The organism is Flavobacterium sp. IB48, assembly GCF_016405855.1.
In the GTDB taxonomy this organism is placed as follows: Bacteria; Bacteroidota; Bacteroidia; order Flavobacteriales; family Flavobacteriaceae; genus Flavobacterium; species Flavobacterium ginsengisoli.
Map to the genome: position 1 here is coordinate 235,595 of NZ_JAEFCA010000003.1, position 57,671 is coordinate 293,265.

The 57,671-nt window shown below is 33.5% G+C and carries 51 protein-coding genes (2 of these 51 running past the window's edge); 40 read left to right on the forward strand and 11 right to left on the reverse strand.

All coding sequences use genetic code 11. The features are described 5' to 3' along the window. Window positions 1-537 carry the 3' portion of a hypothetical protein gene (locus JC605_RS11735; RefSeq protein ID WP_198856366.1) on the forward strand. The gene continues 90 nt to the left of window position 1, outside the view, so 537 of the gene's 627 nt are visible here — the last part of the coding sequence; its start codon lies off the left edge, out of view; the stop codon is at window positions 535-537. Window positions 538-651: 114 nt separating this feature from the next. Here JC605_RS11735 and moaA read toward each other — a convergent pair whose 3' ends face one another. The 8 genes from moaA to glp form a co-directional block, all read right to left on the reverse strand. Further along, complete coding sequence (moaA, locus tag JC605_RS11740) at window positions 652-1,659, reverse strand: GTP 3',8-cyclase MoaA (RefSeq protein WP_198856367.1); 1,008 nt, start codon at window positions 1,657-1,659, stop codon at window positions 652-654. Then, window positions 1,646-2,560, reverse strand: a complete 915-nt coding sequence (gene moaCB / locus JC605_RS11745) for a bifunctional molybdenum cofactor biosynthesis protein MoaC/MoaB (RefSeq protein WP_198856368.1) — start codon at window positions 2,558-2,560, stop codon at window positions 1,646-1,648. The genes moaA and moaCB overlap by 14 nt, the downstream gene beginning before the upstream one ends. A 9-nt stretch (window positions 2,561-2,569) precedes the next feature. Then, entirely contained in the window at window positions 2,570-3,001 is a 432-nt protein-coding gene (locus tag JC605_RS11750) for a molybdenum cofactor biosynthesis protein MoaE (protein WP_198856369.1), read from the reverse strand. Between the two features lie 226 nt (window positions 3,002-3,227). Continuing rightward, window positions 3,228-4,301, reverse strand: a complete 1,074-nt coding sequence (locus JC605_RS11755; RefSeq protein ID WP_198856370.1) for a HesA/MoeB/ThiF family protein — start codon at window positions 4,299-4,301, stop codon at window positions 3,228-3,230. 10 nt (window positions 4,302-4,311) lie between these two features. Continuing rightward, window positions 4,312-4,551, reverse strand: a complete 240-nt coding sequence (locus JC605_RS11760; protein WP_198856371.1) for a MoaD/ThiS family protein — start codon at window positions 4,549-4,551, stop codon at window positions 4,312-4,314. Window positions 4,552-4,553: 2 nt separating this feature from the next. Beyond that, entirely contained in the window at window positions 4,554-5,342 is a 789-nt protein-coding gene (gene cobA / locus JC605_RS11765; RefSeq protein ID WP_198856372.1) for a uroporphyrinogen-III C-methyltransferase, read from the reverse strand. Window positions 5,343-5,348: 6 nt separating this feature from the next. Further along, on the reverse strand, window positions 5,349-5,918 hold the full coding sequence (locus JC605_RS11770) for a molybdenum cofactor guanylyltransferase (RefSeq protein WP_198856373.1): 570 nt from the start codon (window positions 5,916-5,918) through the stop codon (window positions 5,349-5,351). Window positions 5,919-6,037: 119 nt separating this feature from the next. Next, window positions 6,038-7,210 (reverse strand): gephyrin-like molybdotransferase Glp, encoded by a 1,173-nt coding sequence (gene glp / locus JC605_RS11775; protein WP_198856374.1) that lies wholly within the window; start codon window positions 7,208-7,210, stop codon window positions 6,038-6,040. Between the two features lie 929 nt (window positions 7,211-8,139). On the opposite strand from glp, the gene JC605_RS11780 reads away from it, so the two are divergent. The 8 genes from JC605_RS11780 (at window position 8,140) to JC605_RS11815 (ending at window position 21,757) form a co-directional block, all read left to right on the forward strand. Further along, window positions 8,140-11,271 carry a TonB-dependent receptor gene (locus JC605_RS11780; protein ID WP_198856375.1) on the forward strand — a complete coding sequence of 1,044 codons (3,132 nt, stop codon included), beginning with the start codon at window positions 8,140-8,142 and terminating at the stop codon, window positions 11,269-11,271. A 16-nt stretch (window positions 11,272-11,287) separates the two neighbouring features. Further along, a complete protein-coding gene (locus tag JC605_RS11785; RefSeq protein WP_198856376.1) occupies window positions 11,288-12,760 on the forward strand; it encodes a RagB/SusD family nutrient uptake outer membrane protein in 1,473 nt (490 codons plus the stop codon). Between the two features lie 32 nt (window positions 12,761-12,792). After that, the gene (locus tag JC605_RS11790; protein ID WP_198856377.1) at window positions 12,793-14,709 is read left to right on the forward strand and encodes an arylsulfatase; all 1,917 of its coding nucleotides are present in this window, start codon (window positions 12,793-12,795) and stop codon (window positions 14,707-14,709) included. A gap of 232 nt (window positions 14,710-14,941) precedes the next feature. After that, window positions 14,942-15,997 (forward strand): sterol desaturase family protein, encoded by a 1,056-nt coding sequence (locus JC605_RS11795; RefSeq protein WP_198856378.1) that lies wholly within the window; start codon window positions 14,942-14,944, stop codon window positions 15,995-15,997. 11 nt (window positions 15,998-16,008) lie between these two features. Next, window positions 16,009-16,725: a thioredoxin domain-containing protein gene (locus JC605_RS11800; protein WP_198856379.1), complete on the forward strand. Its 717-nt coding sequence runs from the start codon at window positions 16,009-16,011 to the stop codon at window positions 16,723-16,725. A gap of 333 nt (window positions 16,726-17,058) precedes the next feature. Then, window positions 17,059-18,678: a sulfatase-like hydrolase/transferase gene (locus JC605_RS11805; protein ID WP_198856380.1), complete on the forward strand. Its 1,620-nt coding sequence runs from the start codon at window positions 17,059-17,061 to the stop codon at window positions 18,676-18,678. A gap of 126 nt (window positions 18,679-18,804) precedes the next feature. Beyond that, a complete protein-coding gene (locus tag JC605_RS11810) occupies window positions 18,805-20,064 on the forward strand; it encodes a YeiH family protein (RefSeq protein WP_198856381.1) in 1,260 nt (419 codons plus the stop codon). Window positions 20,065-20,098: 34 nt separating this feature from the next. Then, window positions 20,099-21,757 (forward strand): arylsulfatase, encoded by a 1,659-nt coding sequence (locus JC605_RS11815; protein WP_198856382.1) that lies wholly within the window; start codon window positions 20,099-20,101, stop codon window positions 21,755-21,757. Between the two features lie 138 nt (window positions 21,758-21,895). Here JC605_RS11815 and rocD read toward each other — a convergent pair whose 3' ends face one another. Further along, complete coding sequence (gene rocD, locus JC605_RS11820) at window positions 21,896-23,146, reverse strand: ornithine--oxo-acid transaminase (protein ID WP_198856383.1); 1,251 nt, start codon at window positions 23,144-23,146, stop codon at window positions 21,896-21,898. A 226-nt stretch (window positions 23,147-23,372) separates the two neighbouring features. On the opposite strand from rocD, the gene JC605_RS11825 reads away from it, so the two are divergent. From JC605_RS11825 to JC605_RS11840, 4 genes are all read left to right on the forward strand, one after another. After that, entirely contained in the window at window positions 23,373-23,825 is a 453-nt protein-coding gene (locus tag JC605_RS11825) for an Lrp/AsnC family transcriptional regulator (RefSeq protein WP_198856384.1), read from the forward strand. A gap of 109 nt (window positions 23,826-23,934) precedes the next feature. Beyond that, entirely contained in the window at window positions 23,935-24,708 is a 774-nt protein-coding gene (locus JC605_RS11830) for a dienelactone hydrolase family protein (RefSeq protein ID WP_198856385.1), read from the forward strand. Window positions 24,709-24,751: 43 nt separating this feature from the next. Further along, window positions 24,752-25,720, forward strand: a complete 969-nt coding sequence (locus tag JC605_RS11835; protein ID WP_198856386.1) for a DUF3667 domain-containing protein — start codon at window positions 24,752-24,754, stop codon at window positions 25,718-25,720. Between the two features lie 9 nt (window positions 25,721-25,729). Continuing rightward, window positions 25,730-26,746, forward strand: coding sequence for a M28 family peptidase (locus JC605_RS11840; protein ID WP_198856387.1), 1,017 nt, complete (start codon window positions 25,730-25,732; stop codon window positions 26,744-26,746). A gap of 167 nt (window positions 26,747-26,913) precedes the next feature. Here JC605_RS11840 and rho read toward each other — a convergent pair whose 3' ends face one another. Beyond that, window positions 26,914-28,749, reverse strand: a complete 1,836-nt coding sequence (rho, locus tag JC605_RS11845; RefSeq protein WP_198856388.1) for a transcription termination factor Rho — start codon at window positions 28,747-28,749, stop codon at window positions 26,914-26,916. A gap of 181 nt (window positions 28,750-28,930) precedes the next feature. On the opposite strand from rho, the gene JC605_RS11850 reads away from it, so the two are divergent. The 3 genes from JC605_RS11850 to JC605_RS11860 all read left to right on the forward strand — a co-directional run bounded on the left by JC605_RS11850 (window position 28,931) and on the right by JC605_RS11860 (window position 31,070). Next, the gene (locus JC605_RS11850; protein WP_198856389.1) at window positions 28,931-29,341 is read left to right on the forward strand and encodes a DUF4293 domain-containing protein; all 411 of its coding nucleotides are present in this window, start codon (window positions 28,931-28,933) and stop codon (window positions 29,339-29,341) included. A gap of 149 nt (window positions 29,342-29,490) precedes the next feature. Continuing rightward, complete coding sequence (locus JC605_RS11855) at window positions 29,491-30,150, forward strand: response regulator transcription factor (RefSeq protein WP_198856390.1); 660 nt, start codon at window positions 29,491-29,493, stop codon at window positions 30,148-30,150. An 11-nt stretch (window positions 30,151-30,161) separates the two neighbouring features. Beyond that, complete coding sequence (locus tag JC605_RS11860) at window positions 30,162-31,070, forward strand: sensor histidine kinase (protein ID WP_198856391.1); 909 nt, start codon at window positions 30,162-30,164, stop codon at window positions 31,068-31,070. Here JC605_RS11860 and JC605_RS11865 read toward each other — a convergent pair whose 3' ends face one another. Next, window positions 31,071-31,565, reverse strand: coding sequence for a metallophosphoesterase (locus tag JC605_RS11865; RefSeq protein WP_198856392.1), 495 nt, complete (start codon window positions 31,563-31,565; stop codon window positions 31,071-31,073). Window positions 31,566-31,777: 212 nt separating this feature from the next. Between JC605_RS11865 and truA the strand changes: the two genes are divergently transcribed. The 24 genes from truA to JC605_RS11985 form a co-directional block, all read left to right on the forward strand. Next, complete coding sequence (truA, locus tag JC605_RS11870; RefSeq protein WP_198856393.1) at window positions 31,778-32,512, forward strand: tRNA pseudouridine(38-40) synthase TruA; 735 nt, start codon at window positions 31,778-31,780, stop codon at window positions 32,510-32,512. A gap of 100 nt (window positions 32,513-32,612) precedes the next feature. After that, window positions 32,613-34,367, forward strand: coding sequence for an ABC transporter ATP-binding protein (locus tag JC605_RS11875; protein ID WP_198856394.1), 1,755 nt, complete (start codon window positions 32,613-32,615; stop codon window positions 34,365-34,367). Between the two features lie 109 nt (window positions 34,368-34,476). Beyond that, window positions 34,477-35,958: a sensor histidine kinase gene (locus JC605_RS11880; RefSeq protein WP_233074093.1), complete on the forward strand. Its 1,482-nt coding sequence runs from the start codon at window positions 34,477-34,479 to the stop codon at window positions 35,956-35,958. An 86-nt stretch (window positions 35,959-36,044) separates the two neighbouring features. Continuing rightward, window positions 36,045-38,642: a zinc-dependent metalloprotease gene (locus JC605_RS11885; RefSeq protein ID WP_198856396.1), complete on the forward strand. Its 2,598-nt coding sequence runs from the start codon at window positions 36,045-36,047 to the stop codon at window positions 38,640-38,642. A 16-nt stretch (window positions 38,643-38,658) separates the two neighbouring features. Then, entirely contained in the window at window positions 38,659-41,997 is a 3,339-nt protein-coding gene (locus tag JC605_RS11890; RefSeq protein ID WP_198856397.1) for a SusC/RagA family TonB-linked outer membrane protein, read from the forward strand. An 11-nt stretch (window positions 41,998-42,008) separates the two neighbouring features. Next, window positions 42,009-43,328, forward strand: coding sequence for a RagB/SusD family nutrient uptake outer membrane protein (locus JC605_RS11895; RefSeq protein ID WP_198856398.1), 1,320 nt, complete (start codon window positions 42,009-42,011; stop codon window positions 43,326-43,328). A gap of 147 nt (window positions 43,329-43,475) precedes the next feature. After that, window positions 43,476-44,240 (forward strand): LytTR family DNA-binding domain-containing protein, encoded by a 765-nt coding sequence (locus JC605_RS11900; protein ID WP_198856399.1) that lies wholly within the window; start codon window positions 43,476-43,478, stop codon window positions 44,238-44,240. Between the two features lie 225 nt (window positions 44,241-44,465). Beyond that, entirely contained in the window at window positions 44,466-45,050 is a 585-nt protein-coding gene (locus JC605_RS11905; protein ID WP_198856400.1) for an NUMOD4 domain-containing protein, read from the forward strand. A 383-nt stretch (window positions 45,051-45,433) separates the two neighbouring features. Continuing rightward, window positions 45,434-46,822: a dihydrolipoyl dehydrogenase gene (lpdA, locus tag JC605_RS11910; RefSeq protein ID WP_198856401.1), complete on the forward strand. Its 1,389-nt coding sequence runs from the start codon at window positions 45,434-45,436 to the stop codon at window positions 46,820-46,822. 367 nt (window positions 46,823-47,189) lie between these two features. Continuing rightward, complete coding sequence (locus JC605_RS11915) at window positions 47,190-48,635, forward strand: DUF1254 domain-containing protein (protein ID WP_198856402.1); 1,446 nt, start codon at window positions 47,190-47,192, stop codon at window positions 48,633-48,635. A gap of 182 nt (window positions 48,636-48,817) precedes the next feature. Further along, window positions 48,818-49,408, forward strand: coding sequence for a hypothetical protein (locus JC605_RS11920; protein WP_198856403.1), 591 nt, complete (start codon window positions 48,818-48,820; stop codon window positions 49,406-49,408). A gap of 163 nt (window positions 49,409-49,571) precedes the next feature. Next, window positions 49,572-50,321, forward strand: coding sequence for a DUF2314 domain-containing protein (locus JC605_RS11925; RefSeq protein ID WP_198856404.1), 750 nt, complete (start codon window positions 49,572-49,574; stop codon window positions 50,319-50,321). Window positions 50,322-50,485: 164 nt separating this feature from the next. Further along, window positions 50,486-50,989 (forward strand): YgcG family protein, encoded by a 504-nt coding sequence (locus JC605_RS11930; RefSeq protein ID WP_198856405.1) that lies wholly within the window; start codon window positions 50,486-50,488, stop codon window positions 50,987-50,989. A gap of 131 nt (window positions 50,990-51,120) precedes the next feature. Beyond that, on the forward strand, window positions 51,121-51,555 hold the full coding sequence (locus JC605_RS11935) for a GNAT family N-acetyltransferase (RefSeq protein WP_198856406.1): 435 nt from the start codon (window positions 51,121-51,123) through the stop codon (window positions 51,553-51,555). Between the two features lie 198 nt (window positions 51,556-51,753). Further along, window positions 51,754-52,434 (forward strand): DUF4919 domain-containing protein, encoded by a 681-nt coding sequence (locus tag JC605_RS11940; protein WP_198856407.1) that lies wholly within the window; start codon window positions 51,754-51,756, stop codon window positions 52,432-52,434. An 89-nt stretch (window positions 52,435-52,523) separates the two neighbouring features. Beyond that, complete coding sequence (locus JC605_RS11945; protein WP_198856408.1) at window positions 52,524-53,117, forward strand: NAD(P)H-dependent oxidoreductase; 594 nt, start codon at window positions 52,524-52,526, stop codon at window positions 53,115-53,117. Between the two features lie 24 nt (window positions 53,118-53,141). After that, complete coding sequence (locus JC605_RS11950; protein WP_198856409.1) at window positions 53,142-53,582, forward strand: hypothetical protein; 441 nt, start codon at window positions 53,142-53,144, stop codon at window positions 53,580-53,582. 104 nt (window positions 53,583-53,686) lie between these two features. Then, the gene (locus JC605_RS11955; RefSeq protein WP_198856410.1) at window positions 53,687-54,172 is read left to right on the forward strand and encodes an SRPBCC domain-containing protein; all 486 of its coding nucleotides are present in this window, start codon (window positions 53,687-53,689) and stop codon (window positions 54,170-54,172) included. Between the two features lie 103 nt (window positions 54,173-54,275). Continuing rightward, on the forward strand, window positions 54,276-55,172 hold the full coding sequence (locus tag JC605_RS11960; protein WP_198856411.1) for an NmrA family NAD(P)-binding protein: 897 nt from the start codon (window positions 54,276-54,278) through the stop codon (window positions 55,170-55,172). 12 nt (window positions 55,173-55,184) lie between these two features. Continuing rightward, window positions 55,185-56,099 carry an AraC family transcriptional regulator gene (locus tag JC605_RS11965; RefSeq protein ID WP_198856412.1) on the forward strand — a complete coding sequence of 305 codons (915 nt, stop codon included), beginning with the start codon at window positions 55,185-55,187 and terminating at the stop codon, window positions 56,097-56,099. Between the two features lie 44 nt (window positions 56,100-56,143). Next, a complete protein-coding gene (locus JC605_RS11970) occupies window positions 56,144-56,560 on the forward strand; it encodes a hypothetical protein (RefSeq protein ID WP_198856413.1) in 417 nt (138 codons plus the stop codon). 1 nt (window position 56,561) lies between these two features. Beyond that, the gene (locus JC605_RS11975) at window positions 56,562-56,771 is read left to right on the forward strand and encodes an ArsR family transcriptional regulator (RefSeq protein ID WP_198856414.1); all 210 of its coding nucleotides are present in this window, start codon (window positions 56,562-56,564) and stop codon (window positions 56,769-56,771) included. 79 nt (window positions 56,772-56,850) lie between these two features. Beyond that, a complete protein-coding gene (locus JC605_RS11980; protein WP_198856415.1) occupies window positions 56,851-57,219 on the forward strand; it encodes a nuclear transport factor 2 family protein in 369 nt (122 codons plus the stop codon). Window positions 57,220-57,275: 56 nt separating this feature from the next. Then, window positions 57,276-57,671 carry the 5' end (the start) of a serine hydrolase gene (locus JC605_RS11985; RefSeq protein WP_198856416.1) on the forward strand. Its footprint extends 645 nt past the window's final position, so 396 of the gene's 1,041 nt are visible here — the first part of the coding sequence; its start codon is at window positions 57,276-57,278; the stop codon falls past the right edge of the window.

Below are 57,671 nucleotides of genomic sequence, written 5' to 3' on the forward strand. Positions count from 1 at the left end.
GAAACTAAGACAACGATTAAAAGAACAACAAGAACTGCAACAAAAGCACCTGCGGCAAAAACGACTACCTCAAGAACTACAGCTGCAAAAGCACCGGCTGCTACTGTAAAACCGGCAGCTAAAACACCAGTAAGAGCGGCTTCTAAAACTACGCCAAGAGCCACGGTAAAAAAAGTAGCTGCAACTCCTGCAAAAAAAGAACCTATCGTTTCTGAAATTGTAGAAATTAAAACCAATGATGTTTCAGAAAGCAAACCTGTTGTCACTGTAGAAAAAATTGGCAAAGAAAAAAACGATATAAAATCAAAGCTTAAAGCAAAACTAAAAGCCAAAAAGGAAAAGGATAAGAAAAGAGAAAAAGCAATTAAAGCAGTTATCAAAAAATTAGAAAAAGCTAAAAAAGAGAAACTAAAAGCTGCTGCGAAGAAAAAAGAAAAAGCTAAAAAAGCAAAAGATAAAGCTAAAGCTAAAAAAGTTGCGGCAAAGAAAGCTGTCGCTCAGAAAAAGGCTAAGGCAAAAACTAAAAAGAAAAAATAGTATTCTGAGAAAGGTTTGACTTTTAAAAAGTTAAGCCTTTTTTTCTTTTTAAAAATACAGTTTTGTCATTTCGAGGAAGGAGAAATGACAATATTGTGTGAATTCTCAAGAAACCTAACCCCCAATCGCAATCATACTGCGATTATCAAAATGAAGTGTTGGATCATTTATTTCATTAACGGTTGACATTCCTGCTCTAACTTTCTTTTTGTTTTGAATGGATTCTGAAATTAACTCAGTAATCGATTCTCCATTTCTAAAAGCAGTCAGTAAATCGGTTTCTGAATTTGAGAAAAGGCAGTTTTTTATTTTTCCGTCAGCCGTCAAGCGGATGCGATTGCAGCTGTCACAAAACGGATTTGTTATGGAACTAATAATTCCGAAATCACCTTGAAAGTTTTTTATTTTATAATTTCTTGAAGTGAAGTTTTTTTCGTCTTCTAATTTTTGAATTTCTTTTGATAAAAATTGAGTTTCTACTAAAGATAAAATTTCTTGCTGCGAAACCATTTTGCTCCTATCCCACTCGTTTCCAGCAAACGGCATAAATTCGATAAATCGAACAGAAATTGGCAGAAATTGAGTCAGTTTTACAAAATCTACAATTTCAGTATCATTAAAACCTTTTATCAAAACCACATTTACTTTTACCTGAAAATCGTTATTCAAAAGCAAATGCAGATTATCAATTACTTTCTCAAACTGATTTCTAAGCGTTATAGAATGAAATTTTGAAGCAACTAGGGTATCTAAACTCAAGTTGATTTTCTTAATATTAAATCGTTTTAAAACCTCAATATGGCGGTCAATTAAAATTCCGTTTGTAGTAATCGAAAGTGAAATTTCTAATTCTGATAATTTAGACACAATTTCAGGAAAATCTTTTCTTAGCAAAGGTTCACCACCTGTTAATCGTATTTTGTCAACACCATTTTTCACGAAAGTCTGGGCAATGGCAAAAATCTCATCTGCCGTCATTAAACTGGCTTTTGGAGATAAAGCGATTCCATCCGCAGGCATACAATACGTACAACGCAAGTTGCATTTTTCCAGCAGTGAAATACGCAAATAATTATGCTTGCGCCCGAAACTATCAGTCAAAATAGTGTTAGAGGCTGTCATGATTTTTTCCTTTTAAAATATGAAAGACATGCATTACATGCGGAAAAACAGCATCCATCGATTCTCTTACTCCGTTTGTTGATCCCGGCAAAGCCAAAACCAAAGTTTTGCCTAAAGTTCCTGCAACACTTCGAGAAAGCATTGCATAAGGCATTCTCTGTTGTCCATAATTTCGGATTGCTTCTTCAATTCCTGGAATTCTGCTTTCTAAAATTGGCTCTAAAGCTTCAGGCGTAACATCTCTAGGAGACAAACCTGTCCCGCCCGTAAAAATAACCAATTGATTTTCTTTGGCGAAAGCCTTAGTTTTTTCCTGAATAATAGCTAATTCATCTGGAATAATCTCGTAATGAGAAGTTTCAACTCCGTACGAATCTAATTTTTCTACTATTGTTTTTCCAGATCTGTCTTCTTTATCACCTGCAAAAATCGAATCAGAACAAACGAAAACTGCGGCTTTAATTACATTCGGGAATTTATTTTTAAAAGACGATTTTCCGCCTTCTTTATTGATTAGTTTGATGGTTGAAATTTCGATTTCTTTGTCAATTGGCTTTAACATATCATACATTGTAAGCGCTACAATCGATGCGCCATGCATGGCTTCAACCTCAACTCCTGTTTTGTAAACAGTTTTTACTTTGAAAATAATATGAATATCTAAACCTTCGATATTGTATTCTACAGCAGTATATTCAATTGGAAGCGGATGACAATCTGGAATAGACAAATGCGTATTTTTAACCGCAAACAATCCTGCAGTTTTTGCCATTTCGAACACGTTTCCTTTTGGCACTAAATTATTGACAACAGCATCAATTGTTTCTTGTTTGCTTACTTTTACAATTGCGGTTGCTGTTGCGACTCTTAAAGTGCTTATTTTATGCGTAATATCTACCATTATAATTTCTTACGTATTTTGTTTCCAAGTGAATGTATCATTTTCAAACATTTCTTTACCAAAAATCGGCACATCGGTTTTTATCCAGTTTACAATTGCTTCTGTGGCTTCATAAACCTGTTTGCGACGCGTTGCCGAAACAAAAACGAACAAACAGATTTCACCTGCTTTTACAACGCCCAAACTGTGGTAAATGTGCATGCAAGTTAAATCGAATTTGGCAAAGGCCTTTTCGCGAATGGCATACAAAGCTTCATTTGCCATGTCTTTATAGGCCGAATAATCGATTGCTACGACTGTGTTATCATGAATAACATCGGCACGAACTTGTCCCAGAAAAATATTATGCGCTCCAATCGTATGTTTTGATTGATGTTTAGTGATTGATTCTGCAATAAACTCAGGAGCAATTGGTCCTTCTACAAATACATTTTTACTCATTTTTTTTATGTTTTTTTTTGCCACAGATTATATGGATTAAAATGATTTTTCTTTTGCCACGAATTACACGAATTTTCACGAATTAAAACTCAATATTGTCATTTCGACAAAGGAGAAATCTTCGCAAGGAACTCCTCACAGTAATTCACCAATCTTTGTCGAGCTACTCGCGAAGATTTCTCCTTCGTCGAAATGACAAACTAGACGAACATTTTAAAACCTATGACTATATTTTTATTTCTTGTAATAACTGCTTCATTGCTAAAGCGCCTCCAGCAATGCTTTTTATATTTTTAAATTGATATTTTTGAAGCAATTCGGCCGCAATTTTACTTCTAATTCCAGATTGGCAAAAAACGTAAATAGTTTGATTTGAATTCAATTTTTTAATTTGATTTTCTAAATGCAGCAACGGAATTTGAATACTATTTTTCAATTTGATTTTTGGCGCTTCATCTTCATTTCGAACATCTAAAAAAAGAACCTCATCGTTTTCTATTTCATTCAAAAGAAATTCAAATTTTACTTCTTCAATCTGATTTTCAGATGAATTGTATTTCTGTTCGAAATCTTCTTTGTTCATTTCTAATTTTGAACTCTTTTCGAAATCATACTTCTGCTGTTCGTTATTTAAAATAGTATAAACCAGAATTTTTCCACTCAAAACTTCACCAACTCCAAGAATTATTTTTAGAACTTCATTGGCCTGAAACATTCCGATAATTCCAACGGAAACTCCAATTACGCCAGCATCTTCACAATTTGCCGCATTCGAATTTTCATCAGGATACAAACATCTGTAAGTTGGTCCGTATTGATAATTGAAAACTGAAACTTGTCCTTGGAATCTAAAAATAGATCCGTAAACCATTGGTTTATTGCTCACTAGACAAGCATCATTAATTAAGTATTTTATCGAAATATTGTCTGTTGCATCAACAATAATATCGTATTTTTCGAACAATGAAATTGCATTTTTTCCAGATAATTTTTCTTCAAAAACATTCACTTTCACTTCCGGATTCAGTTCTGAAAGCATTGCTTTTGCTTCTATAACTTTTCTTTTTCCAACCGCCGAAGTTTTATAAATTACTTGTCTATGAAGATTGGAAACTTCAATAAGATCATCATCTACAATCCCAATTTCGCCGATTCCTGCAGCAGCTAGATAAGGCAGAATTGAAGCAGCCAAACCTCCAGCACCAATTACCAAAACTTTAGATTTCAGTAATTTGTACTGACCAATATCTCCAATTTCAGGAAGTATAATTTGTCTCTTATATCGTTCCGTTTCACTCATAAAATTGTTTTTAACCTCCGGCAAATGGCGGCAATAAAGCCACAATATCGCTAGTTTTCAATGTATAATCTACTTCTTTTGAAACTATTTTTTGATTTACTGCAACGCTAAAAGTTAGTGATTCGAACTCATATTTTTGGCTTAAATTCTGCAAAAGTCTCTGCAATGATAATTCTTCTGAAAAAGATAATTTTTCAAATTCACATTTTGTTTTCTCAGCAACAGCTCCAAAATATTTAACCTCGATCATTTTTATAAATTTAAATTTTGAAAAATGAATTCATCATCAAAATGCTCCTGAAAATATTCTGTCAGTTTTGATGTGTTTTTCACCACTTCACCAATCACGATAATCGCAGGTGATGAAATATTCTTTTCGGATACCAATTTAGTAATTGTACTTATAGTTCCGATTGCTTTTTGTTCTGAATTTTTTGTTCCGTTTTGAATAATTGCGACTGGAAGGTCGTCATTTCTATTCTCTTGATAAATCGAAATAATCTCATTTAATTTATGCATGCCCATCAAAATAACCACAGTCGCAGCCGATTTTGATGCTAAATGAACATCTTTTGATAATTCGTGATTTGAAGTTGTTCCCGTTATAACCCAAAAGCTTTCAGCAATTTTACGTTGTGTCAAACTGATTCCAGCTGTTGCTGGAACGCCCAAAGCAGACGAAATTCCTGGAACGACAGCGGTTTCTAAGCCAAATTTTACCGCGTAATCAATTTCTTCGCTTCCTCTTCCAAAAATAAAAGAATCTCCTCCTTTTAAACGAACCACATGTCCGTGAAGATTTGCCATTGAAACTATCAAATCGTTAATTTGATCTTGCGTGTAGGCGTGACAGCCTAAACGTTTACCGACAAAAACAATTTCTGCATTTGATGCATATTCTAGCAATTCTTCGTTTACCAGAGCATCGTACAGAACTACATCGGCGCTTTCTAAAGCTTTAATTGCTTTTAATGTAATCAATTCAACATCGCCTGGACCTGCGCCTACTATCGTCAATTTTGGTGTTTTTGAATTTCGCATAGTCTTTTAAGTTAAATTGATATTTAGATCATTCAATTCGTCAGCCGAATTAATATTGGTTAAATGGAAGTTTTCACTTTCTTCTATATTGATGATTTGATGAGGCAATTTTGCCAACAAATCCATCATTTTTAATTCATTCGAATCAATTGCTTCTTTAATGGCTGCAACAATATTTTTGGAATAAATTCCAATTAAGGGATGTGTTTTGCTTTCGGATGCAAAAACTGTTATCTCAGCTTCTTTGGTATGTTTTGAAATTAATTCTTGCAATAATTCTGTTGAAATTAATGGAATATCACAACTTAAAATCAGATTAAATTTGGTTTCCGAATGTGACAATGCCGTGAAAATTCCGCCTAAAGGCCCTTTATCTGCAATTAAATCGGGAATTTTTTCATAACCCAAATAATCGTATTCTTTTGATGATGTAATCAATTTAATTCGATCCGTAATAGGCAAAATCGCCTGAATAATGTGTTCGATAAATGGCTTACCTTGAAACAAAACCAATCCTTTTTCTGACTGCATTCTGGTGCTTTTTCCTCCGCAAAGAATAAATACTGATATTTTCATGGTTTCTTTCTTTTTCAGGTTTCAAGCTATATGCTTTATTTATAAAACGCTTTTCAATATTAGAAATAGAATTGCTGTTCTCTTTCTATTTGTTTCTTTCTTCTATCTTTCTACAAAATTTAATCAATTGGCAGAATCGTTACCGATGAACCTTTTTTTATGTTTTCAACATCATGCGGAACGATTACTAACCCATTCGCTATAGCGAAAGTATTTAGCATTGCCGAACTTTGTCCTTCTAGAATTTCAACGCTGCTTTCATTATATAATGCTTTTAAGAAAAGTGTTTTTCCTGTAGTATTAGTAATCTGATTCTGTAACTTACGGACAATTTTTGGCAAATGCGTATTAGAAAATCCCATTTTGTTTTTAACCGCAGGATATACGTAGATATAAAAATTAGTTAATGACGATGCTGGATTTCCTGGTAAGGCAAATACTAAAGTATCTTTTTTAGCACCAAAAAACATGGGTTTTCCAGGTTTCTGATTGATTTTATAAAAAAGCTCTTGTACTCCATTTTTCAATAATGCTTCTTTTACAAAGTCATAATCGCCAACCGAAATTCCGCCAGAAATTAATACAATATCATTCTTTTTAAGGATGGACTGTAATGCTTTTTTAGTCGCTTTTAGATTGTCTTTAACGGTATGAACTTTAACTTTATTAATTCCGATTGTCTGAAGTGCAGCTTGCAACATTACTGAATTGCTTTCGTAAATTTTTCCTTTTGGAAGTTTTTTTCCTGGTTTTATCAATTCATTTCCAGTAATCAAAATGGCGATTTTGGGCTTTTTATAAACTGTTATTTCTGTAATTCCTAAACAAGCTAAAAAACCAATTGCTGCAGGAGTAATCAATGTATTGGCATCAAAAACAACATCTTCAGCATTAATCTGTTCACCTTTATTTCTTACGTTGGCAAAAGCTTCTGGTTTTTTGGCTATCAAAATCGAATCTTCATTAGCCATAACATGCTCTTGCATTACAACAGTATCTGCTTTTTTAGGAACATAAGCTCCTGTAAAAATACGTACTGCTTCATTTTCTTTTAGTTTTATATTGTTATGATCTCCCGCTTTAGAAGTTCCAACCACATCAAATTGATGCCTAATAGAATGTGTAAAAGCATAACCGTCCATTGCTGATTGGCGAAACGGTGGCATTGAAATAGGCGAATAAACTGTTTCTGCCAAAATATATCCTAACGCTTTACTCACCGAAATTTTCTGCGTTGATAAAACCGAACTATTTGCCGCAACAATTTCTAAGGCTTCTTTTACTTCTATCATTTTCTTTTTAATTATAAAACTAAGTAAAAATACTTATTACAAATATAAGTATTTATCATTAGGTTGGTTCAAAAAATTCTATTTTCTTTTAATACCTATAAAATTACTTTAATTTATTCAAAATCAACTTTAAATTCTTATTTAGATTTTACAAAATTAAAACTAGAAATTGCTCTACAGAGCTTTTTTACTTCATTTGAAATTCAAAAAAACCATTTTAAAGGGAATTTAAGAATAAAAAACAAGAGTAAATTACTACAATTTTGCATGGTTTTTAAATTATTCTTTAACAATTATCTCAAACTCAATTATCTTATCAAGTCCTTTAAAATAAGGCATTCGCAAAAAATAAGGATATTTCACAAGGCTTGTAGCAGCATATTTTTCAAAAAAAGTGCATCAAATTTTTGGTTTTTATTATATAAAATTTAACTTTGTCTATAGGATTAGTAGAGTTTAAAATAGTATTTCAAACCTTAAAAACTATTATTGTGAAAACAACAGAAAGCATATCGCGTTACATTCTTCGTAAAAACTACACTTATAGCACTATTTGTTATATGTGTATCTGTTGTTAATAATCTACATATTTTGTTTGCCTTTAGATTTCATATCGAAGCAAATCTTTTAAAACACCACCAAAAATATTTACTGAATTTAACCAAAGGTCTCTTTCGATGCAATTATTTGTATTGGAGCAGATTCTTGAAACTATATCTATTATTCAATAAATTAAATAACTAACAATTAAAAAAAACTAAAATGAAAACAATGCAAAGCTGTTGCTGTAAATAAAAAAAGCCATTTCTGCGGCAACAGAAATGGCGAGGCTTAAAGAAACATTTATCACTAAATCAAGAACACTTTTAGAGTGCTGTATAAACAGTGCTCAGGGCGTCTTGTTAATTACTTAAAACCAGTACAAAGAAATGAAAAAAAAATTAAACCTATATATACTCTTGCAGTTGCTCTTTATAACGGCAGGAATACAAGCCCAAAATACCACGCCTCTTATTCAATCTAAACTTGACGGAACTGTTGTAGATGCTATTACAAATCAGCCTATTATAGGGGCTTCTGTCAATATTAAAGGAACAACTCACGGAGTTGTAACAGATACTGAAGGAAAATTTTACTTTCAAACGGGACAAAAATTTCCTTATACTTTGATCGTAAGCTACATTGGATATAAAAAACTAGAAGTCACTGTTGAAAAAAACCCTGTTATTATTAGTCTTAGAGAAGAACGCCAAGAATTAGACGAATTGGTAGTTGTTGGTTATGGAACTCAAAAAAGAAAAGACATTACAGGTTCTGTCGCTTCGGTTCCAAAAGCCAATTTATCTCAGGTAACTTCTTCGGCAGATAACCTATTAAGAGGCGCTGTAGCGGGGGTTGTAGTCACACAAAGTTCTGGCCGTCCTGGAGCATCATCGAGTGTTCGCATTCGCGGAGGAAACTCGATTACTGCTGGTAACGAACCGCTTTATGTTGTTGACGGAATTTTAATTTACAATGATAACAGTAACAGTTCGGCAGGAGTAACTTATGCTGGTGCCAGCGTAAATGTTCTTTCGACAATTAATCCTGCTGATATAGAATCTATTGAAGTTTTGAAAGATGCTTCTGCAACGGCAATTTACGGTTCTCGTGGTGCAAATGGAGTTGTGATTATTACAACTAAAAAAGGAACAAAAGGTCAAGATAATATTTCTTACCAAGGTTATTTTGGATTCCAAAATATTTCAAAAAAACTGAAATTAATGAATGCCAGTGAATGGGCAAGTTTAAGAAACGATGTTCAGGCAAGTATTGGACAAGCGCCTTCTTTTTCTCCAGAACAAATCGAAGCTTTAAAAACTTCTGGAAATTACGATTGGCAGTCTGCGGCTTTTGTTACTGCAGCACCTGTTCAAAACCATAACTTATCTTTTTCTGGCGGAGACGAAAAATCGAGATATGCAATTTCTGCAGGATATTTTGATCAAGACGGTATTGTTTTAGGTTCTGATTTTAAACGTATTTCGCTTCGTGCCAATTATGAAAGAAACTATTCTCAGAAATTTAAATTTGGAGTAAATGCTAATTATACCAATTCAATTGCAAATGGTGTTGGTACAAATGGAGGCGCGGCGGCGGGAAGAAATCCGAACCCGCTTGTTAGTGTGCTCTTAACAGCTCCTGTTGTACCTATTAAAAATGCAGACGGAAGCTATAATGTAACCAACAATCCTTATGCAACTTCTGTAAATGGTTATGTTCCGAATCCGATTAACGATTTGGATAATACAATTAACGAAACCAAATTAAACCGAATTCTAACCAGTTTATTTGGCGAATACAAATTCAATAAAGAATTAACTGCAAAAGTGGCTGTAAGCGGTGATGTTTTAAATACAAAACAAAATTATTATGCGCCATCAAACACAACAACAGGAGCGGGAACAAAAGGTTTAGCTTCTATTGGAGAAAGATCAGTAGGTTCTGTTTTAAATGAAAACACACTGAATTATAATACTCATTTTGGCGAGAATCATAAGTTTTCTGCTTTGGGAGGTTATACGCTTCAATATACAAAAGGCGAAGTTGTGAATGCTGGTGCTCAAACTTTTGTTAATGATGCCAATACTTACAATGCTATTCAAGACGGTGTACCTGTAAAACCATACAGCGATGCTTATGAAAGTGTATTAAAATCATGGTTAGCAAGAGTAAATTATTCATATAAAGGAAAATACAACTTTACGCTTTCAGGTCGTGCGGATGGTTCTTCTAGATTTGGTTCAGAATCGCTTTGGGGTTACTTTCCTTCTGCGGGATTTTCATGGAATATTACTGATGAAGAATTTGCCAACAATATTAAAGGCGTAACCGAGGCCAAACTGAGAATTACAGCAGGAACAACAGGAAACCAAGAAATTGGAAATTATCTTCCACTTGCTTCAATGGGATCTGTAAATTACTCTTTTGGAGGAACTTTATACACTGGTCTTGCTCCTACTCGATTGGCAAATCCAGATCTAAAATGGGAAAAAACAAACCAATATAATGTTGGATTGGATTTATCATTATTGGATCGAAAAATCAATTTTGTTTTTGATGTGTATTACAAAAAGACAAAAGATTTATTAATTAACGTTCCCGTGCCTTTGAGTTCAGGTTATGCAACTGTGCTTCAAAACATTGGAGGAGTTGAAAATAAAGGTTTTGAAGTTGGTTTAACTACCGAAAATATCAAAACAGAAAACTTCGCTTGGAATTCAAACATTGTATTTTCTCTCAACCGAAATAAAGTTACTGAGATTGGAAATGGTGTAAACGAATTTTTTCCAGTAGTTCCAAATGGTTCTTTATTACAGCAACAGCCAGTTATTGTAAAAGTAGGTTTGCCTTTGGGAAGTTTCTGGGGATACAAAACCAACGGAATATTCCAGACTCAGGAAGAAGTTAATACGCAACCAAAAATCAACAGTTTAGCAAATACAAAAGTTGGAGACAGAAAATATGTTGATACAAACGGAGATGGCGTAATTACAGCTCTTGACAAAGGAAATCTAGGAACTTCTCAGCCAAAATTTGTTGGAAGTTTCAGCAACACCGTTTCATACAATGATTTTGATTTGAATTTCTCTTTTCAAGGAGCATACGGAGGAAAAATCTTTAATGCTTTAAATCAGCAATTAGAAATTTCTACGCTTGGGACTAATGCAGCCGCGACTTTAAATGATCGTTGGACACCAACCAATCCGAGTAATGAAATTCCGAGAGCTTCTAGTTCTCCACTTGGAATTGTTTCTGAACGATACGTAGAAGATGCTTCTTTCTTACGATTAAAATTAATCACTTTAGGATACACTTTACCAAAAAGCGTTTCTAAAAAATTGGGAACAAAAAGCGTAAAAATCTACGTTTCAGCAGAAAACTTAATTACATGGACAAAATACACTGGCTATGATCCAGAGGTAAGTTCATATGAACAAAACAACTTATATCCGGGAATTGACTTTGGTTCTTATCCAAACTCTAAAACATTCATCTCGGGCTTGAACGTAACTTTCTAAGTAAAAAAATATCAAAATGAAAAAGATCATTATAACATTCCTTTTAAGTGCTGGCCTATTGGCATCGTGCGCTGATCTAGAGGTAACACCAACCTCTTTTGTAACCGAAGACAATTATTTTGTCACTCAAGATGATGCCGTTGCAAGTGTAACTGCTGTTTACGCTTCTTTAAGCCTTGATCCAGGTGAGCAAAGTTTGTTTGGAAGAAACCTTTATTTCTTGACTGATATGGGATCTGATTATGCAGCTGCAGGAGTTTCTGCAACAAATCCGCAGGTTAGAGCAATGAGCAGTTTAACGCATGATGCAACTAATGACCGTGTTCAAGTAGCTTGGAGACAAATTTATAACGGAATCAATAGAGCCAATGTTTCTATTGACAATATTTCGAAAGTTTCTGGTTCTGAAGTAATCAAAACTAGATTAATTAATGAAGCTAAATTTATTAGAGGACTATTATATTTTCAGGCAGTTCGTCTTTGGGGTGGCGTTCCGATTGTTTTACACGAATCTACTTCTATCAATTTGGGAGATTTAAAAACTAATCGTTCAACAGTTGACGAAGTTTACAATCAAATCATTAAAGATTTGACTGATGCCGAAGCTTTACCCAAAACCTATACTGCAGCAGATGCTGGGCGTGCTACTTCTGGTGCTGCAAAAGCAATTTTAGCCAAAGTGTATCTAACTAGAAAAGACTGGCCAAATGCTATAGCAAAATCTAGAGAAGTTATTAATGGAGGTTACGGATATGCTTTGTTTGAAGATTTTCAAGACATTTTCACTAAAACAAAAAAGAACGGAAAAGAACATATTTTCTCGGTTCAATTTGAACCAAATCAGGCAGGAAATGGTTCTAGCGGAAGTACTTTTCAAGCAACTTCTTTTACTGGATTTACAGCGACTGAACCAGCAGATATTATATCAGACGTTGCTTTGTTTTATGATATTTATGCCCCTGGTGATAAAAGAAGAGATGTGAGTTATGCCAAACAATTGCTTAATCCGTCAACGGGAACACTTTACACTTTTCCGAAACCAATCTTCAAAAAATACTTGGATTTGTCTAATCTGGCAACACCTTCAAACGTAGCGATCAACTTTCCTGTTATTCGTTATGCGGACATTCTTTTGTCTTTAGCGGAAGCGATAAATGAACAAGGTGGACCAACTGCAGAAGCTTACGAATTAATTAATCAAGTACGTAGAAGAGCTTTTGGAAAAGATATTACAACTCCAGATGCATCTCTTGATTTATCTGGATTAGACCAAACTTCTTTTAGAGCAGCAATTCAAGAAGAGCGCAAAAAAGAATTTGTTCAAGAAGGACAGCGTTGGTACGATTTGGTAAGATGGGGAACATTGGTTACCGAAGTGAAAAAAGTAACGGCTAAAAACTCGGTTTCAGAAAGAAATAATCTTTATCCGATTCCGCAAAGCGAAAGAAACATCAACCCTGATGGATTACCGCAAAACCCTGGATATTAAATAAAACCATATAACTAGAAAACTATAAAACAATGAAAAAATTTAAAAATAGCATTACATTCAAAAGTCCGAAAAAAGGGCTTTTGGTTACAGCTTTCCTTATTGCACAATTAGGAGTAGCACAGGAAAAAACAGAATTTAAAGGTGTAATCGGTAAAACTTTAGCTGATTCTAAAGAATATTGGCCAGAACCTGTAACGGCTCCAAAAGGCGCTCCGAATATTGTTTGGATTCTTTTGGACGACGTTGGATTTGGAGCTTCAAGTACTTTTGGAGGTTTAATCAACACTCCTACTTTTGATAATCTTGCTAATAACGGACTTCGTTATACTAACTTTCACACAACAGCAATTTGTGCTCCTACCCGTGCTGCTTTATTGACCGGTAGAAATTCAGGAAGAGTTCACGTAAGCGGATTTTCTCACACTATTTTATCTGCCGGTTTCCCAGGTTGGGACGGAAGAATTCCTTCTGATAAAGGAACAATTGCAGAGATTTTACGTGACAATGGCTACAACACTTTTGCAGTTGGAAAATATGGTGTTACACCAGACGAAGATGCTACAGATGCGGGTCCGTTTGACAGATGGCCGACAGGAAAAGGTTTCGATCATTTCTACGGATTCTTAGGTTCGCAAACCGATCAATACAATCCTGATTTGGTAGAAGATCAAACTCATATTAAACCTGATGGACGCCACTTAAATGAATTGATTACAGACAAAGCTATCAGTTATATTCAGAAACAGCAAAAAGCTGCGCCAGGAAAACCATTCTTCTTGTACTATGCGCCAGGAGCAGTTCACGCACCTCATCAGGTTGCCGAAAAATGGGTTGAACCTTATAAAGGAAAATTTGATGAAGGTTGGGATGTTTACCGTGAAAAAGTATTGGCAAACCAAAAGAAATTGGGAATATTTCCTCAAAATGCAGGACTGCCAGATCGTAACGCTTTAATTACAGAATGGAAAAAATTAACTCCAGACCAAAAGAAAGTATATGCAAGATTCATGGAAGTTTACGCTGGATTCTTAACCTACACAGATTACGAAATTGGAAGAGTTGTAAACTATTTGAAAGAAAGCGGACAATTGGATAATACTTTAATCTTTGTTGCTATTGGTGATAACGGCGCTAGCAAAGAAGGAACGCTACAAGGAACAATCAATCAGAGTTTGTTTGCTCAAGGAAAAACAGATGAAGAGAATTTCCAAAGCAATTTAAACAATATTGGAGAAATCGGAACGGCTAAAGGATTAAATACTAATTATCCTTTAGGATGGGCACAAGCAACCAATGCTCCTTTCAAAAACTGGAAACAGGATGCACATTCAGAAGGAGGAACTCGTAACCCATTGATTGTATTTTATCCAAACGGAATTAAAGATAAAGGCGGAATCAGAAATCAATACAGCCACGTAACCGATTTACTTCCAACTACATTAGCTATTGCAGGAATAAAAGCGCCAGAATATATCAAAGGAATCAAACAAGATATAATTCAAGGTTCTTCTTTCCAAGCCTCTTTAGATAATCCTAAAGCAGAATCATTACACAAAGTTCAATATTACTACATCTTCGGAAACAGAGCCATTTACAAAGACGGATGGAAAGCTTCTGCAGCACATTTACCAGATTCTTTTGCAGTAAAAAAATCTCTAGGAAGCAATGAGAAACCTGCTCCAAGCAATTTTGATACAGATGTTTGGGAATTATACAATCTAAACGAAGACTTTAACGAACGTAATAATCTGGCAAAAAAATATCCTGAAAAACTGGCTGAACTTCAAAAATTATTTGACGAACAAGCAAAAGAAAACAATGTGTATCCATTGATTGATTGGCAGGACGTTTACAACAGAAGAATCCACAACACAGGAGCTGATAAAGGAAAAACAGTTTCTGACTTAATCAAACAGGCTACTAAACCTGGAGGAACCAATAACTAAATTACACAACCTGCAAGGTTTTTCAAACCTTGTAGGTTTAAATTAAAAGCTAAAAAAAAATACCTACAAGGTTTTAAAAACCTTGCAGGAAATAAAAAGAGTAATTATGAAACGAGTAGATTATGAAATTATAGGAAAAAAGATTGTCGTGGGGATAATCTTGTTTTTAGTTCCACTGGCTATTCTTGCTGGCGGATTAGCAGTAGTAAATAATTTTTTAAAGTAAGAGATCATGGCAATAGTTCAAAAAGAAAAATTAACGAGAGACTTAACAATAAGTTTCTTCATTTATTCATTGCCTGTAGTGGCAATTTACCTTTATTTTAAATTAACTGGAGGAGCGATAAGTCAGTCGCATATTACACTTCCATCATTTTTAGAATTTGCACAGCCTGTCTTTGCAAACATCAGAACTTGGGGATTAACTGTTTTTATGCTAGTTCTTGGCGTAATCGAATTTGCAGCTGGTTTGTATGATGACGAATGGACAGGCGAAGAACGTAAAATAGACATTGTTTGTTTCCTAGCGCCAAAATTGCTTTTACCTCCTGTAATTGCTTTTTTTAGTTTAACAGCTTTGCCTTATTTGTTGCCAAATTTGGCTAATTCATTGTCATGGGTTCCATTTTGGGGAGGCTTTTTCTTAATCGCCATTGCAGACGATTTAACGCAATATTGGTATCATAGATTGCATCATCAGGTTCCGTTTTTATGGCGTTTTCATAGAACGCATCACTCTGCTCCATATATGGGAATGGCTATGGCTTCTAGACAAAACTTTATTTATACCGTTTTCTTTTCTCAAATTTATTTGACAGCGACTTTAACATATTTAGGTTTAGGACTTCCGGCTTTATTTGTTCTGGTAATCAAAAGCTTTATCACTTTGGGAGCGCATTCAAGCATTAAATGGGATAAACCTTTTTACAAATACAAAATATTACATCCAATTGCTTGGGTTTTAGAAAGACTTATTTCTACTCCAGCAACGCATCATGCACATCATGCTGATACAAGCGGAGACGGTGTTGGGCATTTTAAAGGAAACTTTGGAAACATGTTTTTTATCTGGGATGTCATTTTTGGAACAGGATTAATTACCCGTAAATATCCAGAATCGTATGGAACAAAATCATACAAACAAGAAGAATGGTACGCACAGTTTTTATGGCCAATTTTTAAATCTAAAAAAGAAGGAAGTTCACTTTCTGAAGGAGTATTATCACTTCCTTTAAAACCTAAAGCAGTTACTGAAGAAACTCCTAAACCAGTTTTAGAACAAGTATAATCTTTTCAGATATGAAAAATCATTTTTTTAAAATCAGTATAACAGCAATTGCCCTTTTATGGGTAATTGCTGCTTTTTCGCAAAATGAAATTCATAATTCATTATCTTTAGATTCATTTTATTCGAAAATAAAAAGCCAAAAGAGTCCGCAGATTGTTGATGCGAGAACGTCCGAAGAATTTGCTTTAAACCATATCGAAGGCGCTGTAAATTTTAATCTTCAATCTGAAAATTATTTACAATCTGTTTCAAAACTTGATAAATCTAAACCTGTTTTTATTTATTCTATCGGAGCAGGAAGAAGTGTTGCTCTAGAAAAAGAATTGCTAAAAAATGGTTTCTCAGAAGCTTACAGTTTAGAAGGCGGAATTGCTAACTGGATTGGAAACGGAAAGCCTTTTTATTCGAATCTAAAAAGCAAATTATCATTGGCAGAATTCAATAAAATTATTGCCGATAATAAAACTGTTCTAGTAGATATTGGTTCCAAATATTGCGCGCCTTGTAAAAAAGTAAAACCCATTTTGGAAACTATCCGATCGGAATACGGAACCAATTTAAAGATCTTAGAAATTGAGTTAGAAGACAGTCCGCAGGTTATTGCCGATTTAAAAACCGTAAGAGTTTTTCCGACTTTGATTTTATACGAAAATGGAAAAATTATTTTTAAGAAAGAAGGCATCAACGATTTGAAAAATGAGGTTGATGTTGCATTGGCTTCGAAATAATCTCGAAACTTTTTACACTTATGTAACCATAATATTGTCATTTCGACGAAGGAGAAATCTTCGCAAGAAGCTCTACAAAGATTGGATATTCGTTGCGGAGTTACTCGTGAAGATTTCTCCTTCGTCGAAATGACAAAAATGCGTGTAAAACTTTGACAGAGTTCTATAATCGTAATATTTGTCAGGCTGAGCGAAGTCGAAGCCACGCAACCAAAATCGCCAATCTTTGTAGAGTTTCTTGCGGAGATTCCTCGTTCCTCGGAATGACAAAAATGCGTGTAAAACTTTGTCAAAGTTCTAACATTCCAATCAATACAAACCAAAAACCATACTATGGCAACCTATAGAAAAATAACCAAAATTGCTCTCCCCTTTTTACTTGTACTTCTGATTATAGCAGCATTTTTATTCTGGCCAATTAATACAGACGGAACATTAGTCAAAGAAGATCAAAAACTTGCAAAAGGGAAAAAAGATTTTTTGGCTTCAAAACCTAAAGATTCCGTTTCCGGAAAAAAGACCAATGTCATTATTATCCTTGCTGATGATTTAGGCAAATATGATATTTCGCTCTACGGCGGAAAATCGACTCCTACTCCGCAGATCGATTCTTTGGCTGCTTCGGGAGTTACTTTTACTGATGGATATGCATCTGCAGCAATTTGCTCGCCTTCACGCGCTGGATTAATTACAGGAAGATATCAGGAACGTTTTGGTCATGAATATCAGCCAGGTGATCGCTATCCAAAAAACAATTTGGAATATTACGGTTTTAAATATTTAATTAAAACAGACAATTGGAGATTAAATGATAAAATCAATTATCCAAATGAAGCTTCAATTGCAACACAAGGACTTCCAAAATCAGAAATCACATTTGCCGATTTAGCTAAAAGACAAGGTTACAGCACTGCAATAATCGGGAAATGGCACTTGGGTCACAACAAAGGATTTTTCCCTTTAGATCGCGGTTTCGATTATCATTACGGGTTTTATCAAGCTTTCTCACTTTATACGCCTGAAGATGATAATCCAGATATTATCAATCATCATCACAAAGATTTTACCGATAAAACGATTTGGGGCAAAGGACGAGTTGGAATTGGCCAAATTAGACGAGATTCTACTATTATCGATGAAAAAGAATATTTAACTGAAAAGTTTGCTGACGAAGCCGAAGCCTTTATTGATAAAAATAAAAATAAGCCTTTTTTACTTTATCTTCCGTTTAATGCGCCTCACACTCCTTTTCAAGTTCGCAAAAAATATTACGATCGTTTTCCGAATGTTAAAGACGAAAACAAACGTGTTTATTTTGCTATGATCAGCGCTTTGGATGATGCCGTTGGGCGAATTCGAGAAAAAGTCAAAAAAGAAGGTTTAGAAGATCATACTTTAATCATTTTTGCAAGTGACAATGGTGGTGCCGATTATACTTTTGCTACAACAAATGCTCCTTTAAAAGGTGGGAAATTTTCTCATTTTGAAGGCGGAATTAATGTTCCGTTTTCACTTTCGTGGAAAGGAAAAATCAAACCTCATACAATTTACAAAACACCTGTAAGCACTTTAGATATTTTTACAACAATTGCCGCAGCTATTGGTTCTGATTTACCTAAAGACAGAGTTTATGACGGTGTTGATTTAGTAAAAACAGTAAATGAAAACACAGTAGCGCACAAAGATTTGTATTGGCGTTCTGGTGATGCAAAAGCGGTTCGAAGTGGTGATTGGAAATTAATCATTAGCGGAAAAACGCATGAAAAATGGCTTTATAATCTGGCTTCAGATAAATCGGAAACAAAAGATTTAGCACAACAAAATCCGCAGAAAGTAAAAGAATTAGAAACAGCTTTACAAACTTGGGAAAAGAGTTTAATTAAACCACTTTGGCCCAATCTGACTTATTATGAATTTGACTTTGGCAAACAAAAATACTTTGTCGATTTGTAAACTTTAAATATAAATACTCCTCTCCTGCAAGGTTTCCAAAACCTTGTAGGTTTGTTTTTAACTACTCCAATAATTACTTAATACCTACAAGGTTTTGGAAACCTTGCAGGAAAGAAAAAAATCAAAATGTCAACCTCAACAAAATTTACTATTCACGAAGATTGGACCGTCGTAATTCTCGGTTTTCTCATTATCGGAATTTCACTTTTTATTTTTCTGCCAGAAGTTCCCTTTTTTAAATGGACAAACGGAACAGACTTAATAAACAATATTTTCGAAATCAAAAACCTTCAAACTATAGGGTTGCAATTTATTTATTTCCTTTTAATTGGAATTATCGGAACTTTTTTAGTTGGAAAATCAGTTAGGAATTTCATTCTTGCATTTCCAATAATTTATTTCCTTACCCTAATTGCGCTAATTCTTGCCGGAAATGCAAAAATCAAAGCATTAAATCTGGAAGCAGTTATTTTCAGTTTAATAATCGGATTAATAATTGGAAATTTATTCAAACTTCCAGAATGGTTTCGTTCTGCTTTATCAACTGAGCTTTTTGTCAAAATTGGCTTGGTTTTATTAGGCTCGACTGTTATTTTTTCAGACATTCTAAAAGCAGGATCTTTAGGGTTAATTCAAGCTTTGGTTGTTGTTTTATCTGTCTGGTATTTTGCCTTTTGGCTTTGCCGAAAATTAAAAATTGATGATGAATTGACTTTGATGATTTCGAGTGCTGTTTCTATCTGTGGCGTTTCGGCAGCGATTGCAACTTCTGGAGCCATAAAAGGAGATTCTAAAAAATTATCTTATGTAATTTCTATCGTTTTGGTCACAGCCATTCCAATGATGATTTTTATGCCAATGATTGCCAAATACTTTAATTTTCCTGAAGAAGTTACAGGAGCTTGGCTCGGAGGAAGCATTGATACTTCTGGCGCCGTAGTTGCTTCTGGAACTTTGGTTGGCGAAACGGCATTAAAAATCAGTACTATTGTAAAGTTTTCTCAAAATGTTTTATTAGGAATTGCTGCTTTTGCCATTTCTATTTATTGGACTTATACGCACAACAAATCGGGAGAAGCTTTAGAATCAAAACCATCACTTTATGTCATCTGGGAACGTTTTCCAAAATTTGTTATTGGGTTTATTGGCGCCTCTATAGTTTTCTCTTTTTTCATTACACCCGAAACTCGAGAAACTGTCAAGGAAAGTTTAAAAAATATTCAGGGCCTTTGGTTTGCTTTGGCCTTTACAAGTATTGGTCTAGAAACCAATTTCAAAGATCTGCTTCAAAACAATAGCAAAAAACCTTTGATTACTTTCTTAATCGCACAGTTATTTAATATCATCATTACACTTATCATTGCTTTTTTACTCTTTAGCAAATAATTTAAAGAGAGCTTTAAAAACAAAATATAATACTATGAATACCAAACTAAAAAACATTTTACTTTCTTTCCTTCTCTCAGGAACAGGATGTATTTACGATTTAAATGCTCAGAATAATGCATCAAAACCTAACATCGTTTTGATTTTGGTTGACGACATGGGCTATTCGGATTTAGGAAATTACGGATCTGAAATTAGTACGCCAAACCTTGACCGGTTGGCAAAAGAAGGAACTCGTCTACGCGAATTTTACAATAACTCTATCTGTGCACCAACAAGAGCTTCTTTACTAACGGGACAATATCAGCATAAAGCGGGAGTTGGCTTTTTTGACGTCAATTTAGGACTGCCAGCTTATCAAGGATATTTAAACAAAGAATCTTTAACATTAGGAGAAGTTTTCCGTTCGGGCGGGTACAGTACCCTTTTATCAGGAAAATGGCATGTTGGTTCAGAAGATCAAGCCCAATGGCCAAATCAAAGAGGTTTCGATAAATTTTATGGCATCTTAAAAGGAGCTTCCAATTATTTTGACACCAAACCTTTGCCTTTCGGAAAAACGCCTTATCCAGTAAAATTAATTCGCAATAACGAGGAATTGCACCCAAAAGATGATTCCTATTATTTTACAGATGAAATTGGAAATAACGCTGTTACTTTTTTAGACGAACAAAATAAAGAAAACAAACCTTTCTTCTTATACTTAGCTTTTACTGCTCCGCACTGGCCATTACAGGCAAAACCCGTTGATATTGCAAAATACAGAGGGAAATTTGATGAAGGTTGGGACATTTTAAGAGAAAAAAGAATCAAAAAATTAAAAGAAAACGGAATTTTACTACCAGACCAAACTATTGCCCCGAGAGATCCAGAAGTTCCAGAATGGAATAAACTGACTTATGATGAAAAACAATTCTGGAAAGCAAAAATGGAAGTTTATGCTGCAATGGTAGATAATATGGATCAGAATGTGGGCAAAGTTTTAGATAAACTGAAAGCACTTAAAAAAGACAAAAACACACTGATTATTTTTATTTCTGATAATGGTGCTCAAGGCGGATTCAATACTTACAATCCCTTAGGAAGAGGTTTGGTTAGAAATGATGGGCCTATTGGAACTTCGGGATCATTTGATTATCAGGAACAAAACTGGGCATATTTATCGAATACTCCATTACAGGATTATAAAAACAATATGCATGAAGGAGGTTTTAGTTCACCGTTTATAGCTTGGTATCCTTCAAAAATTAAAGCCGGAAGAATTGACAAAGGAACAGGTCATATTATTGACCTTGCTCCTACTTTCTATGAATTGGCAGGAATTGAATATCCTAAAAATCTAAACGGTGTTACTTCAAATCCGCTTGCTGGCAAAAGTCTGTTGCCTGTTTTATTTGACAATGTTTCTGAAGTAAACAGAGGCGCACCGTTATTTTGGGAAAGAGCTGGAAACAGAGCGGTTAGAGAAGGAAAATGGAAATTGGTCTCTATTTATCCGTCATACCAATGGGAGCTTTATGATCTTGAAAAGGACCGAGGCGAAACAACAAATGTTGCTGCTCAAAACCCTGGAATTGTAAATGATCTTTCAGCAAAATATTTTGATTGGGCAGACAAAACAGGAGTCGTAGAATACAGCAAATTTAAGTTGAAACCGGAAACAATGCCTGGCGGCGCTGCATTAAAAAAATAATTACTTTTTTTGATATTTTTAGTAATTATAACAAAAAGCGATTGGTAATACAACAGTCGCTTTTTAAAATAAAAAATGATCTACAAAAAAAGCAGCAATTTTACTTGCTGCTTTTTTATTTTTATATCTAACCGATAATTATTTAAATTCATTCAAAGATTTCTCAATAATCTCAAGACATTCTTTTATTTGTTCTTCCGTCATAACCAAAGGCGGAGCCAGTCTGATTTTGTTTCCGTGAGTTGGTTTTGCCAATAATCCGTTATCTCTAAATTTCAAACAGATTTCCCAAGCCAGATCTGATTCTTCGTCTGTATTGATTACAATTGCATTTAAAAGACCTTTTCCACGAACTAGCGTAATTAAGTTATTTTTTTCAGCGATTTTATTTAATCCGTCTCTTAAAATAACTCCTAGACGTTCTGCATTTTCAGCCAGTTTTTCCTCTTTAATCACCTCAAGAGCTGCAATTGCAACAGCAGCTGCGACAGGATTTCCTCCAAAAGTAGATCCGTGTTGTCCAGGTTTGATGACATTCATGATTTCATCATTACACAAAACTGCAGAAACTGGATAAACTCCACCAGAAATTGCTTTTCCTAAAATCAAAACATCTGGTTGCACATTTTCGTGATGAACTGCTAAAAGTTTTCCTGTACGAGCAATTCCTGTTTGAACTTCATCGGCAATAAATAATACATTATGTTTTTCGCAAAGAGCTTTCGCTTTCGCTAAATATCCTTCAGAAGGAACATAAACTCCTGCTTCGCCTTGAATCGGTTCAACTAAAAATCCAGCGATATTTTTTGATGAATTTAAAGCCTTTTCAAGTGCTTCTAAATTATCGTATTCAATTTTAATGAAACCATCAGTAAAAGGTCCGAAGTTTTTACGAGCTGTTTCATCGTTTGAAAATGAAATAATAGTAGTTGTTCTTCCGTGAAAGTTATTTTCACACACAATAATTTGCGCCTGATTTTCTGGAATTCCTTTTACTTCATAAGCCCATTTTCTAGAAATTTTCAAAGCAGTCTCAACTGCTTCTGCTCCTGTATTCATTGGAAGAACTTTATCGAAACCAAAATATTTGGTTACATATTCTTCGTAATTTCCTAATTTATCATTGTAAAAAGCGCGAGAAGTCAAAGTAAGTTTCTGAGCTTGTTCTACCATTGCATTCACGATTTTCGGATGGCAATGACCTTGATTTACTGCAGAATAAGCAGATAAAAAATCATAATATTTTTTACCGTCAACATCCCAAACGTATACTCCTTCTCCACGCTCCAAAACTACCGGAAGCGGATGGTAATTATGAGCTCCGTATTTATTCTCTTTTTCAATCAAAATTTCTGATTTTGACGAAAGTGCTTTTTCTGTACTTATCATAATATGCTTTTTATTTCTACAAAAATATTAAAATTAAACAAATAACAATCCAAAAAACAATATTTTGACTTAAATATAACAAAATAAAAGTCAAAAATAAAACTTAAGCGCTTCAAAAAAGAGAAATTTATTTTTTAGGGGAAATTTGATTAGCTGTCAGTTTATTAAAAAAAAGAATTACTTTTATGAATCGCAAAAGACTCAATTTTTAAACGATTTTTACTGAATGGAATTATTAGACGAATTTGATATTAGTATTCTTAAAGAATTAGAAAAAGACGGAAGAATGGCTTTTTCTTCTATCGCCACTAATCTTAAAATATCAAATACAATGGTGCATCAGCGTATTAACAGAATGATTGAACAAGGTGTAATTGGTGGTATTAAACCTATTATTCAGGAAAAGAAAATTGGTTATGACTGGGCTTCTTTTACTGGACTCACACTGAACAAAGATTCTGATTCTGAACGAATTATTGAAGCGCTTAAAGAAATTCCCGAGATTACCGAATGTTATTATGTAACAGGTTCTTTTACACTCTACATAAAAATCATAGCAAAAAATCACGAACATATGCGTCGCATTCTTTATGAAAAAATCGATGGAATTCCAGGCATTGACAAAACCGATTCTATCGTAGAACTAGGCTGCGCTTTTAAACGAAATATATCTTTATAAAAAAGAAAAAGATTCTTTTAAAATATTCGTTACAAACCTCACAAGAATTTAGTTGTGAGGTTTTTTTGTAACATAATATTTCTGATATTTGTTAAAAATTGAAGAAATCATGAAAAACTCCATAGTTATTTTATTTAGTGCAATCTTATTTTCTAACCTCATGAATGCGCAGTTAAAACCCGTAAAATACACAGAAGGCAGCCAACAGTTAAATGGCTTATTTATTAAATCTGCTAAAAAAAGTGCTAACAACCCAGGAATCCTGCTTTTACCGGCTTGGCTAGGAATTGATAACGCTTCTAAAGGAATTGCAGAAGAATTATCTAAACTAGGCTATAATGTTTTTATCGCCGATATATATGGAGAAGGAAACTATCCTAAAAATACTGGAGATGCTGGAAAACAGGCTGGTTTTTATAAAACAAACTTCGAAGCTTATCAAAAACGTATTGATGCTGCTTTGAAAGAATTAGTAAAGTCTGGAGCTAATGCTGATAATATTGTTGCTATCGGATATTGTTTTGGCGGAACTGGAGTTCTAGAAGCTGCACGTGGGCATTTGAAGCTAAAAGGAGTAGCATCATTTCATGGCGGTTTAGGAAAAGACGCTAGTAGAAAAACGGAAACAATCGATGCAAAAGTTTTAATCTGCCATGGTGCCGATGATCCTTTTGTTTCTAAAGAAGAAATTGCTTCTTGCCAACAAGAAATGCGCGATTCTAAAGCTGATTGGCAAATGATTTACTATGCTAATTCTGTTCACTCTTTTACAAATCCAGAAGCTGGAAATGACAATTCTAAAGGCGCTGCATATAATCCTGTTGCGGCAAAAAGATCTTTTGAGCATTTACAGCTTTTCTTAAATGAAGTGCTAAAAAAATAAAAACTAAAAAACTACACCAAATCAAAATCAACTGAAATAACCAATGTCACACAACAAAATTAGAGAAGACAAAACCTGTTTAAATTGCAGGCACGTTGTTGAGCAAAAATTTTGTCCTAACTGCGGACAAGAAAACAGTGATTCCAGAAAGACTTTTCATCATTTATTTATCCATTTTTTCGAAGATTTAACGCATTATGAAAATGCATTCTGGAAAACAATAAAAAATCTGCTCTTTAAGCCTTCAACACTTACTAAAGAATATCTTTCGGGAAGACGTCTATCTTATTTAGCTCCTGTTAGATTATATATTTTCATCAGTTTTATTACGTTTTTTCTAATTGCAATGTTTCCTAGCAAAGTGAAAGGCGATATTGATAAAAGTGAAAAAGTGCTTAGCAAAGAACTGGCAAAAAATACCGAAGGACTCACTAAAAAAGAAGCAGACAAGTATTTCCATTTAAAATCGATGAAGGAAATCGATTCTATTCAGAAATATGGAAAAGAAAACGATAAGTTGAATGCTTCTACGTATTGGGTTTATGAAAAAGCTGTACATGTAACTGAAAACAATACGAAAAGAGAAATTATAGAAAAGTTTATTGAATCTTTTTTTCACAATCTTCCCAAAATCTTATTCATCATTATGCCATTTTTTGCTTTTTTCCTGTGGCTTTTTCACAACAAAAAAAAGTGGTATTATTTTGATCATGGAATTTTCACTCTCCATTATTTCTCCTTCCTTTTACTGATCTTTCTCATCATGTTTATCGTTGACAGACTGATTGGCTTCTTCGGAGAAGATAATCCATTGACTTTTATATCATCAATAACAACATTTGTAGGGACAATTTGGATGTGTTACTATTTTTATCCCGCACATCATCGTTTTTATGGAGAATCCCGAATAGTGTCATTTGTTAAAAGCGTTATGCTCTTTATAATAAACTCACTTTTTATTCTATTTTTACTGACCCTTTACGTTCTTTACACATTTATTAATTTACACTAACTATCTAGAATGAAAAAATTACTCATTTTATTTTTAATTGTTACTGCGTATTCTTGTAAAACTACACAGTCAACAGCATCAAAAGACAACTCGGATCCTTCGAAATATATTAAGGCGATCAGCGAAAAAGATCTTAAAACAATGCTTTACACTATTGCTTCTGATGAAATGGAAGGTCGCGAAACTGGTTCTAAAGGACAGAAAAAAGCGGGAGTTTACATGATTGAGCAATACAAAAAAAATGGAATCTCTTTTCCAAAAGGAGCTTCAGATTATTACCAGCCTGTTCCTGCAACATTTATGAATGCAAAACGCAATCAAAATTTACCTGATTCAGAAAACATCTGGGCATACATTGAAGGTTCAGAAAAACCAGATGAAGTTTTGGTAATTTCTGCACACTACGATCACGTTGGGATTAAAGATGGTGAAGTTTACAACGGAGCTGATGATGATGGTTCTGGAACTGTAGCAGTTATGGAAATGGCTAAAGCTTTTGCTAAAGCAAAAAAACAAGGACACGGACCAAAACGCTCTATTTTATTTCTTCATGTAACTGGCGAAGAGCATGGTTTACACGGATCTCGTTTTTATTCTGAAAATCCATTGTTTCCAATTGCAAACACAATTGCAGACATCAATATCGATATGATTGGGCGTCGTGATGTGGAGCATGCAAACACAAATAATTATGTATACGTAATTGGCGCAGACAGATTATCATCTGATTTACACAATGCAGTTGTGGCTCAAAATGATAAATACATCAAAATGGACTTAGATTTTAAATTTAATGATCCAAAAGATCCAAACCATTTCTATGAGCGTTCTGACCACTATAACTTCGCAAAACATGGCATTCCTGCAGTTTTCTTCTTTAACGGAGTTCACGAAGATTACCATGGAAAAGGCGACGAACCTCAAAAAATCGAATACGATGCTTTAACCAAAAGAACTAAACTTGCTTTTGTAGTAGCTTGGGATTTAGCAAATAGAGAAAACAGACCGGTAGTTGATAAAAAATAGTTGCTAAGGTTCTGAGATGCTAAGATTCTAAGTTTCTCTTAGGAACGAATATAAAAAAAGGATGAGTTTTACTCATCCTTTTTTTTGTTTTATATATCTTTTGGTTTGCTTTTTCTCAAAGCTAAAAAACTTAGAATCTTAGCATCTCAGAACCTTAGCAACTTTAACTAGTCATTCATCGAAATCAAAAACTCTTCGTTATTCTTTGTTTTCTTGAAACGATCGTTTACGAAGTCCATAGATTCTACTGGATTCATATCTGATAGATATTTACGCATAATCCACATTCTTTGTAAAGTTTTCTCGTCTAATAATAAATCGTCGCGACGTGTACTAGATGAAGTAAGATCGATTGCAGGGAAAATACGTTTATTAGCTATCTTACGATCTAATTGTAATTCCATGTTACCAGTTCCTTTAAATTCTTCGAAGATAACTTCGTCCATTTTAGAACCTGTTTCTGTTAACGCAGTTGCGATGATACTTAAAGAACCGCCATTTTCTACATTTCTAGCTGCTCCAAAGAAACGTTTTGGTTTTTGCAATGCATTTGCATCAACACCTCCACTTAATACTTTTCCAGATGCTGGCTGAACTGTATTGTATGCTCTTGCTAAACGTGTAATCGAGTCTAAAAGAATCACAACATCATGACCGCATTCTACTAAACGTTTTGCTTTTTCCAATACGATGTTAGCGATTTTTACGTGTTCTTGTGGCTCTCTATCAAAAGTTGAAGCGATAACTTCACCACGAACACTTCTTTGCATATCTGTAACCTCCTCTGGACGCTCATCAATAAGAAGAACAATCAAATAAACTTCTGGATGGTTAGCAGCAATTGCGTTTGCAATATCTTTAAGAAGCATTGTTTTACCTGTTTTAGGCTGTGCGACGATCATACCACGCTGACCTTTACCTATTGGTGAAAACAAATCTATAATTCTTGTTGAAATAGAACTGCCTTTTTCGGCTAGTTTGAATTTTTCTGAAGGAAAAACTGGTGTCAAGTGTTCGAAAGAAACTCTATCACGAACTACTTGCGGATCGTGACCGTTAATTTTTAATACACGAACCAATGGAAAAAACTTCTCGCCTTCTTTTGGCGGGCGAACCACTCCTTTTACTGTATCTCCGGTTTTTAAACCAAATAATCTAATTTGTGAAGTTGATAAATAAATATCATCTGGAGAAGCTAAATAATTATAATCTGATGAACGTAAAAACCCATAACCGTCTGGCATCATTTCTAAAACGCCTTCACTTTCAATAATTCCGTCAAATTCAAAATCCGAATCTCTGAAGTTATTATTGTTCTTTTTATTCTTGTGGTTAGGGTTTTGATTATTGTGATTTCCGTTTCCATTGCCATTCCCGTTCTGATTTTGGTTCTGATTCGGGTTTTGATTCTGGTTCTGGTTCTGATTTTTATTCTGATTCGGATTGATCTTTTTTGCAGGAGCAATTTGTGAAGTTTTTTCAGCTGTTTCGGCTGTTGGCTCAGAAGTAATTGATTCTGATGGAGCTGTTTCTACAACTTCTTCAGTAGCGGTTACTTCTTTTTCTTTTTTCAGCGCTACTTTCTTCTCATATGCCTGTTTATTGAATTTTCCACCTTTAGGCTCTTTTTTTGCTATTGGTGTTTTATTCTCCTCTACTGCTTCATCTGCCTTTTCTGCAATTGGCTGAACTGTTTCAGCAGTATCGTTTTTTTGAACAGTTTCCTCTACTTTATCAAATTCTAAAACAGGAGCATTTTTGGTATTTGCTGCTTTTGTTTTTGCTGGAGCAATTCTAGCGCGTTTTGGTTTTTCATCTTTGGCTTCAGAAACTACTTCTGCTTGAGGTGCTTGAGCCGGAGCATTAGTGCTCTCTTGGTGTGCTAAAATCTGACTAATTAAAGTCTCTTTTTTGACACCAGTAATCTTTATTGTTTTAGCTAACTTAGCTATTTCTTGAAGCTCAGCAAGCTTCATTTCTTTTAATGCAGAAATATCAAACATGAATGTTCTATGAATTTAATTATTTTAAGGAATACTGTAAAAAGAATAGGTAGATAATTAATTTGAATTGACCGCAGTATGAAGTGCTTACGGTATTATGATGCAATAATACGAATAAAATTTTATCATACAATAGTATTTTAAAAAAAGAAAATATATTTTTGTAAAACATTTTTAGATCATGATACAAAGAATTCAAACTGTATATATATTTCTAGCTTTTGCAGCAACTGGCATTTTATTGCTTTTTGTTCCGCTTTGGACAACTAGTGCAGGAAAGCCATTCTTTTTTATGCAGGATATGCTTTATACTTTTTTACTAGGATTAACAACTATGCTTAGTGTTATCAGTATAATTTCATTTAAAAAGAGACAAAATCAGTTTGTACTAAACAGACTGAACATAATATTAAATTTAATTTTATTAGGATTATTTGTATATCGATCACTAAATTTATCTGGAGGGACTGAGGTCTCTGAGAAAGGTATTGGGATGTTCATGCCAATTGTTGCTATCGTGTTATTAGTTCTAGCTAATAAGGCCATCAAAAAGGATGAGGATCTTGTAAAATCTGTTGATCGTTTGAGGTAAACCTATAAACTTTAGTTTATTTTGTGCGAAGAAAAACCCGAACTCTGATTCGGGTTTTTTTTTACCCTATTATATTATAAATCAAACCTGAAGAGCATAATAAAAATGCGTTTTATAGTATAATTTTGTGTTTTCAAATTTAGACAATCATGATTCCCAAAATAAGGATTCATCTTGCAGATGATCATCAGGTTCTAATTGATGGACTGTCCAACCTGCTTCAAACTGTTTCAAACTTTGAAGTGGCAGGAACTTCACTGGACGGCACCACTGTCTATGATGATGTTATAAACGACAAAGCTGATGTTTTGATTCTAGACATCAGTATGCCTAAAAAAGACGGCATAGAAACATTAAAAGAGTTTAACCAAAAACAACTTCCTTGCAAGGTCATTATTTTATCTAGTTATGATGATCTTAAAATCATTAAAGAAGTAATGAAACTAGGTGCAAAGGGCTATCTCACCAAGAATTGCGCTGGCGAAAATATCATTGAAGCTGTCGAAGCTGTTTATCAAGGTCAGGAATATTTTAGCGACGCTGTTAGAGAAAAAATCTTCAACACTTTTAGAGACAACCCAAAACTCAACTCAAACGCGGTTATAGAAAATCCAATCTTAAGCCCTCGTGAGATTGAAATCATTATTTTGATTGCTTTGGAATATAGTGGAAAAGAAATCAGCGAAAAACTTTTCATCAGCTCCCATACTGTCGAAACGCATCGTAAAAACATTATGAAAAAGCTCAACATAAAAAGTACAATAGGTTTGGTAAAATATGCTCTTAAAAACAATTTAATCAATCCTTAAAAATTGCTTTTATGTTTCGTTTTAAATTCTTTATATATATTCTTTTTCTTATTGCTTTTGAAGGAAATAGTACCGCACAATCTACTGATACCGTAAAAGTTCCACAAACTGAAATTAAGAGTAAAATTGCAAATAATCATTTTAGCAAATCAGAACAACTACGAAACAAAAAAATCGTCAGTTTGTCTATTATACTTACCGTCATCATTTTTCTTTTATTTTATTTTTTATATCAAAACAATAAATTAAAGCAGAAGATAAAACGAAAAGACACCAAACAGAAAATCCTTCTCGATATCATTAATTCTGGTATAGATTCTCAAGAAGTAGAGCGAAAAAAAATTGCTTCTTTTCTGCACGACAATATCAATTCACTTTTGTCTTCCGCAGGATTGCATTTAAATACTTTTACGGCTCAACATGACATAAAATCGGATGAAATCCAGAAAGCTAAAAACATTTTATCTGAAGTGCACGAATTACTACGAGATATGTCTCACGATCTTGTTCCGTCGCTTTTGGTTCGTTTTGGATTAATTTATGCTCTAGAAGATTTATGCGAAAAAAATTCAAATTCTGCGATCGAATTTGAGTTTTCAAGTTCCATTCCAACCAGCAGAAGATATGTTGAAAAGTTCGAAATGAAAATTTATTTTATAGTTAGCGAATTATTTAGCAATATCACCAGACATAGCAACGCTAAAAAAGCAAAGCTTTCTCTGACTGAAAAAGAAAATCAATTAATTCTATGCATTTACGATGACGGAATTGGTTTTAAAACTCAGAAATTAAAAGAGGTTGAAGGTTTTGGATTAAACAGGATAAGAGCTCAAATTAAAAAATACAAAGGAACTTTATCTATTGTTTCAAAAGAAAAACAGGGAACCAAAATAAAAATTCAGCTTCCATTGCCACATTAATTACTTCGCTCCTATTTCAATAATTTCCAAATCTTTGATTTTATCATCATCGATTACAAATCGCAACATGGTTCTCACTTTATGAAATCCGCTTTTTCCAGCAGCGCCGGGATTCATGTGCAGCAAATTATTTTTTTTATCAAACATGACCTTCAGAATATGAGAATGTCCGCAAATAAACAATTTCGGCGGATTCAGAGCCAATTCTTCCCTAACATTCTGATTGTATTTTCCAGGATAACCTCCAATATGCGTAATCCAGACTGATACATTTTCGCAAGAAAATCTATTATTTAACGGAAATTCTAATCTTGCCTGCGCATCGTCAATGTTCCCATAAACTGCTCTTAGAGGTTTTAGCTTTTTTATGGTATCCGTAACTACCAAATCTCCAATATCTCCAGCATGCCAAACTTCATCTGCTTGAGCAACATATTTTAAAATGGTATCATCAATATGACTGTGAGTGTCTGAGAGAAGCAGGATTTTGGTCATTTTCTAAGGTGCTAAGATTCTAAGATGCTAAGATACTAAGGTTTTTCTTTTTAGTCACTAAGCTAATTTTTGTTTTCGATGTGATTGTTTTAGCAGAGACATAAAAGCACTATATCCTTACGCAAAAAACTTAGACCCTTAGTATCTTAGAATCTTAGCTTCTTTTAAAAAAACCTTTGTACCTTTGCACCTCAGAACCTCTGTCCCTAAAAATGAGATATTTTATTCAATTCGCTTATAACGGAACACATTATCATGGCTGGCAAATACAGCCAAATGCTTCTTCAGTTCAAGAAACTTTAAATAAAGCTTTTTCGGTTTTATTAAATGAAACTATCAGCATTATGGGTGCTGGAAGAACAGATACGGGTGTTCATGCCAGCGAAATGTATGGTCATTTTGACACAGAAAAAACCTTAGATATTCCGGTTTTGACTCATAAACTGAATTCGTATTTACCAAAGGATATTGCTATTTTTGATATTATACCAGTTCACGATGATGCCCATTGTAGATTTGACGCTACAAAGCGAACTTATGAATATCATATTAATACCTTAAAAAATCCGTTTTTACAGGAATTGAGCTGGTATGTTTCGCAAAAACTAGATATCAGTTTAATGAATGAAGCAGCGCAATTATTATTGAAACATACCGATTTTCAATGTTTTTCAAAAGTTAACACTGATGTCAACACATTTGATTGCACGGTTTTTGAGGCATATTGGAAACAAGAAAACGGAAAACTGATTTTTACCATTTCGGCAAATCGGTTTTTAAGGAATATGGTTCGTGCAATTGTAGGCACTTTGATCAATATTGGTTTAAAGAAAATCACTTTAATCGATTTTGAGGATATCATTGCCAGCAAAAGCAGAGAAAAAGCAGGATTTTCGGTTCCTGCACATGGTTTATATTTAACCAAAATAGATTACGATTATTTATAAAGCTTTAAGCTTTAGGCAATAGGCTTTAGGCTTATTTCTTGTTGCTTACTGCTAATAGCTTATGGCTTAAAAGCCTAAAGCTTAAAGCACGAAAAAATAAATGAAAGCAAAAGCATTCGATACAGGATTATTCAAACGAATTTTAAAATATACTCGTCCTTATAAATGGCGTTATTATGGCGTAATCATATTTGCCATTTCGCTATCTATCTTCGCTGCACTTCGTCCTTATTTACTTAAAGAAACTGTCGATGGCTACATCAAAACTCATGACAAAATGGGTTTGCTCCTATATATTATATTAATGGGAGTGGTTTTACTGATGGAAGTTTTTTCGCAGTTTTACTTTGTTTATTGGGCCAATTGGCTTGGGCAGGATATTGTAAAAGATATTCGAACCAAACTTTTTCAGCACATTTTGAGTTTCAGAATGAAATATTTCGACTTGGTTCCAGTTGGACAATTGGTTACACGTGCCGTTTCAGATATTGAGTCGATTGCTCGAATTTTCAGTCAAGGTTTGTTTATGATTATAAGCGATTTGATGAAAATGGTTGTTGTCTTGATCTTTATGTTTTACATGAATTGGAAACTGACTTGGATTGTCGTAGTTGCTATGCCAATTTTAGTTTTTATAACTAGAATTTTCCAACGCAAAATGCAAGTTGCTTTTGAGGAAGTAAGAACCCAGATCGCCAACATGAACTCTTTTGTACAAGAACGTGTAACGGGAATGAAAATCGTTCAGCTTTTTAACCGTGAAAAAATCGAAGCCGAAAACTTTAAAGACATCAACAACAAACATAGAGTTGCTTGGATTAAGACTATTTTATACAACTCTATCTTCTTCCCAATTGCCGATATTATTTCATCCATAACTTTAGGTTTGGTTGTAGTTTATGGTGGTTTCCGAATTTTAAACGGAGATCATTTTACAACTTTTGGAGATTTATTTTCATACACCATGTTTATCGGAATGCTTTTCAATCCGTTAAGACAAATTGCGGATAAATTTAATGAAATGCAGTTAGGAATGATTGCTGCCAATCGTGTTTTTGATATTATTGACACACAAGATCATATTCAAGATACGGGAACAATTGAAGCGCCAGTTTTTGATGGAAGAATTGATTTTAAAGACGTTCGTTTTAGCTACATTCCAGAAGAAGAAGTTATAAAAGGAATTGATTTATCGGTTTCGGCTGGACAGACTATTGCTATTGTAGGTTCTACAGGAGCAGGAAAATCTACGATCATTAATTTATTGAATCGTTTTTACGAAATCAATAGCGGAACAATTTGCATTGATGGAGAAAATATAGAAAACTATACTTTGGCTTCTTTAAGAAAACAAATTGCTGTTGTTTTACAAGACGTCTTTTTGTTTGCCGATACGATTTATAATAATATTACTTTACACAATCCAGAAATTACTCGAGACAAAGTAATTGATGCAGCGAAGAAAATTGGTGTTCATGATTTTATTATGAACCTGCCAGATAATTATGATTTTGATGTAAAAGAGCGTGGTGTTATGCTTTCGTCTGGACAGCGCCAGCTTATTGCTTTTTTACGTTCTTATGTGAGTAATCCAAGTATTTTGATTTTAGACGAGGCGACTTCTTCTATCGACACGTATTCTGAAGAAATGATTCAGCGTGCAACAGAAACGATTACAAAAGGAAGAACTTCGATTATAATAGCACATAGATTAGCAACAATTGTAAATGCAGATAAGATTGTGGTTATGGATAAGGGATTGATTGTTGAACAAGGAACGCATCAGGAGTTATTGCAAAAAACTGATGGGTACTATAAAAATTTATATGACTCGCAATTTGCTGTGGCAAACTAGGTCATAATATTACTTTTTGAAATTTAGATTAAAAAATATTACCTCTAGACGGGCATTCTTAATATATGTTACGGTTTCGATTCTGGTTACAGTTTTGTCCGTTTATATTTTGAGTAACCTTATTACTGATTTGACAGAAAAAGCGAATGATGAAGTATCACTTCGCAGTTTTATGAAGAAGCAGGAATTTATGTCACAAGAGTTTTCTAAATTTATGGAACATGAAAACCAAATAAAACATGTTTTAAAAATAAGTACACCAGAAAATCTAGCATCCAACTTACATATTTTGTCTTCGGTTCAAAATACCAATTCACTGGTTGCCGATAGCTGGTTTCAAATCAATGAAAATAGAATTCAGTTTGGAACAGATTCTATTTCTGATGCCTTAAAAAAAGAAGTTTCAGATTTCATTCTAAAAAATAAAAATGTAGATTATTTCAGCGCTGTTATTCCGCAAGGAAAAGAATGGGTTTGGAGAATTTATTTCAAACTTAATTCAAAAAACACAACAGTTCGTTATGGCTACGATATCAACTTAAAAAATCTTCATAATTATATCTCGAATGTAGACAAGTCTAATTCGGCAACAAATTATGCCTTTATTTTTGATAAATCTGGAAGATGCATTTATCATCCTGAAATTGCGTTTATAGGAAAAGACATTTACAAAATATCTTCTACCCGATCTCTTGATACCATTTTTACTAAAAAACAAGATTATGTAAGAAGAATTACAATGTCCGAATATTTAAAACTGGATGTTATTCGTTTTACAAAAAGATTAGATTTAAAAAACTCGCATTGGTTTATATGTGTCAATGTTCCTAAATTTTCTGTGGATGAAAATGTAGAATTAATCAAAAAATATTCTACTTGGATATACTTGATTACAACAGTAATGCTTTTCCTTATTTTCTACTTATTCTTGTATATCAACAGACGCGCGTACCGAGAAAAAGGAATTGCCATAAAAGAGAAAAATAAACTCTTAGTAGAAAACGAAAAAATAATAAAAGAAAAAGCTCTTATTCAGTTACAACAATTGAAAGAGCAGATAAATCCGCACTTTTTATTTAATTCACTTAATTCGCTTTATATGCTAATTGGAAGTGATATTAAAGTTGCGCAAAAATTTACCTTAAACTTATCTCGTATTTATCGTTATTTAATTGATCCGCCAGAAACAAATATTGTCCCTCTGAAAGACGAATTATTATTTATCGAAAAATATATATTTTTACAGCAGACTCGTTTTAAAGACGAATTATTCTTTTCTATTCAAATAGAAAGTGAAACTGCTTTAAACAAACACATCCCCTATCTTGCTTTCCAGATTGCGGTCGAAAATGCTATTAAGCATAATGCGGCAACTCAAGAAAGTCCCTTAACTACTACAATCCTGATTCAAGAAAATCAGGCAATTATCAGCAACAATCTTCAAAAGAAATTGACTGCTGAACCGAGTACTAAATTTGGGTTAAACTACCTGAATAGCATTTACAATTATTACTCAAAAACCGATTTTAAAACATCAGAAAAAGACGGCGTTTTTATCTGTATTCTTCCATTAATAAACATTCACTCCTAAAAAAAAGCCACTCACTCCTTTTTGTTTTTTTTCTGAACTAAAATAAAATAGTTTCGGATCGAAAATTAACCTAAACTTAACATCTGATGAAGGAAAAGTCATTCCTGCATAATTTGGTAACAATTTGCATACTCTTATTATTATTATCGCCGCTTACTGTTCAATCTCAAAAGAAAAAGAAAGACAAAAAAGAAGCTGCAACCGAAATTAAAAAAGATTCTACCGATTCTAAAAAAGGTAAAAAATATGACGACCTAGTAAAAAAAGGTTCTCTAAAAAAAGGTCTATTTAATATCATTCAAGTTAAAACAGATGTTTATTTTGAAATTCAGGACAGCTTATTTAAAAGAGAGTTTTTAGTTGTAAACAAATTATCTCAAGTTCCTTTTCAAGTAAACGAAGCTGGCTTAAATAAAGGAATGAATTATGAAAACAAAGTAATTAGTTTTTATAAAGATACAATCGCAAAGAAAGTCTGGGTAAAATCGTATGTGCCAAAGGTTTCTTCACCAAAAGAAGATGCGATTACACAATCTGTTCAAAATAATTTTGCAGAATCTATTATTGAAGTTTTTGATATTGAAACCAAAAACAACGATTCGACGTCTGTTGTTATTAAAGTAAATAAGATTTTTGACGGAAAACAAAAAAGCTTCAATGATGTTTTGAGCAACATTGGATTTGGCGGTTCTGTAAAATCTGATCTTTCTTATATTGAAGGTGTAAAATCTTTCCCAAAAAACATTGTTGTAAAATCGCAATTGACTACTTCTGTTAGCGAAGGCGGACCTGCATTGTCTGTAACTCTTGGCGTTACGAGCAATATTATTTTATTGGACAAAACTCCAATGAAACCTCGTTTTTCTGATAACAGAATTGGTTTCTTCACAGAAAAACACTGGTATTTTGCCGATGATCAACAAGCAATGCTTGAAAAAGAACTAATTACACGTTGGAGATTAGAACCTAAAAAAGAAGACGAAGAACGATATTTGAAAGGCGAATTGGTTGAACCTAAAAAACCTATCGTTTATTATATTGATCCATCGACTCCAAAACAATGGAGAAAGTATATTATTGATGGTGTTCACGATTGGCAAGCAGCTTTTGAAAAAGCAGGTTTTAAAAATGCTGTTATCGCAAAAGAACCAACAGAAGCTGATTTAGATTTTGATATTGATGATGTTCGCTACTCTGTAATTACATATGCAGCTTCCCCAAAATCTAATGCTATGGGACCATCTGTGGTTGACCCAAGAAGCGGCGAAATTATCGAAGCAGATATTATTTGGTGGCATAATGTAATGACTTCGCTTCAAAGCTGGATGCGCATTCAGACAGGACCAATTGATCCGAAAGCTAGGGGAAATAAATTTAGTGATGAACATATGGGAGAAGCAATTCGTTTTGTTTCGTCTCACGAAGTTGGACATACTTTTGGTTTAAAACATAATATGGGTTCTTCTTTTGCTTATGATGTTGAATCTCTTCGCTCTAAAGAATTCACAGCAAAAATGGGCGGAACTGCTCCATCAATTATGGATTATGCTCGTTACAATTATGTAGCACAACCAGAAGACAATGTAACAGTTATTACTCCGAAAATTGGAGAATATGATAAATATGCTATTGAATGGGGTTACAGATGGTATGCGCCTAACGAAAACGAAACAACAAAACTAAACGCCTTACTTACAAAACATCAAGATGACCCCATTTATTTTTATGGAGAACAACAGGAAAATATAATTGACCCTCGTTCTCAATCTGAAGATTTAGGAAACGATGCTGTAAAAGCGAGTGAATATGGTTTAAAAAACCTAAAACGTGTTGTCGATAATATATTAAGCTGGACTTACGATAAAGATCAGTCTTACTATGAGACAGGAAAATTATACATCGGAACTATTGGTCAATGGCAATTGTACAACCGTCATGTAATGAACAATATTGGTGGTGTTTATTTAAACACAACAGTTCACGGAGATAACAAACAAAGCTACATTCCGGTTTCTGCAGCAATGCAAAAAAGAGCAGCAGATTATTTAGCTAAAAATGTACTTACAATTCCGCAATGGTTGTTTTTCAATGACATTTTAGACAAAACAAATCCGTTGAAAGATTCTCCTCTTGGTCCTTACGAATATACTCCGTATACACTTTCGAGAGAATTACAATACAGCATTATGTATGATTTATTTAGTGACGATCGCTTGCTTAGAATGACAGAAAATGAACTTTATCAACGAAATAAAACCAAAGATCCAGTTTTTACCGTAAATGATTTGTTTAAAAAAATGCATCAAAGTGTTTTTGCCGGAACGATTGCCAATAAATCATTATCAATTCTAGAACGTATGACACAGAAAAATTATGTAGACGTTTTGGTTGTTTCTACAAATAAATTATTTGAAAAAACAGATGCTAAGAAACTATTAGACATTCAGCAGACTTTAAATATGCCTCATTTATGCACTTATTTAGATGATGCCCACATGGTAAAAAATATTAATCAATCTTCTTTAAAAAGAGTTACAGAAGTGACTTCAGATAAAAAAGGAGAATTAACAAAAGTCCTTCAATTATTAAAAATTAAAAAGAATACAGGAGACCAATCTACCCAAAACCATTACCGCGATTTGATCCAACGAATCGAAAAAGCATTAAATAACACAACCTTTTAATACACAACCCAAAAACATGAAGAAAATTTTACAAGCCTTACTGCTATTCCTGGCCATCGCAGGATACTCGCAGGAAACCCGAACCATCTCGGGAATTATTCTAGATGAAAATGATCACCAGCCTATTCCTGGAGCTTCTATTTTTGTTGAAAACAATTCTATTGGAAGCAAAACATCACAATCAGGAATTATACAAAGTGAAAGCATTGGAACTACTACAGATTTTGACGGTAAATTTCAATTGAAAATAGGAAAAAAAGTTACCGCTTTGAGAATCATTTTCATGGGATATCAGCCTTATACCCTTGAATTGTCAGCTCAAAAAGAATATACAATTAACTTAAAATCTGAAGTTGCAAAACTTCAGGAAATTGTAGTTACTGGATACCAAAAAATTGAAAAGAGAAAGCTTACATCTGCAATTACAAAAGTAGATATGGCTTCTATTCAGCAAGCTGGGGTTTCTAGTATCGACCAATTATTAGTTGGACAAGTTGCCGGAGTTGCCGTTACTACACCATCTGGAGCGCCAGGTGCAGCGGCAAAAATCAGAATTAGAGGTACAGCTTCTTTAAATGGTTCTCAAGATCCTTTATGGGTTTTAGACGGACTTCCGTTAGAGAACAATGATGTTCCTAAAAATTATGATAAAGACAATATTGATGTTTTAAATAACTATTCTATCGCTGGTTTAAATCCAGATGATATTAAAGATATTACCATCTTAAAAGATGCGGCTGCAACAGCTATTTATGGTGCACGTGCTGCAAATGGTGTAATCGTTGTTACTACCAAAAAAGGAAGAAGCGGTAAAATGTCGATTAACTTCAACACAAATACCTTTATTACGCTAAGACCAGAAATATCAAAATTAAACTTGATGAATTCTAATCAAAAAGTTGATTTTGAACTTGATTTGGCTAGCCGTGCAGATTTAACTTACAGAGACACCGGTGGAGATGTTGCTCGTATCCTAAATGGAGCGAATGAATTAGACGCATACAGAGCCGGTGGATTCTCTTCTTTGAGTCCGCAGACACAGCAATCAATTAATAGTTTAAGAAATATAAATACCAACTGGGGTAACTTATTATACCAAACGGCAATTAATACACAGCACGGTTTAAGTTTATCTGGAGGTGGAGAAAAATCAGATTATTATTTCTCTTTAGGATATTATGACGAAAAAGGAACTACAATTGGAACTGGTTTAAAACGTTATAACTTAACTTTAAAAAACAATTTCGAAATAACAGATAAATTTAAAGTTGGTGTTGGAATTTTTGGTTCTGAAACCAAAACTACTTCTTACATCTCAGATACAAGTGGTTTTACTAATCCTGCAAACTATTCAAGAAACGTAAATCCGTACTTGACTCCTTACAATGCTGACGGAAGTTACAAATACGACCCAGACATCGTTGGTTATTCTGATCGTTATGTTCCTTTCAACATCATCGAAGAAAGAAACAATACTTCTTACGATTTAAAAACTAGAGCTGTTAAGGCTTTATTAGACGCTGAATACAAAATCACAAAAGACTTACGAGTAACTAGCCAATTAGGTTTACAGTTAGACAATAGCTCAAGCGAAAAATTTGCTGCTGCAGACACTTATTTTACAAGAAGAACAAAAGAACAAACACGTTATTACAAAGACGGAAAATTCAATTATTTCCTTCCAAATGGCGGTATTATTCAAAATTCAAACACCGATTTTTTTCAATATAACCTAAAAACAATGGTTAATTACAGTAAGACTTTAGGTGAAAAACACGAAATTGAAGCAATGGTTGGTAATGAGTTAAGAAGAACTTACAATACAAATATTGCGACAAAAGGTTTTGGTTTTGACGAAAATACATTGACAACACAGCAGATTATTTTCCCAAATTCAGATTTTGCAAACAATCCTGAATATAGAACATACGTAAAAAACCAAAACGAAAATGCTTTTGCTTCATTTTACGCAACTGGTTCTTATACTTATGATAGAAAATATAGCTTCTTTGGAAGTATTAGATATGATGGTTCTGACTTATTTGGTGTAGATCCTAAGTACAAATATTTACCGCTTTGGTCTGTTTCTGGATCTTGGTTAGTTTCTCAAGAAAACTTCCTAAAAGACAGTAAAGTGGTTTCTAATTTAAGACTTCGTGCTTCTTACGGTTTACAAGGTAATATTGATAAAGGAACTTCGCCTTACGTAATGGGGAACAACAAAATAACTACTATTTTACCAGGAACAACAGAACCAACAATCGTTGTTATAAGTCCACCAAACGATAAATTACGTTGGGAAAAAACACAAAATACCAACTTTGGTTTAGATTTAGGTTTATTCAATAACCGCATCAGCATTGTTACAGATGCTTACGGAAGAAAAAGCACCGACTTAATTGGCATGAGATCTTTGCCTTTAGAAAATGGTTTTGAGTTTACAAACATGAACTGGGCGCAAGTAAGCAACAAAGGTTATGAAATCGCTATCGCGACAAAAAACATAGATCGCCCTAATTTTAAATGGACAACAAACATCAACTTTGCACATAACAAGAGTAATGTTGACCGTTTAGAGATTCGCGACAACACTTATACGCCAAACCAAGAAGGTCATGCCGTAAATGCTGTCTTCGGATTTAAAACAAACGGAATCGATGAAAACGGTTATCCATTATTTGTAAACAAAAAAGGAGAAACGGTAAACGCACAAACTTTCTTTGGTTTATTTGATCCTTATGCAGACTTTTTCCCAGGAGAATTTGCACAATCAAGTTTAACGGCCGCAGAATTCAGAGATTTATTTGTTTATTTAGGAGACAAAGACCCGAAATTTACTGGAGGTATTACCAACACATTTAAAATAAGCAATTTTGATTTGACAGTTGCTGCAGCTTTCAATTTAAAACAAACAGTAGTTAAAACACCTCCTTATAACGGAACACAAGTAGATAGAGGACAAAACTATACTACAGATATCTTAAATGCTTGGTCACCAACAAATACATCTTCTAATTTACCAGGAATTACAAGTAAAGATTCTGGAACAGGAGATTCTTATTTAGCTTATTTATGGTTTGCTGGAGCAAATCAAATGCCTACATACAACTATTTGGACACATGGGTTAGCGAAATGAGCTACATGAGATTAAGCAGTGTGCGTTTAGGTTATACATTACCTAAAGCATTCACAGATCAAATTAACATTCAAAGCATCAGATTAAATGTTGAAGCGAGAAACCTATTTGTAGTAGGTTCTGATTTTAAAGGATATTTTGATCCTGAAACATACGGAAACATTTATGCTCAGCCAGTTCCTAGATCATTTACAATAGGATGTAATGTAACTTTCTAATACAATTAAAGATGAAAAAATTCTCAAAATATATATTCCTTTTCGTTGCATCAATTGCTGTAAGCAGTTGCGATGAATATCTGGATGTTACTCCTATCGGAAAAGTGATTCCAGAAACTTTACCACAATTTCGAGCTGTTTTAACTACAGGCTACTCGATATATCCAGAACACAAAGCATTGACGTCTATGCGTACAGACGAATTGGTTTTGAATGAAGATAGTGACAGAACTGTTTCTTATAGAGATATTCATATCTGGAAAGATGGAAACCCAGATCAGTTTACCAAAAGTTTTCCATACGACGAACTTTACACTACAATTTTCTATACCAATGTAGTAATCAATGAAGCTTCAAAAAAGCTGGATGCTTCTCCTGAAAGAGATCAATTAATTGGAGAAGCTTATGCACTTAGAGCTTTAGCTTATTTTGACTTGGTAAATCTTTTTGGAAAATCATACAATGCGGCAACAGCTGCTTCAGACAAATCAGTTCCGTTAGCTTTAGAAATCGACTTAGAACAAGTTTTTGTTCCACAAACTGTTGAAGTTATTTACAACCAAATTATTTCAGATACTAATGAAGCTGAAAAATTAATCAATGTAAGTTCTCAAACTAAAGGCATAAACTACCGCTTTTCTAAAGTTGCTTTATATAGCTTAGAAAGCCGAATTTATCTTTATAGACAGGAATGGCAAAAATCTTTAGATGCTGCCAACAAAGCACTTGCAATAAACAGTAATCTGGTTAATCTAAATTCGACTCCTATTATTCCAACAAAGTTTGATACTGCAGAATCTATTTTAGCTATAGAAGTAGGATATACTACCGACATTATGGAATCTTCTTTTGCATCGCCAGAGTTGATTAATGCTTATAGCAAAACGACAGATTTGCGTTTTCCTCTTTACTTTTCAACTAGTGGAAGCAATTACATAATTGAAAAAGGAAGATTCGACGAGAACAAATGTACTATCAGAACTTCTGAGTTGTATTTGACAAAAGCAGAAACATCTGTAAAATTGAACAATATCTCAGACGCTAAAAGAACTGTTTTAAGTTTTGTAAAAAACAGATATTCTGCAACAGGATACACACAACTTGAAAGCCAAGTAAACGCTATGAATGCAGCAGATCTAACCAACTTTATATTGGCAGAAAGACAACGTGAATTTGTTGTCGAAGGTCAGCGTTGGTTTGATTTAAGAAGAACAACACAAAAACAGATTGTTCATACTCTAAAAGGGCAAAATTATACTTTGATACAAAATGATCCGCGTTATACTCTTATTTACCCAGCAAACGCGAGATTGAATAATCCCAATCTATAATACACCTATTGTTTTTTTTAAAAAGGTCCAGTTTTCACAGCTGGGCCTTTTTTTTATACAAATTCATGCAACAAATTACACTCTTTTTTGCGAATACGAATTACTGATTTTATCTTTGCAGTATAATTGGTTATAAATTTCGAAAAAATGAAAATTGCCATTGTCGAAGACGAACATCTTGCTTCTAGCTATCTAAAATCGATTTTAGAACAGCAAGACGTTTTATCGATTACCGCAATCACTGTTTTAAAATCTGTAAAAGAAGCTGTTGTTTTTTTTAAAGAAAACAAAGTTGATCTTGCATTTATGGACATTCATTTGGGTGACGGGAAAAGTCTCGAAATCTTCGAAAAAACCACTATCTCCTGCCCTGTTGTTTTTATCACAGCTTACGACTCTTATGCTATTTCAGTTTTCAAGCATTTTACAATCGATTATCTTTTAAAACCATTTGAAGAAGAAGAATTATTAGAAGCACTTCAGAAATTCAAAAAAATAAAAGATAATTTCAACAGCGATTCTACGCTTCAATCTTTGGTAGCAATAGAAAATCCTGAAAGCAGTAAAATCCAGCATCATTTCTTGGTAAATCACGGCTATAAAATGATTTCTATTAACGAAAATGAAATCACTTATTTTACAGCAACAGGAAAACATTTATTTATTCATGTAAAATCAGGAAACAGCTACTTATACAATAATACCTTAACCGATATTATAAACAATTTAGATCCTTTCAATTTCTTTAAAATAAATCGAAAATATATTGTGACTCGAAACAGTATAAAAGAAGTTGTAAAACACTCCAATCAGAAAGTAGAATTGATTTTGAATGTTCCTCCAGCCGAATCTGAGGCAATTTTCATCAGTAAAAAAGAAATCAATAATTTCAAAAATTGGCTAGATCAATAATTTAATAATTATTTAGCTATAAATTAATGTTGGTTTCCTAAATTAAAAAACTGCAGTATTCACAAATTGTGATTTAAAATCCGACTAAAAACTGTCAAAAACGCTTTAAAACGTTAAATTAGCGTTATAGAAATCATAAAATTGACCTTTCACAATCAGTTACATAGCAGAAATTTTTTGTTTATTCTTTATCTTTGAGAGTATAGAAATCAAATGTAAAAGACAATGCCACAAAATAGATTTTATCCTGATGAAAAATTCAAAGAAATAGAAATAAATGCCTCATTGCAACTAAGATACGCCATTTCAAACAGAGGTAGATTAATAAGTTTTACCGATGAAATTGAAAACGGAAGGATCCTAAAAGGAGGTTTAAGCGACGGATATCCAACTTTCCGTTTTAAAGTTAAAAAAGACGATAAAATCGTAAATAAATATCTCTTCTTATACAAACTCGTTGCCCAATATTTTATTCCAAAAGATTCTGAAGATCAGACATATGTTCTGCACTTAGATTATAACAGAGCAAACGATGATGAGCGCAATCTGCGTTGGGCTACAAAACAAGAAATGATGGCACACAGCCGTAAAAGTCCGCGTGTTATTCAGGCAAAAAAGAACTTAATTGAGCACAATCTAAAAGCTGACGGCCGAAAATTAACCACTACAAAAGTGATGTTAATTAAAAAAATCCTTGCAAGACCAGAACAAAAAACACGTCTTAAAATGATTGCAAAACAGTTTGGAGTAAGCGAAATGCAAATCAGAAGAATTGCCAGCGGAGAAAACTGGGGACATGTAAAAGTTTAATGGTGAATTCTTAATTGTGAATGGTAAATTATTAATTCATAACTCATAATTATATAAGCCACAGATTACACAGATTAACACAGATTTTTTTTAAATCATTTTAATCTGTGTAATCTGTGGCTTATTTTTTTGCCATTAACAATCAACCACCAACAATTACTCATTAAATAATAAAAATCAATTCATAATTCACAATTTACAATTCACAATTCATTCGGTTTCTGTGAAAAGACCAAAATCTCTGTCTTTAAAAACAAAATTTCAAGTGTTCATATAAAATAAATCCTTAAATTCGCAATCACAAATAACAAAAGAAGAAATCGAAAGATGAGTTTCGGAAATACAAACTTCATTTTCGATAGTTAATACTAAAAACAAAAAAAATGAAATACGACGTTATTGTTTTAGGAAGTGGTCCTGGAGGATATGTAACAGCGATTAGAGCTTCTCAATTAGGCTTTAAAGTAGCTGTAGTAGAAAAAGAAAATCTTGGTGGAGTTTGCCTTAACTGGGGATGTATCCCAACAAAAGCGCTTTTAAAATCTGCTCAGGTTTTTGATTACCTTAAACACGCTTCTGACTACGGATTGAAAGTTTCTGAATTTGATAAAGATTTCCCTGCAGTTATTCAACGTAGCCGTGGTGTTGCCGAAGGAATGAGCAAAGGAGTTCAATTCTTAATGAAAAAAAACAAAATTGACGTTATTGAAGGTTTTGGAAAACTAAAACCAGGAAAAAAACTTGACGTTACTGATAAAGATAATAAAGTTACAGAATACAGCGCTGATCACATTATCATCGCAACTGGTGCTCGTTCTCGCGAGTTACCAAACTTACCTCAAGATGGTGTAAAAGTAATTGGATACCGTCAAGCAATGACATTACCAACTCAACCAAAATCTATGATCATTGTAGGTTCTGGAGCAATTGGAGTGGAGTTCGCTCATTTCTACAACTCAATGGGAACAGATGTTACTATTGTAGAATTTATGCCAAATGTAGTTCCTGTAGAAGACGAAGATATCTCAAAACAATTTGAGCGTTCTTTGAAAAAATCAGGAATTAAAGTAATGACTAACTCATCTGTTGAGCGTATTGACACAAGTGGTGCAGGAGTTAAAGCTTTTGTTAAAACTGCAAAAGGAGAAGAAATTCTTGAAGCTGACATCGTACTTTCGGCAGTTGGAATTAAAACAAACATCGAAAACATCGGATTAGAAGAAGTTGGTATTGCTGTTGACAGAGATAAAATCTTAGTAAACGCTTACAACGAAACTAACATTCCAGGATACTACGCAATTGGAGACGTTACTCCAGGTCAAGCTTTAGCTCACGTTGCTTCTGCTGAAGGTATCAACTGTGTGGAGAAAATTAAAGGTTTACACGTTGAGCCAATCGATTACGGAAACGTTCCTGGTTGTACTTATGCAACTCCAGAAATCGCTTCTGTTGGTTTAACAGAAAAACAAGCTAAAGAAAAAGGTTACGAATTAAAAATTGGTAAATTCCCATTCTCAGCTTCTGGAAAAGCAAAAGCTGCTGGAAATGCTGACGGATTCGTAAAAGTAATCTTCGATGCTAAATATGGAGAATGGTTAGGATGCCACATGATTGGTGCTGGTGTTACAGATATGATTGCAGAAGCAGTTGTAGCTCGTAAACTAGAAACTACAGGTCACGAAATCCTTAAATCTATCCACCCTCACCCAACAATGAGCGAGGCTGTTATGGAAGCTGTTGCTGATGCTTACGGCGAAGTAATTCACTTGTAAAAATATACAAAGTAGAGACCTAAACATCTTTACGGAGTTATATATAATTTTCAATTTATAAAATCCGATTTGTGAAAACAGATCGGATTTTTTTTTTTACAACAATACAAAAGCTTTGAAAAAGAATACGATAAGAAAAAAACATCTTATTAATAATCTTTTTTTGTATTTTTAGCCTTACAAAAATTGCAACAACGATTTTAGTCTCCTCGAACTCCAATACAAAAAATAAATCCTGCTTTCATTAGTTGATAAAAGAAGCAGAAAACATAGGTTAACTTCGGTTTTTGATTTATAAGGCCTCCTATTTCTTAAAAGCTGAAGAATGAAGAATAATAAAATTTATAATTCCTAATAAATTAATATTATGAAAAAAACCTTCCTTTCAGTTTTAAGTTTACTGTTACTTTTAGGCTGCAATCAGACCAAAACGACAGATACCGAAAACAAAAGCAGTAAAGACAACACAACTGCATTTAAACCAGCAAATATTAAAGAAGAAATTTTGTATCAACGTGGCGTTGAAGCTGCAATATGGGGAATGCCTGCTGTTAATTATCAATTAATGTACGACGCACTGGAGAAACTAAATGGCAATTACAATCAAGTTGTTATCTGGCCAAAGTTGTTAGACTGGAAAAATCAAACCCTGACTCCAAATCCAGATGTAATTTATTTAATGCCCTTTTTCAATACCGAAAAAGTAGGACCGGTTGTGCTTGAAATTCCGCCAGCTGATAATGGCGTTTTTAACGGAAGCGTTATGACCTACTGGCAAAATGCTCTCGAAGATGTTGGCCCAGGAGGAGTTGATAAAGGCAAAGGAGGAAAATACCTTTTTCTGCCGCCAGGTTATGATAAAAGTAAAATTCCTGCAGGTTATATTCCTTTACAATCTGATACTTACAGAGGTTATGCATTATTGCGTTCTGTCTTAAAAAGCGGAAGTGCTGCAGACGTTGCAACAGCTGTGGCATATTCTAAACGAATTAAACTTTATCCGTTAAGTGAAGCTTCAAATAATCCTACTACAACTTTTGTAGACGCAAGCGACAAAGTATACGAATCAAATATACCTTTTGACTTTACTTTTTACGAAACCTTAAATAAAATAGTTCAGGTAGAGCCATGGCTTAGTAGAGATCGCGTTATGATTGATCCTCTAAAAACAATAGGTATAGAAAGAGGAAAATCATTCAGTCCCGATGCTCGTACCAAAGAAATATTAGCACACGCCGTTAAGACTGCAAAAGAATGGTTAGAATATAATTATGAAGCTACAAAACCCTTTTACAAAGATACTCACTGGTTCTTTCCTGCAGATGAAGACAACATTCGAAGTGTAAAAAGCACCTACGGAATATCCGAAATTTATCCAATAGATAATCGTGCAGTTTGTTACATGATTGCATTCTTCAGTGCCAAACATTTGGGTGAATCTCAATATTATTTAATGCAAATAGTAGATAAAGAAGGTAATCCGCTTGACGGAAAAAACACGTATAAAGTTACCGTTCCTGCAAATGTTCCCGTAAAACAATATTGGTCAATGACTGTTTATAATCGTGAAACCCATACTTTCATACGAGATAAAAAATGGGCCGCACGCTCTTCTCAAACGCCAGGACTTAAAACCAATAGTGATGGTACTGTTGATCTTTTCTTTGGTCCGACACCGCCAGAAAGCGGTGAATCTAATTGGGTACCAACAGATTCTAACGGTAAATTTGAAATTCTTGCACGTTTCTATGGCCCTAAACCAAATCTATATGATCAAAGTTGGAAACTGAATGATTTAGAAAAAGTAAAATAATTAGGGAAAAGAATTTACCCCAAGAGATTTAATCCGATTTGTGAAAACAGATCGGATTTTTTTATGCTTTTTAATCAAATCGACAATGTACACCTTACTCTTTTAAAAAATTAGTTTTTTAATATTTTAATATTATTTTCGCAAAAATCTAACTAACCCATTTTTTACAAATCAGAAATAGTATGAAGAAAATTTTCCTTTTTATCATTTTAGGAATAACCATTAATTTAAAAGCCCAAGAAGCCAGTGTTGAAAAATCAATGTTCTCAATCCAAACTGGATTTGCAGGATTATGGCTCAATAACGAATTTAAACTTGCTAATTCACTCGCATTAAGAAGCGAAATTGGTATCGAATACGATTTTGCAGTAGGAGACCATTACGACGAAGCTGGTTTTATTCTACAGCCAGTTATAACATTAGAACCCAGATTTTATTACAATTTGAAAAAAAGAAATTCTCAAGGAAGAAAAACTTCTAACAATAGCGGCAACTATCTTTCTTTAAGAACAAGTTATCATCCAGATTGGTTTGTAATAAATCTAGATGACAATATTACCAAAACAGCAGATTTGTCTATTATTCCAACTTGGGGAATAAAACGTTCGATTGGAGATCATTTTACTTATGAAACTGGAGTCGGATTAGGATACAGACTCGTATTTCTAAAAGCAAACTCATACAACGGACACGCACAAAATGTAGATGATTTTAATACAACTGAAAGCCAATACACGCCTTATTTACATCTAAGAATTGGTTACGTTTTTTAAAAGACATATAATTATTTAACGAAATCCGATTTACTTTTAGTAAATCGGATTTTTTTTTAAGCCTTCAAATCCCTAACACCGCAGAATGTTAAACTTAAAAAGAAAAGCATCTATTGAAATAAATATTACTTAATTTTAGTAAATATAATCTAACAAAAAAATCATGTCTGAAACAACAATTTTCTACGCCGACGGAGAAAATCCAAAAATGATCGAAGCTTACAAAAGAGCTCAAGAAACCTTTAAATACTTCTGGAGAGAACTATCTTGGGAATACCGAAGAATAGTTCCAGGTTTAGATGTTGCTTGTGTAAAACTAGCTTTCACCCAAGATATAGACGACGACACCATTGTAGAACACATGTGGATTAACGACGTAAACTTTGACGGCGAAACGATATACGGAATTTTAGTAAATGATCCCAACGAATTGACTAATGTAAATAATGGAGACGAAATCGCAATTCCTATTAATCAAATTAGTGATTGGTTATTTGCTATTGACGGCAAAACTTATGGAGCATTTACAATTCAGACAATGCGCTCTGAAATGAGCGATGAAGAAAGAGAATCGCATGATGAAGCGTGGGGATTAGATTTTGGTGATTTTAATGATATTTTAATTGTAAACGAACAAAAAGAGAAACCAGAAAATCTAATTGAACATCCAATGAGCAAAAACATGAAAGAAAGTCTCATTGAATTCTTAAAAAACAATCCAGAAGAAATAGAAGCTCAAGACGATTTGGGTTATACTTTTTTACATCGCGAAGCTATTGCCGGAAATCAAACTTCTGTAGAGCTCATTTTAAAAGCAGGAGCCAATGCAGATGCAAAAACCAATAACGGAAAAACAGCTTTAGATTTTGCCAAAGAGCTCAAATGGGATCACTTAATTCCTGTACTTCAATAGAAAATTTTAGAACCCGATTTGCAAAAACAAGTCGGGTTTTTTATTTACTAAGTTGCTTTCAAAATGAATATTTCTTCATTTCAAAATCAAAACTATTTTTTTTTTAGATGGTTTAAAATAAAGAATATGCTACTTTTGCTGCACCAAATCTAACCTGCAACAGAATGAAAAAATTATTCTTTACGCTACTATTATTATCTTCAGTTCTTTTGTCTGCCCAAACAAAAAACGATATTGATTTTGCTTCACGTTTAAAAAGCACTTTTTCTCAATCTACAGACTGTGTTAACGACTTCGAAAAAATACTAAAACCAGAAGAACTTAAGGCTTTAAACACTACTCTAAACAATTTTGAAAAAAAATACCTTTACAAAATTGTTATTATAACAACTCCTTCTATAGAACCTTTTCAATCATTTGAAGAGTTTGCAACCGATTTAGATCAATTTTTATCAAAAGACCCAAGATTAGATCCTACTCTTTTAATTGTTGTTAGCAAAACATTGAGACAGATTCAGCTTTTAAGTGTCGATTTTATAAAATACAAGTTAAACACAGAAGACACTCAAAACATAATCAGCACCTATTCTATTCCCGAGCTTAAAAAAGGAAATTACTATAAAGCGCTAGAGCAGGCTTCAAATGAGCTTATAAAAAAGCTACAGTAATAAATAATTCAAAATCCGATTTGTGCAAACAGGTCGGATTTTTTTATCTATATTGTCTACTTCCAGCAGAATTCTAAAAATAATTTAAAAGACAATTTCTGCAATTGAAGAACAGTAAATTAAAATTAGAAATGATACGCATAATAGAAGCCCAAAATAGTGATCTGCCACATTTAAGAAAGCTTTTTCTAAATGAAAGACGGCGCACATTTGCCGACCAAGACATTTCTCAATTCAAATTAGAAGATTTTGATAAGCAAACTCAAGGAGAATATATTTTAATTGCACATGTAGACAATATCCCAATCGGATTTATTTCGATCTGGTTGCCCAACAATTTTATCCATCATCTTTATGTTGACCATAAACATCAAGGACAAAATATTGGAACCGAATTATTAAAAGCTGCAATTTCTAAAACCAATTTTCCGCTTACTTTAAAATGTGTTGAAAACAATAGTAAAGCAATTCATTTTTACCTAAAAAAAGGATTTGTAGAAAAATCAAGAGGAAATTCTAGCAACGGAAGTTATATTTTATTTGAATTAACCAACGATGTAAAATAACCCTATATGCAAAACATATGCGTTTCATATGGGCGTGTCCCTCCGGGTCAGGCTGTCCGCTATATCTTTTATGGCAAACCCTGCCATAAAAGGATGCCGCTCCCATCCTTCACGCATTGGTTTTCATAAGAACACTTTTGTTCTAATATAATTTGTATTTTAGTAAGATCAGAACTACAACCAAAAACATTCTAAATCATGCTAAAACAAATTTTTATCCTTTTCATTTTTTGTTTCGGAATCCAATTGCATTCACAAGAAACTGGTTTTACGACACCAGATTATAAAGCCATTGAAAAAGAAATAAGTGACAAAAATTCAAAGTTTTTCTATCCTAAATTAATGGAAAGACTCACGAAGAACGACACTCTTTTAACGCATGATGAATACCGCCATTTGTATCTTGGTTATTTTTTTCAGCCCAAATACAATGCTTTCTGGAAATCTCCAGACGACGAAAAGCTCCAAGCTTATTACAACAAAGAAAAACTCGAAACCACCGATTACGATGCCATTATCAAACTAATCAATCATTCTCTAAACGATTTCCCTTTCGACTTACAGCAGCTTAACTTTCTAGCCTATATTTATCACTTAAAAGGCGATGAAACCAGTGCAAAAATTGCCTCTTTTAGATTTCATAGTATCATGAACGTTATTCTTTCTTCTGGCGACGGTAAAAAATGCGAAACTGGTTTTCACGTATTAATGGTCGATCACGAATATATTCTGCTTAGCCTTTTTGAAATCGAATCGAAAGGACAATCACTTGTTGATAATTGTGATTATTTAAGCTTTGAAAAAGGTGTTTACAATGTTGATGGCATTTATTTCAATATCGAAAAAATGCTCGAAAACGAAAGGAAAGTTCTTAAATAACAATCCCATTATTACTTATGTTTTTATTTGTATTTTCGTACAAAATATAATTAGTTTTAAAAGCATTTTCTAATACAAAAAATCTAAAAATGAATATTCTAATTGTTTACGCGCATCCTAGCAAAAAATCGTATACTTTTCAAGTTCTAAAAAGATTAAAACTAGCCTTGAACAATCAAAAATGGAATATAGAAATCTCTGATTTGTATGCGTCTAATTTTATTAGCGATATGTCTGAGGAAGAATACGATCGTGAAGGTTTTGCGAAAACAGAACTTCCTATACCTGCAGATGTTTTAGCAGAACAAGAAAAAATAGAAAAAGCAGACTGTATTATTTTTCTATATCCTGTTTGGTGGAGCGATTGTCCAGCAAAATTAAAAGGCTGGTTTGATCGTGTATATTCGGTAGGATATGCATATGGGCAAAACGAAACTTCCAGAAAAATGAAAACCATTCCGTACGGTCTTGTAATTTGCACAGCCGGTCATCCGAATGAGTTTTTACATGAAATCGAAATCGCTCAAAGCATGGAAAAAATTATGATCGAAGACCGACTTGGAAAACGTTTTACACATAAAGAAATGATTATTCTAGGCGGAACTTTGAATCTCGAAAATGTAATGTCAAAACATTTTGACCTTATCAATAGAATTCCTCAAAAAATTAAAACAATAGTATAAAACTCAAATCTAAATTTACCCAAAATGACACAAGACAATAATGTAGAGAAATCAGTCTTTGAAGAGATTCCGACAGAAAAAATATATTCTAAAAAAGCAATTAGCACCGCAACTTTTTTTGGCGGTCCATTGGTTGCTGGTTATTGCATTGCGGAAAATTTTAAAACTTTTAATGATCTTGAAAAAGCCAGAAACACTTGGATTATTACAGCGATCTGTACAATCGTAATCATTGGAATCTCATTTAGCCTTCCCGAAAACTTTCCAAAAATTGTTTTTCCAGTTATTTATTCTTTCATCGCTTCCTACATAATTCAGACTTATCAAGAAGAAAACATACAAAAGCATAACGATAACGGAGGAGATACTTATGGCGGATGGAGAGTTACTTTAATCACTCTTTTAGGTTTTCTAATTTTATTTGGCTTAATTATGGCAATTGCAGTATTCTTTTACGGCATCTAATAAAAAACTTGTCTGAAATACACCTTTAAATTGTCTTTTAAACACCTTAATCAATTGATTTTTAGATTGTAATTTTACTTTACTAATTTAAAAGTCAATTGATTATGAATACTCACGATTTTACCACAACCATAATTGTCAATCAATCGCCAGAAGAAGTTTTTAAAGCCATACAAAATGTTCGCGGCTGGTGGTCTGAAGAAATTGAAGGAAAAACAGCAAATCAAGGCGATGAATTTAAATATCATTATGAAGATGTTCATCGCTGTAAAATAAAATTGATTGAAGTAATTCCGAATCAGAAAATTGTTTGGCTCATTGAAGAAAATTATTTCAGCTTCACGAAAGATGATACAGAATGGACTAATACAACAGCAGTTTTTGATATCTCAAAAGAAGATGACAAAACAAAACTCACTTTTACACATATTGGTTTGGTTCCAGAATATGAATGTTTTGATGTTTGCAAAGCAGGCTGGAGTAATTACATCGAGAATAGTTTGAAAAAACTAATTGAAACAGGAAAAGGCCAACCAAACGCAACGGGAAAGCCTCAAATTGAAACGGAAAGAAAATTATCCGAAAAATAAAATCACTTTTCATACTATTATTTTAGACTACGTCAATCATAGATTTGGCTAAATCTATTTCTCTAATGATGCGCAACTTTGTATCATCAAAAAAAATAATAGTATGAAAATTATAATTACAGGTTCTTTAGGAAACATTAGCAAACCTTTAGCGAAAGCTTTAATAAAAGAAGGACATCAAATTACAGTAATTGCAAGCAGTAGTGAAAGAAAATCGGAAATTGAAAACCTTGGAGCGCAAGCCGCAATTGGTTCAGTAAATGACGTTAATTTTTTAACTCAAACTTTTACAGGAGCAGATGCTGTATATTGTATGATTCCGCGTGCAAATTATTTTGATCCGAATCTTGATTTAGATGCTTTTACTCGCACAATTGGAAATAATTATGCAGAAGCCATTTCAAAATCTGGCGTAAAGCGCGTAGTGTTTTTAAGCAGTATTGGTGCGCATTTAGAGCAAGGTTCTGGAATCATTCAGCGTTATAATGAAATCGAAGCCGTTCTAAACAGACTTTCAAATGTTTCGATAACATTTATGCGTCCAACTTCTTTTTACTACAATTTGTTGGCTTATATTCCGATGATTAAAAATCAAGGAGTTATAGCCGCTAATTATGGAGCAGATCAATTAATTCCTTGGGTTTCTCCAAACGATATAGCTGAAGCTATTGCAGAAGAACTTACAACTCCGCTCGACGGAAAAAAAATACGTTATGTAGCAAGCGAAGAGCTTACTGGAGATCAAACCGCAAAAATTTTGGGCGACGTAATTGGCAATCCAGATCTAAAATGGAAATTAATAAGTGACGAGGAAACACTAAACGGATTAATTGCTGTTGGAATGCAACCTAAAATTGCACAAGGTTTGGTAGAAATGTATGCTGCACTTTACAGCGGTTTGCTTGGTGAAGATTATTATCGAAATCGTCCTGCATTTTTAGGAAAAACAAAACTGGCAGATTATGCAAAAGAATTTGCTTCTATTTTCAACCAAAATTAAGTACTTTGTATTATGGCAAATCAGCAACCTCTTCGATTTAAAACAATAAGCGAATTTCATGATTTTAGAAATTTGCCAAAACCCGAACATCCTTTGGTGAGCGTTTACAATTTTGAAGATTTAAAATATCTTAATGACGAAGAACCAAAAAGCTTAGTGCTAGATTTTTATTCGATTGCTTTAAAAAGAAATGCCAACGCAAAAATGCGTTATGGTCAGCAGGAATACGATTTTAAAGAAGGAGTTTTAATTTTTCTTTCGCCAGGACAAGTTTTTTCTATTGAAGGAAATAACGAAATGCAACACACAGGATGGTCATTATTGATTCATCCTGATTTTCTTTGGAATACACCGCTTGCGCAGAAAATCAAACAATATGATTACTTTGGTTATGCAGTCAATGAAGCGCTTCATCTTTCTGATAAAGAAGAAAATATGCTAATAGACATCATAAAAAATATTCAGCAGGAATACCAGTCTAATATTGATAAGTTTAGCCAAGATGTAATTATTGCACAAATTGAATTGTTTTTGACTTACGCTGAAAGATTTTACAACAGACAATTTATTACTAGAAAAATCAGCAGCCATCAGATTTTAGCGCGTTTAGAAAAATTGCTCGAAGACCATTTTTCTGATGATTCTTTAAAACAGAAAGGACTTCCGACGGTACACTTTATAGCCGAAAATTTAAACGTTTCTCCCAATTATCTAAGTGCATTGTTAAAAATGCATACGGGTCAAAGTACACAACAGCACATTCATAACAAATTGATTGAAAAAGCAAAAGAAAAGCTTTCGACCACTACGTTATCTATTAGCGAAATTGCTTTTGAACTTGGTTTTGAACATCAGCAATCATTTAGTAAATTATTCAAGACCAAAACAAATACTTCGCCTTTAGAATTCAGACAATCATTTAACTAATTGCTTTATTTTTCATAAATTCGTTAGCTTAAAAAGCGAAAATTATGAATCCATTTTTAAGAAATACTTTGGCTGTAATTGCAGGTTTAGTTATTGGCAGTATTGTCAATATGAGCATCATTTTACTAAGCGGCTCTATAATTCCGGCTCCAAATGGTGCAGATGTTAGCACTACCGAAGGCTTAAAGGCAACCATGCATTTATTTGAACCAAAGCATTTTCTTTTTCCATTTTTAGCACACGCAATCGGAACTTTTGCAGGAGCGTTGACAACTGCTGTTGCCGCAATTAAACACAAAACAAAACTAGCTTTCGCTATTGGAGCTTTCTTTTTATTTGGCGGTATAGTTACGGTTTTTACTTTGCCTTCTCCTATTTGGTTTGGTTTTGCAGATTTAATTTTTGCTTATATTCCGATGGCATATTTAGCTTCTAAAATTGCTTTAAAAAAGAAAAAATAATATGAGCGACAAAACAATAAAACCAGCAAAAAAATGCTACGAACATATTGGTGGCAAATTGGGAGAATTGCTTTTAGAGACATTTGCATCTAAAAAATGGATTTCAAAAAACAATTCGACAGACAAGCATTTCTACATAACCGAATTGGGCGAAAAAGAATTTACAAAACTAGGCGTAGATCTGAATAAAATAAAATCGGAAGCCCTTTAATTTTATAAATTTACAATCCTTTTCTGCAAAATTTGTAGCGCTTTATTTCTTAACTTAGTTTGCTTTTAAATCTTGAATCATGACTAGGAAAGAAATCGCTAAAAACTTCTTGAAATTAGCAGCAAAAGGGCACCCTCACGAAGGTTTTCGATTGTATGTCGGAAAGAATTTCAAACATCACAACGCCTATTTCAAAGGCGATGCAGACACTTTAATGCTTGCCATGGAAGAATCTGCCAGAACAAATCCGAATAAGGTTTTTAAAATTCATCATATTCTAGAAGACGATAACTTAGTTGCTGTGCATTCGCACCTCAAACAAACGCCTTCAGATATTGGTTTTGCTGTTGTGCATATTCTCAAATTCGAATCGGATAAAATCGTCGAACTTTGGGATCTAGGACAACCTGTCCCAAAAGATTCTATTAACGAAAACGGAATGTTTTAACTAATGATAAATTACAAACAATTCATAATTTGCAACTTACAATTCACAATTAATAAATGAACTTAATCCCTAAAATTTCCTTATTACTACTAGTAATCTTAACCAGTTGCCATTCTTCAGCACAAACAAAAGACAATTATAAAAAAAGTATTGATAGTTTACTTCAAAACACCAATCCGAAATTTACCGGTGTGATTTTGATTGCGAAAAATGGCAAAACAGTTTATTCAAAGGCTGAAGGATTTGCGAATTTTGAAACCAAAAAACCTTTAAACCTAGATAGCCAATTTGAAATTATGTCTATTACCCGACAAATTACAGCTGCTTTGGTTTTAAAAGAAGTAGAACAAGGTAAAATTGATCTCAATACTCCAATAAAAAAATACCTACCCAATTTAAAGCAGACATGGGCAGATACTATTACAGTTCATCAGTTATTAAACCACTCACAT

Excerpts from the sequence above, each read along its gene's own strand:
- moaA (WP_198856367.1), bottom strand. The coding sequence starts at position 1,659 with ATGACAGCCTCTAACACTATTTTGACTGATAGTTTCGGGCGCAAGCAT.
- JC605_RS11785 (WP_198856376.1), top strand. The coding sequence starts at position 11,288 with ATGAAAAAGATCATTATAACATTCCTTTTAAGTGCTGGCCTATTGGCA.
- JC605_RS11840 (WP_198856387.1), top strand. The coding sequence starts at position 25,730 with ATGAAAAAATTACTCATTTTATTTTTAATTGTTACTGCGTATTCTTGT.
- JC605_RS11890 (WP_198856397.1), top strand. The coding sequence starts at position 38,659 with ATGAAGAAAATTTTACAAGCCTTACTGCTATTCCTGGCCATCGCAGGA.
- JC605_RS11800 (WP_198856379.1), top strand. The coding sequence starts at position 16,009 with ATGAAAAATCATTTTTTTAAAATCAGTATAACAGCAATTGCCCTTTTA.
- JC605_RS11885 (WP_198856396.1), top strand. The coding sequence starts at position 36,045 with ATGAAGGAAAAGTCATTCCTGCATAATTTGGTAACAATTTGCATACTC.
- JC605_RS11860 (WP_198856391.1), top strand. The coding sequence starts at position 30,162 with ATGTTTCGTTTTAAATTCTTTATATATATTCTTTTTCTTATTGCTTTT.
- JC605_RS11975 (WP_198856414.1), top strand. The coding sequence starts at position 56,562 with ATGAGCGACAAAACAATAAAACCAGCAAAAAAATGCTACGAACATATT.
- JC605_RS11760 (WP_198856371.1), bottom strand. The coding sequence starts at position 4,551 with ATGATCGAGGTTAAATATTTTGGAGCTGTTGCTGAGAAAACAAAATGT.
- JC605_RS11920 (WP_198856403.1), top strand. The coding sequence starts at position 48,818 with ATGAAGAAAATTTTCCTTTTTATCATTTTAGGAATAACCATTAATTTA.
- JC605_RS11825 (WP_198856384.1), top strand. The coding sequence starts at position 23,373 with ATGGAATTATTAGACGAATTTGATATTAGTATTCTTAAAGAATTAGAA.
- JC605_RS11855 (WP_198856390.1), top strand. The coding sequence starts at position 29,491 with ATGATTCCCAAAATAAGGATTCATCTTGCAGATGATCATCAGGTTCTA.
- JC605_RS11795 (WP_198856378.1), top strand. The coding sequence starts at position 14,942 with ATGGCAATAGTTCAAAAAGAAAAATTAACGAGAGACTTAACAATAAGT.
- JC605_RS11960 (WP_198856411.1), top strand. The coding sequence starts at position 54,276 with ATGAAAATTATAATTACAGGTTCTTTAGGAAACATTAGCAAACCTTTA.
- JC605_RS11750 (WP_198856369.1), bottom strand. The coding sequence starts at position 3,001 with ATGAGTAAAAATGTATTTGTAGAAGGACCAATTGCTCCTGAGTTTATT.
- JC605_RS11970 (WP_198856413.1), top strand. The coding sequence starts at position 56,144 with ATGAATCCATTTTTAAGAAATACTTTGGCTGTAATTGCAGGTTTAGTT.
- JC605_RS11965 (WP_198856412.1), top strand. The coding sequence starts at position 55,185 with ATGGCAAATCAGCAACCTCTTCGATTTAAAACAATAAGCGAATTTCAT.
- JC605_RS11905 (WP_198856400.1), top strand. The coding sequence starts at position 44,466 with ATGCCACAAAATAGATTTTATCCTGATGAAAAATTCAAAGAAATAGAA.
- JC605_RS11955 (WP_198856410.1), top strand. The coding sequence starts at position 53,687 with ATGAATACTCACGATTTTACCACAACCATAATTGTCAATCAATCGCCA.
- JC605_RS11895 (WP_198856398.1), top strand. The coding sequence starts at position 42,009 with ATGAAAAAATTCTCAAAATATATATTCCTTTTCGTTGCATCAATTGCT.
- glp (WP_198856374.1), bottom strand. The coding sequence starts at position 7,210 with ATGATAGAAGTAAAAGAAGCCTTAGAAATTGTTGCGGCAAATAGTTCG.
- JC605_RS11945 (WP_198856408.1), top strand. The coding sequence starts at position 52,524 with ATGAATATTCTAATTGTTTACGCGCATCCTAGCAAAAAATCGTATACT.
- JC605_RS11980 (WP_198856415.1), top strand. The coding sequence starts at position 56,851 with ATGACTAGGAAAGAAATCGCTAAAAACTTCTTGAAATTAGCAGCAAAA.
- JC605_RS11875 (WP_198856394.1), top strand. The coding sequence starts at position 32,613 with ATGAAAGCAAAAGCATTCGATACAGGATTATTCAAACGAATTTTAAAA.
- JC605_RS11950 (WP_198856409.1), top strand. The coding sequence starts at position 53,142 with ATGACACAAGACAATAATGTAGAGAAATCAGTCTTTGAAGAGATTCCG.
- lpdA (WP_198856401.1), top strand. The coding sequence starts at position 45,434 with ATGAAATACGACGTTATTGTTTTAGGAAGTGGTCCTGGAGGATATGTA.
- moaCB (WP_198856368.1), bottom strand. The coding sequence starts at position 2,560 with ATGGTAGATATTACGCATAAAATAAGCACTTTAAGAGTCGCAACAGCA.
- JC605_RS11925 (WP_198856404.1), top strand. The coding sequence starts at position 49,572 with ATGTCTGAAACAACAATTTTCTACGCCGACGGAGAAAATCCAAAAATG.
- JC605_RS11790 (WP_198856377.1), top strand. The coding sequence starts at position 12,793 with ATGAAAAAATTTAAAAATAGCATTACATTCAAAAGTCCGAAAAAAGGG.
- JC605_RS11935 (WP_198856406.1), top strand. The coding sequence starts at position 51,121 with ATGATACGCATAATAGAAGCCCAAAATAGTGATCTGCCACATTTAAGA.
- JC605_RS11780 (WP_198856375.1), top strand. The coding sequence starts at position 8,140 with ATGAAAAAAAAATTAAACCTATATATACTCTTGCAGTTGCTCTTTATA.
- JC605_RS11835 (WP_198856386.1), top strand. The coding sequence starts at position 24,752 with ATGTCACACAACAAAATTAGAGAAGACAAAACCTGTTTAAATTGCAGG.
- JC605_RS11805 (WP_198856380.1), top strand. The coding sequence starts at position 17,059 with ATGGCAACCTATAGAAAAATAACCAAAATTGCTCTCCCCTTTTTACTT.
- JC605_RS11865 (WP_198856392.1), bottom strand. The coding sequence starts at position 31,565 with ATGACCAAAATCCTGCTTCTCTCAGACACTCACAGTCATATTGATGAT.
- JC605_RS11810 (WP_198856381.1), top strand. The coding sequence starts at position 18,805 with ATGTCAACCTCAACAAAATTTACTATTCACGAAGATTGGACCGTCGTA.
- cobA (WP_198856372.1), bottom strand. The coding sequence starts at position 5,342 with ATGCGAAATTCAAAAACACCAAAATTGACGATAGTAGGCGCAGGTCCA.
- truA (WP_198856393.1), top strand. The coding sequence starts at position 31,778 with ATGAGATATTTTATTCAATTCGCTTATAACGGAACACATTATCATGGC.
- rocD (WP_198856383.1), bottom strand. The coding sequence starts at position 23,146 with ATGATAAGTACAGAAAAAGCACTTTCGTCAAAATCAGAAATTTTGATT.
- JC605_RS11915 (WP_198856402.1), top strand. The coding sequence starts at position 47,190 with ATGAAAAAAACCTTCCTTTCAGTTTTAAGTTTACTGTTACTTTTAGGC.
- JC605_RS11770 (WP_198856373.1), bottom strand. The coding sequence starts at position 5,918 with ATGAAAATATCAGTATTTATTCTTTGCGGAGGAAAAAGCACCAGAATG.
- JC605_RS11850 (WP_198856389.1), top strand. The coding sequence starts at position 28,931 with ATGATACAAAGAATTCAAACTGTATATATATTTCTAGCTTTTGCAGCA.
- JC605_RS11815 (WP_198856382.1), top strand. The coding sequence starts at position 20,099 with ATGAATACCAAACTAAAAAACATTTTACTTTCTTTCCTTCTCTCAGGA.
- JC605_RS11755 (WP_198856370.1), bottom strand. The coding sequence starts at position 4,301 with ATGAGTGAAACGGAACGATATAAGAGACAAATTATACTTCCTGAAATT.
- JC605_RS11930 (WP_198856405.1), top strand. The coding sequence starts at position 50,486 with ATGAAAAAATTATTCTTTACGCTACTATTATTATCTTCAGTTCTTTTG.
- JC605_RS11900 (WP_198856399.1), top strand. The coding sequence starts at position 43,476 with ATGAAAATTGCCATTGTCGAAGACGAACATCTTGCTTCTAGCTATCTA.
- rho (WP_198856388.1), bottom strand. The coding sequence starts at position 28,749 with ATGTTTGATATTTCTGCATTAAAAGAAATGAAGCTTGCTGAGCTTCAA.
- JC605_RS11830 (WP_198856385.1), top strand. The coding sequence starts at position 23,935 with ATGAAAAACTCCATAGTTATTTTATTTAGTGCAATCTTATTTTCTAAC.
- JC605_RS11940 (WP_198856407.1), top strand. The coding sequence starts at position 51,754 with ATGCTAAAACAAATTTTTATCCTTTTCATTTTTTGTTTCGGAATCCAA.